Here is a 57671-nt window from a genome sequence, read left to right on the forward strand (position 1 = left end):
CAGCAGGTTCTTACCCAGGGCCATCTCACCGTTCTCGGTGCACGGACCGTCGGCGAGCACATGCCCGGCCTCCACCCGCTGCCCCTCGTCCACGATCGGACGCTGATTCGCGCAGGTGCCCTGGTTGGAACGCTCGAACTTGCGCAGCCGGTAGCTGCGCCGGGTGCCGTCATCGTGCATGACGGTGATGAAATCGGCGGAAACCTCCTCCACCACACCGGTTTTCTCGGCGAGGATGACATCTCCGGAATCGACCGCCGCCCGCGCCTCCATCCCGGTGCCCACGAGCGGGGCCTCGGACCGCAGCAGCGGCACCGCCTGCTTCTGCATGTTCGCGCCCATGAGGGCGCGGTTGGCGTCGTCGTGCTCGAGGAACGGGATCATGGCGGTCGCCACCGACACCATCTGGCGCGGCGAGACATCCATGTAGTCGACCTCGGCGGTATCGACGAGTTCGACCTCGGAGTTCTTGCGCCGCACCGCGACTCGACCGGCGAGGAAGCGCCCGGACGCGTCGAGCCGTTCATTGGCCTGCGCGACGACGTGCAGATCCTCCTGGTCGGCGGTCAGATAGTCGACCTCGTCGGTGACGATGCCGTCGACGACCTTGCGGTACGGCGTCTCGACGAATCCGAACGGATTGATCCGCGCGTACACCGAGAGATAACCCATCAGACCGATATTGGGGCCCTCGGGCGTCTCGATCGGGCACATGCGGCCGTAGTGGCTGTAGTGCACGTCGCGGACCTCGAGGCTGGCGCGGTCGCGGGACAGGCCACCCGGTCCCAGCGCGGAGAGCCGACGCTTGTGGGTCAGGCTGGCGAGCGGGTTGCGGTGATCCAGGAACTGCGACATCTGCGAGGTGCCGAAGAATTCCCGGAGCCCGGCCACGACGGGTCGGATATTGATCAGCGACTGCGGTGTGATGGCCTCGACGTCCTGGGTGGTCATGCGCTCGCGCACCACACGTTCCATGCGGGAGAGGCCGACACGGAACTGGTTCTGGATCAGCTCGCCGACCGTGCGCAGGCGACGGTTGCCGAAGTGGTCGATATCGTCGACCTCGACCGGCACCTCCACACCGCCCGGTCCGGTCATGACCTGCTCGCCCCGGTGCAGGCGCAGTAGATATTCGATGATCGCGGCGATATCGGCCTCGGTGAGCACTCCCGGACGCTCGGCCGCGTCGGCGCCGGTGCCGATGCCGAGCTTCTTGTCCACCTTGTAGCGGCCGACGCGAGCCAGGTCGTAGCGCTTCTCCCGGAAGAAGAGGTTCTCCAGCAGGTTCTGCGCGGACTCCTTGGTCGGCGGCTCGCCCGGACGCAGCTTGCGGTGGATGTCGAGCAGTGCCTCATCCGTACCCGGTGTGCCGTCCTTGGCCAGCGAGGTCATCATGATCTCGGAGAAGCCGAACCGCTCCTCGATCCGCTCGCCGGTCCATCCGAGCGCCTTGAGCAGCACGGTCACCGGCTGCCGCCGCTTGCGGTCGATGCGCACGCCGACGGTGTCGCGCTTGTCCACGTCGAACTCCAGCCACGCACCGCGCGACGGGATGACCCGGACGCTGTGCAGCGTCTTCTCGCTGGCCTTGTCGATGGTCTCGTCGAAGTAGACGCCGGGTGAGCGGACCAGCTGTGAGATGACGACGCGCTCGGTGCCGTTGATGACGAACGTGCCCTGGTCGGTCATCAACGGGAAATCGCCCATGAACACCGTCTGGGACTTGATCTCCCCGGTGCTGTTGTTCATGAACTCCGCGGTCACGAACAGCGGCGCCGCGTAGGTCATATCCTTGTCTTTGCATTCCTCGACGGAGGTCTTGGTCTCCTCGAAGCGCGGCTCGGAGAGCGTCAGCGACATTGTCGCGGCGAAGTCCTCGATCGGGCTGATCTCCTCGAGCACCTCCGCTAAACCACTCGTGACCAGCCACTCGAACGAATCGGTCTGGATACCCAACAGGTCCGGAACCGCCAGCGGCTCACGGATTTCGGCGAACGATACTCGACTCGACATTACATCCCCACAGTCGTTCGGATTTCGAGATCTGGACGGTTCTTCCCCGGAAACGAAGTCCAAAATTACACCCGAAAACGACTTATGTCGAGGGCACGAACAAATAGACATCCGAATTATCGGCGTCTTCCCATTTCAATATTTACAGGGGCGGCGGCGATTCGTCAAGCAATCGGCGAGGATTCGCCGGGGCCCGGTCGGTGGACCGGACCCCGGACGGATCAGCCGATGCCGAGGTTCGCGGCCAGTGCCGTCGCCGTCGCCGGATACCGGTCGAGCAGGGCGGCGACCGCGGTGTCGGCGACCGCGGGTGGCTCCTGCCAGACCGGATCGTGGCCGAACAGCACCGCCAACGCGTCGCACGCGGCCGGATGCGCGGCGAGCAGGTCGGTGGCGGGACCGCGCGGTGCCGAGGTCAGCGGCGCGGTCGGTGCGGCCGCCGTCTCGGACCACGGCGGCACCCAGCCGTCCACCGCGGACAGCGTGCCCGGGAAGGTGCGGCCCGCCTCCCGGACCAGCGCCGGCATCACCTCGCCCACCTGTTTGCGCAGCGTGGTGATGAGTGTGGGCAGCCACGGCAGCAGCACCCGATCGGGCAGTCGACCGAAGGCTTTCGACAGCAGTTCCACCACGAAGGGTTGCAGCGCCGGGGCCGGATCGATGGCGTGCACGAAACCGGTGAGGTAGCGCGGGAACGACGGCAGCACCAGGGGATTGACCAGCATGTCGTCGCAGCGTTCGCGCAGTTCGGCCAGCGGGAGCAGCCCGAGTTGGAACCGCGCCGCCCACAGCAGCGCCACCTTGTCGGGGGCCTCCGGATGGGATTGCAGTACGGCCAGTTCCAGCTGGGTGTGGTCACAACCCAGCGACAGGGCGAGACTTTCCATCCCGAACAGGAAGCCGAGCATGGCCGCCACCTGGCCCGCACCGGTGTCGTCAGCGGCGAAGGCCGTCGGCAACAGCGTGCAGTAGTGTGCGTAACCCGCAGTCACGAAACGCTCGCACCACTCCGGCATCCCCGCTCCGGAGGAGCGGAAGTGATTGAGCAGCAGGCGGATTCGGCGCAGCACGGCGGGCGCGTCGTCCACCGTGCGTTCGGCGGCGAGCAGTTCCACCGCGCGCGAGCCGATCTCGTCGGCCAACCGCGCCGAGCCCAGATACACCAGGGCGTCCTCGACAGCGGCCAAGGCGGCCGCCGCCGTGGCGTCCGGGTCGTCGACCGCCCGGCGCAGGCGCTGTTCGAAGACCTGCTCGACGGTGACGCCCTCGTAGCCGAGTTCCACCAGGGAGCGCTGATACTTGCCGAGCCCCAGATCCCAGCTCTCCTGCACAGCCTGCTCGCCCAGACCGCGCGAGCCCATGATGGGCCGGACGGCGTCGGCGGGAATCAGCTTGCGCAGCAGCCACAGCAGATCCGAGCACGGCCGCAGGTGCGGGTCGGCGCGCAGGTCCAGCAGTGCCCGTTGCAGGGTGCGCTTGGACAGGTCCAGCCCCAGGGGCGCCAGCCGATCGAGCACGTCGCGGGCCAGCGGCGGCAGCGCCGAATAGCCGACCTGCCCGATCCGATCCCCGCCGAGCAGGATCTCGCACAGCCGCCGCACATCGCGGCGGCCCGGTACGGTGTCCTTCTCGATACAGGTGATGGCGGCGTCCTGGAAGTCGTACGGCGTCGGACGCGTCCGATTGCGCAGGCCCGCCAGGAGAATGGCGTGTTCGAAGATGGCGATGGCGTCGGCGGTGCTGGCCAGGTAACCATTGCGGCGAGCCAGCCGGACGATATCGACCGACCACTCCAGCAGTTCGGATTCGTCCAGCGGGTCCAGGGCCGGTGCGCTGGTCAGGAAGCCGGACAAGTGATCCGCCACGGCCGCGGCCGGTGTCGCGACGGGCAGCGCCTTCTTCGCGGCGCGACGCCGCGACCCCGGTTGCCCCGTCAGCCGAAACGCCTGCGTCTTGGCGCGCCGCAAACCCTTCGCCCAGGTGGCGGCGGCGATGGAGACCGCGCCGCCGGCCAGCCCGAACTGCTCCTCGATGGCGGAGTGGCTGGAGGGGATGAGCCCGTAATGCCAGGTGGTGGCCGTGCGCGGGGAGATCTCGTACGGCGCGGTGGAATCCGATCCGAACTGCTCCACCCGGCTGGCGGCATGGGCCGCGCCGCAGATGTACAGGGCGCGTTCAGGATCGGCACCGGTGGCGGCGAGGTGTTCGCGCATGCGCGTCCACATGTACCGCTCGCGGTTCTCGTCCACCTCGGTACTGCCGCGCCGCAAGCGCCGGAACAGGCTGCCGATCATCACCATGACCTGCCGGTAGGTGTCGTAGTCGGCGTCGGCGAGAGGCTGTTCGACGTACTGGTCCCACCACTCCGACCAGTGCCGCACCTTGCCGTGGTGCAGCAGGTACTGCTCCAGCTCGGCGAAACGCGGCCGCATATCGCCGATGTCGATGCCGACGGCTTCGCCGTGCAGGCCGTTGTCGGACTCCGGGGTGTCGGCGTCCGCCGTGGCCTCGTCCTCGGTCGGCGACCACTGGAAAACGTGATCGGTGGAGCGGTCCACCAGCACCAGTTCGACGCCCGGAGTGTCGAGCGCGTACGCGATGGCCTGATATTCGGCCGACGATTCGGTGATGGGGGCGACGATCGATAGCGGAGCCCAGGAGGCTGGGAAGCCATCGACCGCACTGGCGAACGCCTGCAATGCCACCGGCAGCCGACAGTTGCGCAGCTCGTCCAGCAGCGGCCGCAGATCCTCGCACAGCTCCATGTAGATGACGGTGGGCTGCTTCTCACGCAAGCGGCGCACCATGGCCAGCCCGGAGGCGGGCGAATGGTGGCAGACCGGGAAGATCTCCAGCCGCTCCGACAGCGCCCGATCGACATCGTCGACCATGCCCGCCAGAATGTCGCCCGCCGCACCGGGATCACCGGCGAACGCGGCGGCCGCGTCCGCCAGCTGCTCCCGCAGCGCACCGAACACCGAAGTCGCCGAACGGGTTTCGGAGATGGTCACGACAGCCTCGCGATCGCCGCCCGGCCGCCCTCGAGGAACTCGCCCCAGGCTGCGCCCTCACCCGTGCCGCCCTGATCCTTGCTGCGCGGCTCGACCACGCCGTGCAGGTACTTGTTCAGAATGGCGAGATCCTCCGGCGCGCGCCGCGCCAGCGAACCGACCAGGGAACCGGCGAGGGTTTCGGCGCGCAGTTCCCGCTCGCCGAAGAACTGGCTGTGCAGAATCGCGTCCTCGAGTACGCCGATCTGCTCGGCGGTCGACAGCGCCGATTCCAGCTTGTCGTCATCGCTGGTGGCCGCCGCGGCGGCGGCACGCAGATCGGCGAAGCTCTCCAGCAGGATATCCAGCAGCGTCGGCGGCAGTTCCAGCTCGATCCGGTGGCGGCGCAGCAGTTCCTGGGTGCGGAACCGCACGATCTCGGCCTCGCTGCGCTTGTTCGACACCACCGGGATGCGCACGAAATTGAAGCGCCGCTTGAGCGCCGAGGACAGATCGTTCACACCGCGGTCACGGCTGTTGGCGGTGGCGATGATGGAGAACCCGGGCTGGGCGAACACCACATTGTCGTCGTCGAGTTCGGGAATGGAGACGTACTTCTCCGACAGGATGGAGATGAGCGCGTCCTGCACATCGCTGGTGGAACGGGTCAGCTCCTCGAACCGGCCGATCACGCCCTGCTCCATGGCGGTCATGATCGGCGAGGGGATCATGGATTCCCGCGACTGGCCCTTGGCGATGACCATGGAGATATTCCACGAGTATTTGATGTGGTCCTCGGTGGTGCCCGCGGTGCCCTGCACCACCAGGGTGGAGTTGCGGCTGATGGCCGCGGACAGCAGTTCGGCCAGCCAGCTCTTGCCGGTACCCGGATCGCCGATGAGCAGCAGGCCACGATCGGAGGCCAGGGTGACGATGCTGCGTTCGACGAAACTGCGGTCGCCGAACCACTTCTGCTCGACCGTGCGATCCAGGCCGTCGGCGCGTTCGGAGCCGAGAATGAACAGCCGCACCATTTTCGGGCTCAGCCGCCAGGCGAAGGGCTTGGGACCGTCGTCGATGGACTCCAGCCAATCGAGCTCCTCGGCGTACTTGACTTCGGCGGGAGCGCGCAGGACGTCGGACATGATGGTCTCCTAGTCGAGAAAGTTCTTGAGTTCGTTGACGAGTTTTTGAATGCGTCCCGAAATCACCGGGGTACCGAGGGCTTTGAATCGTTCGCGGAACCACGGGTTGACGCTCTGCTGGCCGGAACTGTTGACCGAACCCACCGGGATGAGCTTCACCCCGGAGCGGTGCACCGCCGCCATGGCATCGAACAGCGGTTGCGACCGGTCGAACTCGTAGAAATCCGAAATCCACACCAGCACCGTGTTCTTCGGATCGGTGATCTTGGGCTGCGCCATGGCCATGGCGACCGGGCCGTCGTTGCCGCCGCCGAGGTTGGTGCGCAGCAGCACCTCGAACGGGTCGTGCACCCACGGCGTGAGATCCAGCGCCCGGGTGTCGTAGGCGATCAGGTGCACGTCCACCTTGGGCAGACCCGCGAAGATGGACGCCAGAATGGTGCAGTTGACCATGGAATCGGTCATCGAGCCCGACTGGTCGACCACCACGATCATGCGGGCGGGCACGGTGCGTTTGGCCGTCTGCCGGTAGAACAGCCGGTCCACGTAGAGGCGCTCGTCGCGCGGGTTCCAGTTGGGCAGGTTCTTCCAGATGGTGCGGTCGATATCCAGATTGCGCAGGATGCGCTTGGGCGGCACCGACCGGTCGACGGTGCCCGCGCTGCTCTGCCGCACCTGGGTGCGCAGCACCTCCGCGACCTCGTCCACGTAGCGCCGGATCAGGGCCTTGGCATTGGCCAGCGCGACACCGGACAGATTGTGCTTGTCCCGCAACAGCTGTTCGACCAGCGACATGCTCGGGGTGAGCTGGGCGGCCAGCTTCGGGTCGGCCAGCACCTCGCGCAGCCGCATCCGGGAGACCAGATCGCCCTCCAGTTCGGCGAGCACGCCGCGCACCTCCCCGGCGCGCTGTTCGCCGAGGCCGCGGCGCAGCCAGTTGGCGTCGCTCTGCCAGCCGGACAGCTGATCGGCGCTCACCGCACCGCAGCCGGTGGCGAAGATGTTCAGCAGGAGCTTGGATACCAGCGCGGCGGTGCGCACATCGGTGCCGCCGATCGCCGCCGGCTCCTCGGTATCGGCCTCGGTTTCGGTGACGGTTTCGGCGGCGGCGCGCTCGGTCGTGAGATCGAGTGCCGCGAATTCCGCGGCGAGTTCCGGAAAGCGTTGGACAACAGTGTCTATGGAGACGCCGGGGTCGAGGACCGCCAGTGGCAGCCCGATATCCTCGACGATGCTCGCGCTCGCGGATTCCAGGGTGGGCTGGGGATCGCTCCCGAAGACGCCCGACAGCAGCCGCCAGTACAGGATCTGGCGGCGGGTCTCATGATCGGTCATTTCCGCAGCAACCGTCCCGCCCGCTCGCGCAGCACCAGCACCGCGTCACCCGATTTCGCCTGCGCCTTGGCCACCTTGGGGTCGGTGGGGCCGCAGGCCCAGTCCCCGTTGTGCAGGGCGACGACGGTGGACTTGATCTTGCGCCGCACCGCCAGCGGACGCAGGGTCCAGCATCCGGCATCCCAGCGCAGCAGGCCGATGCAGGCGAAGGAGCCCGATACCGCGGCCGGGGTGAGCGGTCCGCTCGACGGCAGCCGATCCAGTTCGAGCGACAGCCGCAGGCCGTCCAATTCCAGTGCGCCGTCCTTGATTCGGTAGCCCTCGAGCAGAACCGGTTCGGCGATGTGCACCGGATCACGGTCCAGCGGAGCGGCGATGGCGCCCACCGCGTCGGCCAGCCGCACGGACGCGGTGGCGAAGGGATCGGCCGGATCGCCGACGGTGGCCCGGTCGTCGTGCCACACCAGGTCGCCGCTCGCGCCGAGCGGCATATCGGTGAGCTCGAGCGCGCGGTGTTCGGCCAGCGCGGTGAGCAGGTGCGGATGAGCGCCCAGCAGTTGCCAGACCGCCGGTCCCACAATGGTGTCCACCTTGGCGGCCGCCACACTCGCCCGTACCGTGCGCGACGGTGCGCCCGGGGTCTCCAGGATGGCGTGGAGCTGCACCTGCACGGCGGTGCCGTGCTCGTGCACATCCACGCCGAGCGGCAGCAGTCGGCCTGAAACCGGCTCCGGCACCGTGGTTTCCCCGGTGCGCCAGGTCAGTAGCAGGGCGCGGGTCCACAGGTCGGCCCAGCGCCGCGCGGGCAGGACGTCCATGGCCGCGACGGGGGCCGAGGCGCTCAGTTCGGCGGTGAGCCCGTCGAGCAGGACGGCCAGGCGGCGCTGGCTCGGTTCGGCGAGCAGGCCCTCCACCATGCGATCGGCCGCCGACACCAGGTCGTGGTCCACGCCGCGCCAGCCCGCGATGGCGACCTCGCCCAGCCAGGAGCGGCAGCCGACGGCCAGGGGATGCGGATCGGCGGCGGGTACCGCGGGCTGCACCCAGTCGGCCCGGGTGCGTCCCAGGGCGGTATCGAGCCGGTCCAGCAGGGCGTCGTGCACGGCACCGAGCAGCGCGGCGCGCGCCGCCGCCAGGGCGGACAGCTGATTCTGGCCGATCGATCCGGTGCTCGTCGTGGCGACGGCTTCCGCCACCGGGACCGCCAGTGGCGATCCGGCCACCGCGCCCGCCAATGCCTGGAGCGCCGTGGCCTGCCGTTCGTCCACGCGGGCGAAACCGTTCACCAGTGCGGTGTCGAATCCGGCCACCACGTCCTGCGCGGCCGCTACGTCCTCAGGCGAGGTATCCAGCAGTTCTTCCCAGCGCATCGACATCAGCGGCTCACCCCCGCAGCGGGAAACCACTGGAGTTCGGGAATCGGTGAATTGCTGCCCGGCAGTTCCAGATACGACAGATGCCGCAGGAACCGGCTGAAGACCGTGGCCGCCGGGGCCGGATCGCGAGTCCCGTGGAGCGCGTCGGCCAGCCGTGCTCCCTCGGGCACCTCCACCCGCAGGTAGCGGGCGACGCGCTGCTGTCCGTACTGGAGCACCGCCTCGGCGATGAGCGCGTCCAGGTGTTTGCAGGTCCAGTTCCCGGACAGACCGCCGCAGGGCCGATTGTTGTTGGTGCTGCAACTGAATCCGTGCGTCCCGGCCGTCACCGAGGCCACGTATACCCGGGCGATATCGGAACCGCTGGACACCACACCCTGTAGCCGCCCCTCCGCCAGTTCGACGAACGGCACCTTCGCCAGCTTGCGCGGCGCGACGGCGGGCAGCACTCGCACAATCGACATTCTTGCCGAATTTTCTTGTGCGGCTTCATCATTAGAATTCGAGACCATCACTTTGCCTCCCACTTGGTCGCGATGGGCATGAAGCTATGCCATGCCACCGACAGGTTCCCGGCGGGGCGTTCGCGGGTCCGGCACTGGCTACAGTCGGGTCCATGGCGGATGACGAGATGCTGGTGGTCGGGACGGCGTACGACCGGGTCGCGGAACTGTACGCGGCCACGTTCGAACACGCGCTGCGGGATATGCCCTTCGACCGCGCCCTGCTGGGCGTGTTCGCGGAACTGGCATCGGATCCGGTCCTCGATCTGGGCTGCGGCCCCGGGCGGCTCACCGGCCATCTGTGCGATCTCGGCCTGGACGTCTCCGGTGTCGACCTCTCGCCGGAGATGATCCGGCTGGCCCGCACCGCCCACCCCGACCTCCGCTTCGAGGCGGGCTCCATGGAGGCCCTCGACCTACCCGACGCGTCCCTGGGCGGCATTCTCGCCTGGTACTCGACCATTCACACCCACCCGCGGCGGCTGCCACTCGCATTCGCCGAGATCGCGCGGGTGCTCCGCCCGGATGGTGTTGTGCTCCTGGGGTTTCAGGCCACCGAACGCGGATACGAGGCATACGACCACAGGGTCACCACCGCCTATCGCTGGGCCCCGGACGCCCTCGCCGAGCTACTGGTCCCGCACGGCCTGCACACCGTCTTCCGGATGGTCCGCGAACCCCAGGAGAACGAACGCGGCGCACAGGGCTGCCTGCTGGCGGTGCGGCGCTGACCGTGGCCTACCGGTGATTGTCGGTGCGCGCTTCTAGAGTCGACGCATGAACGACAGCAGCTCTCCGGTCCGGGGTCGGTACGACGTCGTCATCGTCGGGGGCGGCCACAACGGCCTCGTCGCGGCGGGCTATCTGGCGCGGGCGGGGCGGTCGGTGCTGGTGCTGGAGCGGCAGGCGCACACCGGTGGCGCGGCGGTGTCGGAGCGGGTGTTCGCCGGGGTGGACGCGCGGCTGTCACGGTTCTCGTATCTGGTGAGCCTGTTGCCCGCGAAGATCGTTCGAGATCTCGGCCTGCGGTTCGAGACGCGCAAGCGGCGGATCTCGTCGTATACGCCGGTGGGGGACGGCGGGCTGCTCGTGGACGGGGGATCGGCGGCGGCCACGCGGGCGAGTTTCGCCCGGGTCACCGGATCGGAACGGGAGTTCGACGCCTGGCAGCGGTTCTACGCGGAGACCGGGGAGTTGGCGCGGCGGGTGTTCCCGACGTTCACCGAACAATTGCCGACGCGGACGGAGCTACGCGGCATCGTGGCCGACGACGCGATGTGGGAGGCGCTCTTCGAGCGGCCGCTCGGCGAACTCGTGGAGCGAACCTTCACCGACGATACGGTGCGCGGGGTGGTGCTCACCGATGCGCTGATCGGGACGTTCAGCCACGCGCACGACCGGTCGCTGGCGCAGAACCGGTGCTTCCTGTACCACGTGATCGGTGGCGGGACCGGGGATTGGGATGTACCGGTCGGCGGCATGGGCGCGTTGACCGACGCGCTCGACACGGTCGCACGGACGGCGGGTGCGGAAATCCTCACCGGCCGCGCCGTGACCGGGATCGATACCGACGGCCGCACCGCCGAGGTGCGATTCGACGGCGGTGCGGTGGGAGCCGACCGCGTGCTGGTCAATGCCGCACCGTACGAGCTGGGGCGACTGCTGGGCGAGCCGCGCGCCAAACCCGAAGGCGCGCAGCTGAAGATCAATATGCTGCTGCTGCGGCTACCGACGCTGCGGGATGCGGCAGTCGATCCACGCGACGCCTTCGCGGGCACATTCCATGTGGGGGAGGCGGCCACGCAACTGGAACGCGCCCATCGGGAGGCGGCGGCCGGGCGGCTGCCCGCCGAGCCGCCGTCGGAGATCTACTGCCATACGCTCACCGATCCGTCGATCCTGTCACCCGATCTGGCCGCGCAGGGGATGCACACTCTGACCCTGTTCGGATTGCACACGCCCGCACGGCTTTTCGACAAGGATCCGGAGGGCGCCAAGTCCGAGCTGGTGGACGCCACCCTCGCGCGACTGGATTCGGTGCTGGCGGAACCCATTCGCGACTGTCTGGCCCTGGACGCGGACGGCCGCCCCTGTCTGGAAGCCAAGTCACCGCTCGACCTGGAGCACGAGATCGGCATGCCCGGCGGGCACATCTTCCACGGTGATCTGGAATTCCCCTATCGCGCCGACGATTCCGACGACAGCCCGGCGACGCGCTGGGGTGTGGCCACCGAGTACCGCAATATCCACCTGTGCGGTGCGGGCGCGGTGCGCGGTGGCGGGGTCAGCGGTATCGGCGGCCACAACGCGGCCATGGCGGTACTCGACGATCGCTGACCGCGACGCCGGTGATTCGGCCCGCGACACACCGCTTCGGCCGCAATACCGCTTCGGCCGCAATACCGCTTCGGCTACGACGGACGGCGATAGCCGTCGGCGGACTGGCCGATCACATCGGAGCAGCAGCGGATGAAATACCGCACCACGGGATCGGTTTCGGAGGCGTCCGGCCACACCACCGCGACCCGAGTCGGCCCGATGCCGTGCACCGGCCGGAACACCACCCCGGGCCGGGCGTGGGTGTGCGAGGTGGACGCGGGGGTGAAGCTGACCCCATAGCCACTCGCGATGGCGGTCAGCCACTCGTCGGTATTGCGGGCGATGGCCCCGACGATGGCGGTATCGCGGGGCCGGGCGTCCAACCCCATCCAGTAGTCACGCCACCACCCGGTATCCGCGGGTGAGGCCACGTAGGGCTCGTCCCACAGCTCCCGGAAGGCGATGTCCTCGCGCTCGGCCAGCGGATGGTCCTCCGGCAGCGCGATCCAGCGGGGTTCGGTGAACAGTTCCCGGACGTGGTACTCGTCCTGCCCCGGGAACGGCAGCCGCAGGATGGCGACGTCGACGTCGCCGTCGTCGAGTCCGGCGGTCGGATCGGTCCACCCGCCCTGCCGCAGATCGACCTCCCAGTCCGGATGCAGCCGGTGGAAGACCCGGATGATCTCGGGAATATGCCCGTCGGCGGCGCTGGGCACCGCGCCGAGGCGCAGCACGCAGGCGGTGCGGCTGGCGTCGCTCTTGGTCTCGCGCAGAATGCGGTCCCACCCGGCCAGTAATCCCGGCACCTGTTTTGCCAGCACCTTGCCCGGCGCGGTGAGCGTCATCCCCGCCCGGGACCGGATGAACAGTTCCACTCCCAGCTGGTTTTCCAGCTGTTTTATCTGTGTGGCCAGCGCGGGCTGCGCGACATGCAGTCGCTGCGCGGCCCGCGCCAAATTCTCGGTTTCCGCGACCGCCATGAAGTAACGCAGCAGTCGCGTATCGATGTCCACGCCACAAGGTTACGAACGCATGTACCCGTAGGCATATCCCGGCGTCCGCCGCAGCGGCCGGAGTTCGTGATGCTATTCGCGATTCCGGCGCTCTCGCGGTGCCCGATTCACCCGAAACTGGGGCGGGTGACGGTGGGAGCGCCGACCCGGTAGGTGGACAGGATGACGCCGTTGTCGAGCGCGGTGGTGTCGACCGCCTCCAGGGTGGCCTCGGCATCGACATCGGCCCACAGTCGGTCGCCCTTGCCGAGCAGCACGGGGTAGACGACCAGGCGGTATTCGTCCACCAGACCGTTCGCCTCGAGGAAGTGGACCAGCTTGGAGCTACCGAAGACCAGCAGATTCTGCTCGGCGCGCAGCTTGGCGATGGAGTCGGCCAGATCGCCCTCGATGCGATGCCCGTTCCATTCCAGGTCGGACCGGGAGCTCGCCACATGCTTGGGCATCGCGTTCATCTTGTCCTTGTACTCACCCTCCTCCGGGTGGTTCGGCCAGGCCGCGGCGAACGCCTCGTGCGTGACGCGCCCGAGCAGCAGCGCGTCGGCCTCCCGCATTTCGGCGCTCTTGTAGTCGGCGATGTCGTCGTTCCAGAACGGCACGGTCCAGGCCGGATTCTCGATAACGCCGTCCAGCGAAACGAATTCGGCGACAACGATCTTGCCCATGATTTTTCTCACTCTCGGTGTGGGTTCTTCCGCCTCAGCATGGCCGAGCGGGCTCGAACATGCAGACGGAAAGGCCCGCGAAAACTCATCGGTGCCCGCCGCCGGACATTCGCCCGCGGGCTAGGAACCCGGGTCGGTGAGCCACCGCAGCCAGTGCGGGGTCAGCAGTTCGGCGAATTCGTCGTATCCGGCCGCACCCGGATGCGCGCCGTCCCCGGCGGCGACCTCCGCCATCCACACCCGGTTGTCCCGCAGGGGTCGATGCGCCCGCACGTACGGGACGCCGACCGCGTCGCAGTGCGCCGCGAAGCGCTCGTCCAGGGCGGCGATGCGATCGGTGTGCGCGGCATCGGCGATGGGCGGCGGCGCGACCACCAGGACGGGCCACTCCCGGGCGCGCGCGACCTCGAGCACGGCCGCCAGATTCGCCACCGATTCGTCGAGCGGGACACGTGGCCGCCCGTGTTCGTGCATGGTGTCGTTCACACCGGTCGACAGCACCAGGCGGCCATCGCAGCCCGTCGGTAGCCGCAGTTCGCATTCGGTGAGCCAGCGGGCGCGCAACTGGGTGGAGGTCTCCCGGCGCACGCCGAGGTTGTAGTAGGTGAGCGGTTGCCCGGCCGCAATGGCCCGCACCGCCAGGCGGCCCGCCCAGCCCAGGCAGCGTTGATCACCGACCCCCGCGACAAACGATTCACCGACGAAACACACGCGAAGATCCTCGAGCACGCCGACGATACTTCCAGGTGCGCCTGGAGGTTGCTCGGGCGTATCGGAAGCATCGGGGCGGACACGCCGGACACACTGGGAGATGGGCTCGTCCCGCCGGACCGGCGCGACGGGTTACCGTAACCGGCGAGTAGGTGTGCGGGTTCGTCCGTTCACCTGCCCGCCAGACACCGAGCCGACCATGGGACCGAGGCAGTTCCCACGATCCGAAAGCGCCGATAGGACATGCGAGTCGACGGACGGGAGATCCCCGTCGCCGGCAGCCTGCTGCAGCCACGGCTCCGGCGTACCAGCGACATCCTGCGGGTGGTGCTGTCGACGCTGCTGGTCGCCGTCGTCATCGTGGGCTCGCTCATCACCCGGCCGCAGTGGGAGGCGCTGGAGCGCTCGCTGTCCGAGATCATCGGCTTCCTGACGCCGGAGCAGTCCAACGCGGTCTACATCGTGTACGGCTTCGCGATCCTGGCGCTGCCGTTCGCCATCTTCCTGCGCCTGATCTGGCGGCGGCAGTGGAAACTGCTGGGCGGGTATCTGTCCGCGGGCCTGATCGCCCTGCTGGCCTTCTCCTTCACCGGTACCGGATTCGCCGCCCCCACCTGGCATCTGTCGGAACCGCAGCAGGTCAATACCTTCCTGTCGCAGTTCCTCGACGATCCGCGCTGGATCGCCATGCTGGCCGCAACACTGACGGTCGCCAGCCCATGGCTGCCGGTCCGCGCCCGCCGGTGGTGGTGGACGCTGCTGCTGGCCTTCGTGCCGATTCACCTGGTGGTGAGTCTGGTGGTGCCCGCGCGCGCCCTGCTCGGCCTGGCCATCGGCTGGTTCGTGGGCGCGGTGATCGTGCTCGTGGTCGGCACGCCCGCGCTGGAGGTGCCGCTGGACGCCGCGGTGCGGGTGCTCGCCCGGCGCGGATACCAGGTGAACGCCTTCAAGGTGCTGCGGCCGGGCGGACGGGGACCGCTGGTGCTCTCGGCCAGCACCACGCCGCGAGCGGGAACCAGCCCGGCGGCCACGCCCGGGATGGCGGCGGTCATCGCCTCCGGGTCGGTATCGGTGCGCGGTTCGACACACAAGACGGCGCGCGCCGCCGGCGGCGGTGCCACCACGGCCGTCGCCACCGCGAACCAGACGGCCGCGGAGACGACATCCACACCGGACGGACTCGCCGCCGCGCGGGACCAGACGGACTCCGGTGCCGCCGCGCTCGATGCCATGCGGCACACGCCCGCCGAGGACGAGCTGATCGTGGAGCTCTACGGGGCCAATCAGCGCAGCCGCAGCGCATTGCAGGCGCTGCGGCGGTGGCTGACCATCCGCAGCGGCGAGTACCCGGCGCTGTTCGCCTCCATGCGGCGGGCGGTGGAGCACCGGGCGCTCATGGGCATCGCCATCGGAGATCTCGGCCTGGGCAGCAACAAACCGCTCACCGTGGCGGCGCTGGATCGCGGCTGGATGCTGTACGCGCACACCGTGGCCGCCGGGGAGCCGCTGGCCGACACGCACGGCGAACAGCTGGCCGATGTGTGGCGGGCGCTGGACACCATGCACAAGGCGCAGATCTCGCACGGTGAACTGCGCGCCGAGGATGTGCGGGTGGCGGGCGGCGACGTGTTGTTCGGCGGCTTCACCCAATCCGAGTTCGGGGCGTACGAGGCGCGGTTCCAGTCGGATGTGGCGCAGCTGCTGGTCACCACGGCCGATGTGTTCGGCGCGGAGACGGCCGTGCGGACGGCCCTCGAGGTGCTGGGCACGCAGCGGGTGCTGACCGCGTCGCGGCGGCTCACCAAGGTCGCCATTCCGGTGCAGGTGCGCAAGTCGGTGCCGGACTTCAAGGAGGTGCTGAAGGCCACCCGCGATCAGGTGGCGCACCAGACCGGGCAGGACCGCATCGAGGCCGCGCAGATCACCCGGTTCTCCCGCAATCAGATCATCCAGCTGGTGCTGCTCATCGGCCTGGTGTACGTGGCCTACCCGTATATCAGCGCGGTGCCGACCTTCACCTCCGAACTCAGCAACGCCAACTGGTGGTGGGCGCTGCTCGGCCTGCTCGTCTCGGTGCTCAAGTACATCGGCGCGGCCATGGCGCTGTGGGCGTGTGCCGGAGCCGCGGTGAACCTCCGCAATCTCATGCTCATGCAGGTGGCGAACACCTTCGCCGCCACCACGACCCCGGCGGGTGTGGGTGGTCTGGCGCTGAGCGTGCGGTTCCTGCAGAAGAGCGGGTTGGGCGCGGTGCGGGCCACGGCCGCGGTGGCCATGCAGCAGTCGGTGCAGGTGGTCACGCACATCGTGCTGCTCATCTTCTTCAGTGTGGCGGCGGGCGTTTCGGCGGATCTGTCGCACATCTTCCCCAATGCCACGGTGCTGTATCTGGTGGGCGGTGTGCTGCTCGGCCTGCTGGGCGTGTCCATCTTCCTGCCCACCGTGCGGCGGTGGCTGCGCACCGAAGTGCGACCGCAGCTGGCCGAGGTGGTGAATTCGCTGCGCGAGCTGGCGCGCAGCCCGCTGCGGCTGGTGATGATCGTGGGCGGGTGCGCGGCGACCACACTGGGCGCGGCGCTGGCGCTGTGGACGAGTATCGAAGCCTTCGGCGGCAGTACGACTTTCGTGACGGTCACGGTGGTGACCATGATCGGCGGCACGCTCGCCTCGGCCGCGCCGACACCCGGCGGTGTGGGCGCGGTGGAGGCGGCGCTCATCGGCGGTCTGGCGGCGTTCGGCGTGCCCGCGAGCATCGCGGTGCCGTCGGTGCTGCTCTACCGGGTGCTCACCTGCTGGCTGCCGGTGTTCGTCGGCTGGCCGATCATGCGGTGGCTCACCGCGAACGACATGATCTGAGCGCGGCTCAGCGGCGGGTGGCGTGCAGGTTCTCGAGCACCTGCTCGCTGGGAAGACAACCGGCCGTGGTCAATTCGAGATCGGACAGCGAGGCGGCGTGGGCCTCGGCCGTCGCGGCGGTGACGCAGTCGGCCACGGGATGCACGTAGAAGCCGAGATCCGTGCCGTGCCTGGCGGTCTGCTCGACCGTGAGGTTGGTGGCGACGCCGGTGACGAGCAGGGTGTCGACGCCGCGGGCGGCGAGCCAGTCCGGCAGGGCACTGCCCGCCAGGCCGGAGAGCTTCTGATTGTCGAAGACCGCACCCTGGCGCGCCTGCTCGGACATCTCCGGGATGATCTGTGTCCCCGGTGAATTCGGGCGGAACTCGGTCTGCGCGGCGGCGACCGAACGCATGAATCCGGTATTGCGCACCAACGCGCCCTCGCCGACCGGAATGGTGAAGCGGGTGAACACGACCGGAAGTCCCGCCGCGGCGACCGCACCGTGGAACTCGACCGCCCGGTCCACCACCCCGCTCTCCGCGACCGGTTCCGCCAGCATCGGACCGAAGAACCCTTCGGGCCGAATCACATTCACCTGCCAATGCAGAGCGAGCACCGCGGTGCGCTCAGGTTCGAGCATCATGACCCCATGGTGCGCCATGCAGGGGCCGCGGCGCGCCGGAATGGCGGTACAGCGCGCCGCGGCGGCACTCAGCTACCCGAGTGATCGGTACCTGAGAAGTCCTTGCGCAGTGCGACTTTGACGACCTTGCCGCTGGCGTTGCGGGGCAGCTCCGGCACGATCACCAGATCCTTGGGATGCTTGTAGCGGGCCAGGTTCTCGTTGAGGAAGGGCTCGAGCTCCGCCAGGGTCAGGTCGGTGTCCGGCAGCAGCGCGACCACCGCCACCGGCACCTCGCCCCACTTCTCGTGCGGGCGGCCGATCACCGCCGCCTCGCGGACCTTGGGGTGGGCGAACAGCACGTTCTCCACCTCCGCGCAGTAGATGTTCTCACCGCCGGAGATGATCATGTCCTTCTTGCGGTCCACCACCCAGACGAAGCCCTCCTCGTCCTGCTTCACCAGGTCGCCGGAGTGGAACCAGCCGCCCGCGAACGCCTCCGCGGTGGCTTCGGGCTTGTTCCAGTAGCCCTGCATGAGAGTCGGTCCGCGATAGACGATCTCACCGACCTCGCCGGGAGCCACATCGTTCATCTCGTCGTCGACCACGCGGGCCTGGATGGTGGGGATGGGCTTGCCGACCGATCCGAGTTTGCGCAGCGCGTCCCTGCCCTCCAGCACGCAGGTGATGGGTGACATCTCGGTCTGGCCGAACACCGCCACGTTGAACGCCTCCGGGAAGCGGTCCGCCATGGCCCGCAGCACCGTGTCGGAGGCCGGGGCCGCGCCCCAGCACAGCGAGCGCAGCGCGAGCTTGCGCTGCTCGATCGTCGGATCCTCGCAGATCATCTGCCACTGGGCGGGGACGCAGAAGGCGGTGGTGGCCTGCTCGGCCTCCACGGCGTCGAGCCACTGACCGGCGTCGAAGGCGCCCAGCGGGTGCAGGATCGTCTTGCCGCCCAACAGGAAATACGGGGTCAGCGATCCCAGGCCGGCGATGTGGAACAGCGGGGAGGTGCAGAAGCCGATGGAGTCCTCGGTGATCTCCATGGCCCGGATGCAGGTGAGCCCCTGAGCGGTCATGTTCGCGTGGGTGAGCACCGCACCCTTGGGGCTGCCGGTGGTGCCCGAGGTGTACATGATGAGGCAGGGCGTGTCTTCCGGAATGTCCAGCGGCGCATGCGGTTCGCCCGGCTCGGCGATGAAGTCGTCGTAGCCGATCACGCCGTCGCCGGTCCGCCCGTTGATGACCACGCAGGTCTCCAGCGCGGGCGCCTGGCCGACCATGGCGGTGGCGAGCGGTTGCAGCGGCGCGTCGGTGACGATGGCCTTCGCGCCGGAATCGCCCACGATGTAGGCCACTTCGGGCGGGGTGAGGCGGAAGTTCACCGGCACCGCGATGGCCCCGAGGGCGTTGATACCCATCACGGCCTCGATGTACTCGGTGTAGTTGAGCGCCAGGATGAGCACGCGATCGCCGAACCCGACCCCTCGACGGGCGAGCGCGTCGGCGAACTTCTCCGAACGCTCGTGCAACTGCCGCCACGTGGTGTCCACGCCCTGGAAACGGAATGCCACCCGGTCGGGCCGCATGGCCGCATGGGTCGCGATCTGGTTGACCCAGTGGTTGCGCCGCGACCGAAGGGGCTCGTCGAGCGGCTGGTTACCGGCGGTCATGCTGCTTCCTCTCACACGGGGAGTGAACAGTCGAGAGAATAGCAACTAACTTTTTGGCGTGACAAGGGTTACAGAGAAGGTTCTGCCGAAATTTTCTCATTCGATCATTTACCAGCTCAGGGTCATAGTTTTCGCTCGAACAGGCCATATCGGGCTGATCGCTTATCCACAGCCTGGCCGCAGATTGCTGTTGCAGAGTGCAAACGATCGCTCACATGAGGGTTGTCCACCCATATGCAACTATGCGACTATCGGGCCAGTCCGGGCGTGCGTGCGACCCGCGAGAGGCTAGGAGGACAGCGTGACGCTGCGTACCAGGTTCACCGAGGAGTTCGGGGTCGAGCACCCGATCGTGCAGGGCGGCATGATGTGGGTCGGCCGCGCCGAACTCGCCGCCGCGGTGTCGGAAGCCGGTGGTCTCGGCATCATCACCGCGCTCACCCAGCCCACCCCGGACGATCTGCTGGCCGAGATCGAGAAGGCGCGGTCGCTGACCGACAAGCCCTTCGGCGTCAACGTCACCATCCTGCCGTCCATCAACCCGCCGCCGTACCAGGACTACGTGAAGGCCATCATCGAGTCCGGCGTGAAGATCGTCGAGACCGCGGGCAGCAACCCGGAACCCTTCCTGCCCTACTACAAGGAAGCCGGAATCAAGGTGCTGCACAAGTGCACCAGCGTGCGGCACGCCCTCAAGGCGCAGAAGATCGGCGTCGACGGCGTGAGCATCGACGGCTTCGAATGCGCCGGTCACCCGGGTGAGGACGATGTGCCCGGCCTGATCCTGATCCCGGCCGCCACCCAGGTGCTGGACATTCCGGTCATCGCCTCCGGCGGTATCGCCGACGCCCGTGGCCTGGTGGCCGCGCTGGCGCTGGGCGCGGACGGCGTGAATATGGGCACCCGCTTCATGTGCACCCAGGAGTCGGCCATTCACCAGACGGTGAAGGAGCAGATCGTGGCGCACAGCGAGCGCGACACCCAGCTCATCTTCCGCACCATGCACAACACCGCGCGCGTGGCGAACAACGAGATCAGCCGCAAGGTCGTCGAGATCGAGAAGTCCGGCGGCAAGTTCGAGGATGTGCGCGATCTCGTCGCCGGTGCGCGCGGACGGCGCGTCTTCGAAGAGGGCGACCTGGACGCGGGCATCTGGTCGGCCGGTCAGGTGCAGGGTCTGATCAATGACATCCCGACCTGCGCGGAACTGGTGTCGCGCATGGTCACCGAGGCGGAGTCGATCATCAAGTCGCGCCTGGCCGACATGCTCGCCTGAGCTGTCACACGCGGGCGGTGCAGGCGTCGTAGTCGTGGGAGGCGATGATCTCGATGCCGTCGGGGAGGGCGTGTAGGCGTTGGATGGTGCGGAAGGCGGCGTCGCGGTCGGCATCGAAGAGTTGGCCGGGCATGGGGGCCTTCTCGCGAATCAGGCGCACCTGCACCCGATTCCACACGGCGTCGCCCGCGAGCAGGACGCGGGTGCCGTCGGCCACGGCCAGCAGGACGCCGACACTGCCCGGGGTGTGGCCCGCGAGGTCGACCAGGACGACCGCGCCGTCGCCGAACAGGTCGTGGCTGCGCGGGAAGGTCAGCACCGGGGGGCCGTCCAGTTCCAGGCCGCCGACGGCGCGGTCGCGCAGGGGTGCGCGCACCACGCCGATCGGGGCGTGCTCGCCGTGCATGGCCCAGTCGTATTCGACGGCGGGCAGCCGTAATTCGACCGAGTCGGGCAGTTCCAGCAGACCCGACACGTGATCCCAGTGCAGGTGGGTGGCCAGCACGAAATCGATATCGGCACCGGAGAGATCGCGGGCGGCCAGGGCGTCGCGCAGGCCGAGCACCGGCTTCTCCGGGGCGACCAGCAGCGGCACCGGGAACGGCAGACCGGGAATGACGCGCTCGTGCACATTCGCGCACAGGGCGGGATCGACCAGGAATCTGGCGCGCGGATGCTCGATCAGGAACGCGCCCATGGCCATGGGCAGCTCGCGCAGGCTGCGCACCCCCTCCGCCACGATGATCTCCGGGGCCGCCATCCGACCCTGGATGAGCGCGCGCAGCGTGACCGTGGCGCGCGGGGTGGCCGGATCGGCCACCTCGAGTCCTGCCAGGAAGTCGGCGTCCGGTCGGCGGGGCCGCAGCAGACGCGCCGGGGTGGCGGCGAGCGCGGTGCAGCAGCGCGCCAGGGTGCCGAGAGTGGACGGGCGACCGGCGGTGACGTCGAGGCTCACCGCGTCAGGCTATGCGATCCCGACTTCGGCGGGGAAGGCTCGCTGCGCGAGGGACATTTAGTGCCGACCGGTCGGGTCGGCACGCCGACGGGACTTTCGGAGCGAGGTGTGTGCTCGGCATAATCGCGGAGGTACCTCGGCGGCCGGGACCGCCGGACGCGGGAGGGAATTCCTGTGCGGGAGAGTACGACAGCATCGGCCGGAACCACCGTGCGGCACCGGCACGCACGCGGCACAGCCGTGCGCGACACAGCTGTACACGACTCGGCCGTGCGCGACAGGGCCGAACGCGACACAACCGCATACGACTCGGCCGTGTGCGAGTCAGCCGAGCACGACTCGGCGGTACACGACGCAGCCGTGCGCGACACAGCCGAACACGACACAGCCATGCACGAGTCAGCCGTGCACGGCTCGGCGGTACACGAGTCAGCCGTGCGCGACACAGCCATGCGCGAGTCAGCCCTACACAACTCCGGGCGCGCCGGACCCGCACGACCACGGCGCGGCGCGCCATGAATGGGGGTGGTGCGCCGGATCACCCAGCGCCGGTACCGGATCGACCAGCGTCCGCGACCCTTCCGGCGGTCTGCGTGGTTGGCCTCGCCCGCGGCTCGGTGAGCTGGGCGGACTGCGGAGACGCGCAGTTGAGAGGCGGCAGCCCGACAGCCGTGGTCGGTGTACCGGCGGTTGGACTTGGCCGCCCGGCACTGGAACTCGGTCGCCAGCCAGTGGAACCCAGCAGCCCGACAACGGAACCCAGCAACGCGACAACGGAACCCAGCGGCCCGACAGCGGAACCCGGCCATTCGGCACTGGAACCCGGCCATGCGGGAGGGGACATCGGCCACGCGGCGCTGGAATGCGGTTCTCCTGCCCGGTTCGATTACACGTGGTTCGGGTTGACCGCAGCGGATGCCGCGAGGTTGGCTGCGTGGCAGTTGGCCGGGCTCGAGTTGGCCGTCGCGGCATTGGACGACTCCGGTCTGGGTTACGCGGCGCGGGGATCGAACGCGGCGGTGGTGTTCGGGGCGGCGGAATGCGGACCGCGCGGCACGGACAATCTCGCCAATCGACTGTCGCGGGCACTCGGGTTGCGCGGCCCCAGCCTGATATTGGACAGCGAACCCTCTTCGGCCGCCGCCGCCGTGGATACCGCGGCACGGCTGCTGGCCGACCCGGCTGTGCCCTTCGTCATCGCTGGCGGCATGGGTCTACCGCTGGCACTGGATATTTCGCGTACACACGACGAAACCCAACGGAATGGCGGCGAATTCACCGTCGTCGTCGTGCAGCGGGTGGCCGACGCCACGCTCGGCGGCATTCGGATGCACGCCGAGATCGCCGGCATCGCCGGATTCTCCGACGGCGCGGGTGAGGCGCGTATTCCGCTCGATCCGAACAGCGCGCATGCGCACAACGATCGGTTGGCGCGGTCGGACCGCGGCGACGAACCGCCGGTGTTGATCGCACTGAGTGGCCGTGATGCCCTGGAGGTGCACGAGACGGCGCTGTACTGGGCGGAACAGCTCGGTACACACCGCTCGCTGCGGGAATTCGCCGCCGCCACCGGGCGATTGCTGCCGGGACCGGTGCGGGCGGCGATCCTCGGGCGGGACACCGATGATGCCGCCGCGCAATTGCGCTCGCTCGCCCACCGGATCGCGGCGACCCGGCAGCCGGTCTCGGCGGCGGAACGCGCCCGACAGGCGGAACGAATCGGGCAGGCCGAGCGGGTCCGACAGGCAGCGCGGACCGAGCAGGCGGCGCACGGTCAGCAGGAGCGCGGCGGACAGGTCGGATATCCCTTGCGGACCGGGCAGCCCGGACCCGGTGAACGGACTGGTTTCCCCGGATCGGCGGGGCAGCCCCGGCAATCGGCTCCTCCACAACCGGCCGGGCACCATCGGCCTGCTCGGCAGCCCGCACACGTGCCGCACCCCCGTCCCGACGAGTGCATCCAGGCGTTCAGGCACGCACCGCAGGGCGAGTGCCGGACCGGGCCGGGTTGTCGGACGGAGGCGACCCCGGCGACGGTAATCGAGGTATTCGGGCCGACCACGGTAGGGGCCGGTGGGGGGTTACTGCTTCTGTGTTCCGGTGCGCGCGAACCGTATCCGGGTATGGGGCGCGGCATGGCGGCCCGGTATCCCGTGTTCGCGCGGGCGCTCATGACGGCCACCGACGCCGTGGTGGCGGCGGGCGGGCCGCGGGTGTGGACGCCGCGGTTCGGTTTCGGAAACGGCACGGGCGGCGGAGAATTCGCGCAGGCGGCGACCTTCGTCTATCAGGTGGCCATGGCGGAACTGCTGGCCCGGTGGGGAGTTCGGCCCGATGCGGTGGTCGGCTACGGCACGGGCGAGATGGCGGCGGCCGCCGTCGGCGGAGCGCTGTCGCTCGCGGACGCGGCGCGTGTGGTGGTGGCGCACAGTCGGATGGCCGCGCGGGCCGACTATGCCGCCACGGCCGTCCTGGAGGCCACCGCCGTCGAGGCCATGCGGCTGGTGGAACCCATGCGGGCCGCCGTCGCGGTGGCGGCCATCGACAGTCCCCGGTCGGTCACCGTATCCGGGGAGGCGCGCTATATCGACGCACTGGTGCGCCGCGCCCACCGCCGCACCATATCCGCGCAGCGCCTGACCGACCACAACGGCGTCTGGCATCCGGCGGTGCCGAGCCCGCGCAGCCGGGAACTGGCCCCGCAGCTGGTCGACGAACTCGCCGGAATAACGCCCCGGGTGCCCACCGTCGCGCTCTATTCGACCACCCGCGCCGGTGCCGCGCTGTCCGCCGAGATGGACGCCGACTACTGGGGCGAGCACGCCCGCGGCCCCGTCAACCTCACCGCCGCCCTGGAACAGGCCGCGGCCGCGGGCATGTCGACGATCCTCGAGATCGCACCGCACCCCACGCTGACCCCCACCGTCCGCGAACACGCCGCTTTCCGCGACTCCACCCACCCGGTCGCCGCCCGCGCCGACGAACCCGCCGCCTTCCTGCGCGCCCTCGCCCACCTGCACCTGGAAGGCCGCCCCCTCGACTGGACCGCCCTCGGCCCCTTCACCGCCCCACCCCCACCCCGCCACTGGCGACACCCCCACCCCACGCCACATCCGCCCACCACCCACGACACCGGTCCGCACGCCGTCTCCACCACATCGGACGACCGGCGAGGCTCATGCACTGCCGCACCACGGACCCCGGCCACCACTCCGGATGGCGAGCCATTCGCCGATACGCGAACCCAGCCGACCACAACGCCGGGCAACCGGCTGCGTCCGAACCCCTCCGCGCCAGGTGACGAGCGACGGGTCGTCGGTAGCGGGGCGGGTGCGGCAGGGGAAGGCTCTTCGTATCACCCGGTCCGGTGGGGGGACTGCGACAGGCCCGGTGTGGTGGATGGTCCGGTGTGCGATGCCGAGGTGCGGTCGGAGAGTACGTATGTGGTGACCGGGGGGCTCGGGGCGGCGGGGGTGCGGGCGGTGTGCTGGCTGTTGGCGGCGGGGGCGAGCGATGTGGTGCTGTTGACGCGGGAGCCGCGCGCGCTGCCGCCGCCGTTGGACGGGTGGGAGGATCGAATCGTGCTGGTGCGCTGCGATATCGCGGACCGCGACGACCTCGCGCAGGTACTGCACGATCTGCGGGAGTGTGGGCCGCCGATTCGCGGGGTGGTGCACACCGGGGCGGGGCGGACCGGGGCGGCCGCGAATGTGCTGGAGCTGACGGCCGCCGATGCTCCCGACTTCACGGTGCTGGTGGCCGTGGCGGACGGGGCGCGGGGGGAATTGGATCGGCTGGCCGCCGCCCACGGGTATCGGCGGGTGGTTCGGGTCGATTGGGAGGATGCCGACCACCGCGTGTCGGACGACCACGCGTAGGGCACGCGGGGATGATGACCGCATGGCGCAGCCCGTGGTCGAGGTGAAGTGGAAGAAGGAGCCGGAGGAGCACGACTATCCGGCGGCAGCCGATTTCCTGGAACTGCTGGCCGAACCGGACGTGATCGAGACGGTGGTGCGGGAGCTGCGGGCCGCACCGGTCGTACACAAGAAGGCCAAGGACATTCTGCGGGCGGCCCGGCTCGACCTCGCGCCCGCCATGAATCCGTACGTGCGGCGGGACCTGGAGAAGATCGTGACCGGAAAGGCGCTCTCGCCGATCCTGCTGGTGCGCGGCGACTTCCGCACCGGCGTGCCGCTCCAGATCGCCGACGGCTACCACCGGGTGTGCGCCGTGCACTACGCGGACGAGAACATCGCCATCCCGCTGAAGATCGCCGCCCTGCCTTGAAACACCGGCATGCTCGTCCGTGCGGCGGCTGACCGTCGGCCAGCGGGCCGACGTGACCCACCGGTCCACGGGCACGGGCGTCGGCTCAGTCGCGCTCCGACGTTCCGGGCAGGCGGAGCAGTCGATCGGTCTCGCGGCGCTCGCGCTTGGTGGGACGACCGGAGCCACGGTCACGGCGCGGCATGAGGGCGGCGAGCTGCGGGTCGGGCGGGGGTGGACTGCGGTCGATCATGCACTGGGCGGCGATCGGTGCGCCGACGCGTTTGGTGATGACGCGCTCGACGATCACGATGCGCTCCAGACCGCCCACCCGGACACGGATCTCGTCACCGGGCTTGATCTGGTGGGCGGGCTTCACCGCCGTGCCGTTGACGCGCACATGTCCGCCGCGGCAGGCCGTCGCCGCCGCCGAGCGGGTCTTGAAAAGGCGAACGGCCCAGATCCACGAATCGACGCGGGCCTGAGCCGGTGCACTGGTTCGGTCGGACGCCACGTCCTAGACGATACGGCGTGCGGTGACGACCTGATCCTCGCTCAGCTGGGTGTAGGAGACCGGGGTGCCGGACTGAACCGCGTTCAGCAGCTTGCCGTCACCGGCGTAGATGCCGACGTGGCCGCCGCCGTTGGTGATGACGATATCGCCGGGAGCCAGGTTCTCGAAGGCGATCGGAGCGCCGACGTGGGACTGCTCGAAGCTGGTGCGGGGCAGGTCGATTCCGGCCTGCTTGTACGCCCACTGCACCAGACCGGAGCAGTCGAAGCTGTACGGGCCGGACGCGCCCCAGGAGTACTGGGCGCCGACCTTGGTCCTGGCGGCCTCCAGGGCGATATTGCCGGGGCCCTGCTGCTGACCGAAGCCGGGGAGGTCGAATTGCGGCGGGGCGATGCCGGGCAGCTGCGCGCCGCCACCGACACCCAGGCCACCACCGAAGTGGTTGGTCTCCGGGTTGAGCACCCCGGAGGTGAATGCCTGAACCTGTGTATTGACCGCCGAGGCATCCTGTTCCGACAGCGGAGTGTCGAAGGTACCGATTCCGGGGATCTCGATCGGAGCCGCGTTGGCGTTGATCGCCGGGAACGCACCCGTGGCGAACGCGCCCATGACTAGAGCGCCTTTCACGGAATTCGGCAACCGAGATTCCCGTTGCAAGCTGTGCTTACCCACCGAGCTACATCTCCGATCTTCCTTGCTCTGACCGCCGACCGAGTTAGCTGACGGGTTCGGGCCGGGAAGATCGGCCCTACCTCGGCGGCCTTGTGGCCGATGAGGATTCACCCCACGAACTCTGGGTCCCCGGTTCGGTGTCGGCACCTTCTCCCGACTTCCGATTAGGCGGTAACGTCGCGGGCCGCCTCTCCGATGAAGCGACAGACTCCGCTAAGTCACGAGAAGATTACGGCTCGGGGCCGATGTTGTCCACCCCACACGCGGGTGTGTTGCGGCGTGGCGCAAAAGCGCCCGCTGAGCGGACGATTCAACGCACACACGCCGAGTCACAACCGGGTCACGGGAGGCGTTACCCCCGTTACCGAAACGGAAACCGGACGGCGAGCGCCTCACTCGCCCGGAGTCACCGTGCGCTCCAGGTGCTCGATCCGCCGCCGGGCGTCGGCCAACTCCACCTCGAGCTTTCCCAGCGCCATGACCAGCGGACCCACCGCGAGGTCGGCGACCAGTTGCGGATCGTCGTATCCGCGCTCGATGGCCACCAGGATGTTGTTGCGGATACGGGCCGCCACGGGCGCCTCTTCGGGCACGTTCCACGATTCGACCACCTCCGCGACGGTGGGAACAGGTGCAGCTTCCTCCGACATGGTCCCTCCCTGCGCTGGGCTACTTCGCGAATCAGACATAAGCGTAGAGACGTGCGGTACCCGGGCGGCCGATATGCCAATCGATAGCCGTCTCTAGGGGACTCCGTAGATACCCCGATACTCCGCCGATTTCACGCTACGGTTGGGCGGCATGGATCCCGTGCGCAACCCGTACGCCCCCGGAGCGGGCCAGCGTCCGCCCGAACTCGCGGGCCGTGGCCGTCAGCTCGACGCCTTCGATGTCGTGCTGGAGCGGGTGGCACGCGGCCGCCCCGAACGCAGCGTCATGCTCACCGGGCTGCGCGGCGTCGGCAAGACGGTGCTGTTGAATCAGCTGCGCTCGGCGGCACGGGCGCGCGGCTGGGGTACCGGCAAGCTGGAGGCGCGGCCCGATCAGGGGTTGCGGCGACCGCTGTCGTCGGCACTGCACATGGCGGTGCGCTCGATCGCGGCCACGCATCGCAATCCCGAGCAGATGGACGACTTCCTCGGCATTCTCAAGGCTTTCGCCCTGCGTGCCACCGCCGACAAGGGCATGCGGGAGCGCTGGAATCCGGGTATCGACGTCCCCGCCGTCACCGGCCGCGCCGATTCCGGCGATATCGAGATCGACCTGGTGGAACTACTGCTGGAGGCGGCGCAGCTGGTGCGCGACCGCGGGGTCGGCATCGCCGTGTTCATCGACGAGATGCAGGATCTCGGCCCGGCCGACGTCTCCGCCATCTGCGGTGCGTGCCACGAATTGAGCCAGGACGCCGCGCCTTTGATCGTGGTCGGCGCGGGCTTGCCGCACCTGCCCGCCGTGCTCTCGGCCTCCAAGTCGTACTCCGAGCGCTTGTTCTCCTATCACCGCATCGACCGCCTCGACCGCGACTCCGCCGATCAGGCGCTGATCGCGCCGGCCGAGCGGGAGAACGTGAAGTACACCGAACAGGCCCTCGACACGCTCTACCGGAAGGCCGACGGCTACCCGTATTTCGTGCAGGCGTACGGGAAGGCGACCTGGGACGTGGCCGCCCAGAGCCCCATCACCGCCGAGGATGTCGAGGTGGCCGCACCGCACGCCGAGGAGGAGTTGGCGGTGGGATTCTTCGGTTCCCGGTACGAGCGCGCCACCCCGGCCGAGCGGGAGTACATGCGCGCCATGGCCGATCTCGCCGGTGACGAGGGCCCGGTGCCGACCGCCGCGGTGGCCAAACATCTGGAACGCAAACCCGCGTCGCTGTCACCGGCCCGCGACGGTTTGATCAAGAAAGGTCTCATCTATTCGGCGGAGCGCGGTTCCATCGGATTCACGGTTCCGCATTTCGGCCGATATCTGCGCGGCGTGCCGTAGGACCGGAGGCTATGCCGGAAGTTTGCCCGTATTCCCGTGATTCGGCAGCAGCGCGAGGAAATTGTGGATCAGCGCGCGGTCGTCATCGCGGCGATGGGCGACGTAGACGGTGGTCTCCGCATCGGTTTCGGCGAGCGGGAGGATTCGGACGGAGGCGGGCGCGGTGAAGGTCGCGCTGCGCGGCGCGATGGTGACCCCCAGCCCTTCGGCCACCAGATACATGATGGTCGTCCAGGTATTGCCCTCCTGGACCACCTGCGGCTGCCGTCCCGAGCGCAGCAGCGGCGCGAGATTCTTCTCGTGCGCCAGCCGTCCCGCGGCCCTGGGGAAGAAGACCAGTGGATGGTCGGCGAGTTCGGCGCCGGTGATGGCCGCACGCCCGGCGTCGGGATGGTCGGCGGGCAGCACCGCGACATAGGGCTCGGTGATCAGCGGCGCGGTCCGGACATTCGGCAGTTCGTCGGGATCGCGCACGATGACCGTATCGAGCGCGCCGTGGCCGAGCTGCTCCATCATGCGCGAGGTGTAACCCTCCACCAGATCCACCCGGACCAGCGGGTACAGCTCGCGAAAGCGACGCACTCCGCGCAACGGCTCCAGCGGCAGCACCGAGGGAACGAAACCGAGGTACAGCCGCCCCTGGCTGCCGCGCCCCACCCGGCTCACCTCGTCCAGGTCCCGGGCGGCGTGCCCGAGAATGGCGGCGGCCCGCTCGCGCAGCACCGCACCGGCGTCGGTGAGCGCGACGCTGCGCGAGGTGCGGTCGAACAGCTTGGTGCCGAGCAGGGTTTCGAGCCGCCGAATCTGCTGGGTCAGCGCGGGCTGGGCGATGTGCAGCCGGGCGGCGGCCCGTCCGAAGTGCAGTTCGTCGGCGACCGCCAGGAAATACCGCAGGTGCCGCAGCTCCACACCGTCAATCATAAGACGAGCGTATCAATCGCAGCTATCAAGTATTGGACCTTATTGTTCCAGGCCGGGCATGCTGATCAGGTGCAGCAACCGACTATCGAAACCATGAGCACGCCCGCCCACGCTCGGGCGTTCAAGGAACTCAACGAGGAGTGGATTCACGCCTACTTCACCCTCGAACCCGCCGATTCGGCCCTGCTCGACAATCCGGAACGAGAGATCGTCGCCAAGGGCGGCCGGGTGCTGATCGCCCGCGTCGGTGACGAGATCGTGGGCTGCGGTGCGGTGGTGCCGGAGGGCCACGGGGTCTACGAGATCTCGAAAATGGCGGTGTCGCCGCGGTATCGGGGGCAGGGAATCGGACGGGTCGTCCTCGCGGCGGCCATGGACGCGGCCCGCGAACTCGGTGCGACCACCCTGGTTCTGGCGAGCAATCGGAAGCTCGTCAATGCGGTGCACCTGTACGAGTCGATGGGGTTCGTGCACGTGCCACCGGAGGAGCTGCCGCCGAGCCCTTACGACCGCGCCGATGTGTTCATGAAGTACGACCTGAATGTGTTAGCCGAGTAATTGCCCGTCCATTCAAGATCATTGAACCGCAGCATATTTCAGACTGACAACGGATCTACCGGCGGGTAACAAACACTCCTACACTCGAATGTGATTCCGATCACGTCCGAGGGAGGACATCATGGCGACTGCCGCCAAAGTCGACGCCACCGAGGAGCAAGCCCGACAACTCGTCGAGGAATCCCGCGAAACCACCTGGGCCAAACCCTCTTTCGCCAAAGAGATGTTTCTGGGGCGCTTCCGGCTGGACCTGATCCATCCCTACCCGCGGCCCAGCGCCGAGGACACGGCGAAGTACGAGGCGTACCTGACCCGGCTGCGGGCCTTCTGCGAAACCATCGACGGCGACCGGATCGAGGCCGAGGGCCGCATCCCCACCGAATACGTGGAAGGACTGGCGGCGCTCGGCTGCTTCGGCCTCAAGATCCCCGAAGAGTACGGCGGACAGGGGCTTTCGCAGGTCGGCTACAACAAGGCGCTCATGCTGGTCGGCTCCGCCCACCCCAGCCTGGGTGTGCTGCTCTCGGCGCACCAGTCCATCGGCGTACCGGAACCGCTCAAGCTCGCGGGCACGGACGATCAGAAGCGGGAGTTCCTGCCGCGCTGCGCCAAAGGGGCCGTATCGGCGTTCCTGCTCACCGAACCCGATGTCGGCTCCGATCCGGCGCGCATGGCCTCCACCGCCACGCCAACCGCGGACGGGGAAGCCTACGAGCTCAACGGCGTGAAGCTGTGGACCACCAATGGCGTGGTCGCGGAACTGCTGGTGGTCATGGCGCGCGTGCCCCGCAGCGACGGGCATCGGGGCGGGATCTCGGCCTTCATCGTGGAGGCCGACAGCCCGGGCATCACCGTGGAGCGCCGCAATTCGTTCATGGGGCTGCGCGGTATCGAGAACGGTGTCACGCGGCTGCACGAGGTGCGGGTGCCCAAGCGGAATCTGGTCGGGCGCGAGGGGGACGGGCTGAAGATCGCGCTCACCACCCTCAATGCGGGCCGACTCGCCATTCCGGCCATGTGTACCGCCGCCGCCAAATGGGCTACCAAGATCGGACGGGAGTGGTCGGCGACCCGCGTGCAGTGGGGGCGGCCGGTCGGCGAGCACGCCGCGGTCGGCCAGAAGCTGTCCTTCATCACCGCCACCACCTTCGCGCTGGAAGCGGTGCTGGACCTCTCGGCCACCATGTGCGACGAGGACCGCAACGACATCCGCATCGAGGCGGCCCTGGCCAAACTCTGGGCCTCGGAGATGAGCTGCGCCATCGCCGACGAACTGGTGCAGATTCGCGGCGGACGCGGCTACGAGTCGTCGGCCTCGCTGCGGGCGCGCGGTGAACGGGCGGTGGCCGCCGAGCAGCTGGTGCGGGATCTGCGCATCAACCGCATCTTCGAGGGCTCCAGCGAGATCATGCGCCTGCTCATCGCCCGCGAGATGGCCGACGCGCACATGGCCGCGGCCGGAGCGCTGGTCGACCGCAATGCCGAGTTGAAGGACAAGGCCAAGGCGGCGGTGGGGGCGAGCGGCTTCTACGCCAAGTGGTTCCCGCAGCTGGCCGTCGGTTCGGGCACGGTACCCGCCAGCTTCGGCGAATTCGGGCCGCTGGCACGGCATATGCGCTTCGTGGAACGGATGTCGCGCAAGCAGGCGCGGGCGCTCATGTACGGCATGGCGCGGTGGCAGGCCAAGCTCGAGTACAAGCAGGGCTTCCTGGGACGCATCGTGGATATCGGCGCGGAGCTGTTCGCCATGGCGGCGTCGTGCGTGCGGGCGCAGGCCGAGGTGCTGAAGGGCGGGCCCGAGGGCGCGGCGGCACAGGAACTGGCCGATGTGTTCTGCCGTCAGTCGCGACTGCGGGTGCAGCGCCTGTTCGACGCGCTGTGGGACAACACCGACGACGCCGACACCGAGATCGCGCGCGGGCTGCTGGACGGCCGGTACCGCTGGCTCGAAGCGGGGGCGCTGGACCCGAGCGAGGGCACCGGGCCGTGGATCTCGGATTGGCAGATGGGACCGTCCACGGAACCGAATCTGCTGCGGCCGTTCCTGCCGTCGACGCGCGCCTCCGCGTCGACCTGATACTCCGGACGCCGGACCGGAAAGGGTCTGGGTGCCTCGGTGCTCAGACCAATCTGCCCCTATCTAGCCATCGCGCTAGATAGGGGCAGATTTTTGTGCGCAGCATGGTCGTCAGCATTATCTACACATTTCTAGCGACATCGCTAGATTTATCTAGAATACCCAACGTGTTCACCTTGGCAGTGTTTTCCAGCGGGTTCTAGGCCGTTGGCCAGATATTCGAAGATTCGCCGATCGGCTCGGATCGATCGGCGGCGTCAGTTAGGCAACTTGTGCATAACGCCAGGTGTGGGCGGCTAACGCCGCGGCAATGACTATCGACAACCGGGCTAAAGGCGATCTCTTCGAGGAGGCGTCATGTCCCTGCTCAGCCGCCGCGCCGCCGATTTCGACGGCCACCACACCACCGTCACGACCGCCGACGGCACCCCCATCGCGGTGCGCGACTTCGGTCCGGCCGCCGCGCCCGTCACGGTGGTGTTCGTCCACGGGCACTGCCTGCGCACCGAATCCTGGACCTTCCTGCGCGAACATCTGCAGCGACACTGGGGCGCGGATATCCGCATGGTGTTCTACGACCATCGCGGGCACGGGGATTCCGGGGTGGCCGATCCGCGCACCTACACCGTCGACCAACTCGCCCAGGATCTGGACGCGGTGCTGCGCACGGTGGTGCCCACCGGGCCCGTCGTGCTGGTGGGACATTCGATGGGGGCAATGGTGACGCTCGCCTACGCGCGGCTGTACCCGGAGACCATCGGCAGCCGGGTGGCGGGCGTCGGCCTGATCGCCGGGGCCGCCAACGGGGTCACCCGGGTGGGGCTCGGGCGCTTCCTCTCCGGTCCGGCCGTCAGCTCGCTGAACCTGGCCGTGCGCCGCGCACCGCGGTTCATGCAGGCGTCGAAGCATCTGAGTCGCCGCTTCTTCGAGCCGATCATGCGGGAGGCGGCGCTGGGCACCCGCCAGGTCAGCCCGCGGGTGCTCGCGGTGGCGACCACCATCCTCAACGAGACGCCGCTGCTGACCATGTCGGCCTTCCTGGACTCGCTGATCCGCTTCGACGAGACCGCCACCCTGCACCGGCTGGGCGCGATTCCCACCCTGGTGCTCGCGGGATCGGCGGATATCGTCATCCCCTTCGCCCACTCGGTCGTACTCGCCTCCCAACTCGACGACAGCGAGCTGGTCCGCATCGACGGGGCCGGGCACAGCGTGATCCTGGAACGGGCCGAGGAGGTGGCCGCGGCCATCGTCGCCCTCGTCGACCGGGCGCTGGCCGCACTGCGCGGTCGCGGGCCGGAACTGGGTCCGGAATTCGCGGTCGCGGGATAGCGCGGGATGCGCTCACCACCCCCTGCCGAACGGGCAAATTTCAGGCTATCGTGGGTGGGGTCGACGGTCAGCCACCCGGCTGACCTGCGCTTACATCGCTCGGACGAGCCATATCCCGATCCATGCCGTACTGTGTTGTAGATCACGATGTGTGGTCTGTCACACGGCTCGAGGAGGTTTCGATGACACGCAGCGAGATTGCGGAACTCCGCTACGCGGTCGGCCAGCTCCGGCAGTGCGTGACCGCACTGCGCTCGCACTATGGGGACGCGGGCCCGGTCCGCCGCCTGGAGAACGACCTCGAGCGGCTCGCCATCGACGCCGACGACTTCGAGCAGGCACCGCCGCCCGAGGTCGCCGCCCGCCGCGACCAGGACGTCATCTACGTCCCGGACTCCAAGTCCGACGAGGCCGCCTGGATGGGCGCGCAGGACGAGGGGCTGGGCTTCCACTCCCGTCCCCGCACCAAGTAGGGGGATCGACCTCCGCACCCGCCAGGCGCGGGTGCGATCCCCGGGGCCGTGCGCGGTCCCGCACCGCAGCGGGGTGCGGGACCGCTTACGCGGGGCGGTACGAACCGGCCGACCACGCCACCGCGAACACGGCGCACGGCCGCCGCATTCGTGCGCCACGCCGGACAGCGTGAACGGCCGATCAACGCACGAAGCAGAAGATGTTGCCGTAGGCGCAGTTCGGGGCGGTATTGGCGGACATGGTGATGAACAGCTGGCTGATCACCGTCGCCAGATCGGCGCTGCCGGTGGCCGAGCCGGAGGCCGAACCACTGGCCGAGCCGGTGATATCCGCAGACGCGGGAGCGGTCGCGGTGGTGAGGGCGGCGACCGACACCGCCCCGATCATGATGAGACGAGCGGTTCGACGCACGGCAAAGCCTCCGTGTTCCCAAGCTGAACGGCACACGATCTTGTTGCGCCGCATGGCCTTCCGGCCGGTGTCAACAGCACGGTAGTCGCGCGACACCGCGCCGGTCAGCCCCCACATCATGGGGCACCGCGACACCGGGGTCAACGGGGGTGCGGGGCCGGTCAGGCGCGGTGGCGGCCGGAGCGGCGGGAGCGGGAACCGTGGAAGCGCGCGCCACGCGGGGTGGGTGCGATGGGACGGGAGTGCGGGGTTTCGAACAGCACGGCCAGGGATTGCGAAGTGCCGGAAGCGGTTACGGCAAGACCACGGCCGCCCTGGCGGCGGGACAGCTCGTGGAGCAGGGTGGTGACCATGCGCAGTCCAGCCGCGCCGCCCGGATCACCGAGGGCGATGGCGCCGCCGTGGACATTGAGGCGGGTGTCCTCGGGATCCCAGTCGCCCCACAGGTGTTCGAGAGCCAGGATTTCGACGGCATCGGATTCGTCCGCCTCGACCAGGTCCAGATCGCCGAGTTCGAAACCGTTGCGGGACAGCACCTTCGCGGCGGCCGCGGCGGAAGCGGGAAGCGGATCGGCCGGATCCACGGCGGCGTTCACCCAGCCGACCAGATAGCCCAGGGGTTCCAGGTCGAGATCGGCCAGCCGCTCCTCGGCCACCACCAGACAGGCGGCAGCGGCGAAGGTGCGGGCACTGCTGTTGGCGGTGGTGGTGATCCCGCCGGGCAGCAGCGGCAGCAGAGTGGAGAAGGCACGTGGCGACACGTCGTCGCGCAACCCCTCGTCCCGGTCCATCAACTGGACCACGTCCGAATTCATGTCGTCGGGATCGGCGCACACCACCACCGGCGCGGTCTCGGTCCCGAACACGCCCTGGCGGCGTGCCTTCGCCGCCCGCCGATGGCTCGCCGCCGCCACCTCGTCGGCCTGCACCCGGGTGAACCCGTAATGCGCCGCGAGACGCTCGACCCGCTCCAGGGCCGCCCGGGCCGCGCCCTCGGCCCGAGCCGCCGACGGACCGTCAGCGCCGGACCGCACGGAGATCCGTGGCGGCACACCGGATTCGCCGTTGCCGCGACGCACGAAGCCCGCCGGGTACGCCGGGGGTTGTCCCGGATCCGACCCGCCGGGAACGGTCCCCGTTCGGGGATACTCCGCCCCGACTGCGAGGACCACGTCGGCAGTGCCGGTCTGCACCATCATGGCGGCGGTGATGAGGGCGTGCAGCCCACCGCCCGGTCCCGCGCCGATCGGGAAATGTCCGATGGCGGGCGGGATTCCAGCCAGGTCGGCGGCCAGGCGGGCGGGTTCGGGAGTGGGGATGGCGGTGACCAGGTGCTCGATGCGCTCGGGTTCGATGCCGGAGCGGCCCAGGACCGCGGACAGCGCCGTCGCGATCAGGCGGTGCGGAGCCACGGCGCCCAGCGCTCCGCCGGGCAGGCCGACCGGTGTGCGCATGGGCATGACGATGGCGGCTCTCCTCATGGTCCGGCTCCTTCCCCCGGATGTCGATCTCGCAGGACAGGGCATCACAGACTTGTTGCTGCCGTGTGACGCCCAGTGGACCGAATTTCCAGAATCAAGTTTTGTTTCAGTGCACGATTCGGTGAATCTCACTGGGCTCGTGCCTGGTTCGTGAGGGTTGCGGTCTGTTCACCGCCGCAGCTCACCCCCGACTCGCCGGGGAAATGTGGCGCAAATCACGGGTTTGCGGGCGGGTCCGAATTCCCGGGACAGTGCTCGAGTGATAGCGCACCTGTCGTAAGGTGCTGGGCATCACATTCGATGCCGGAGGTAACGATGACGTTCCACGGGGTAGAGCAGCGAGGCATCCAGCAGTGAGCGCCGCACCGACGAGCGCCCCGGAGTCGGGCGCCACCGGAGTATTCAGCAAGAGCCGTGCAGCTATTGCGAGCCGCACCCTCCGCACCGACCGTTGGTGGCTACCGCCACTGATCACGGTGCTCGGCCTGGGCACATTCGTCGTCTACGCGACCATCAGGTCGTTTGTGCGCGAGGCGTACTGGGTCGACGAGTACCGCTATCTGACACCGTTCTACTCACCGTGCGTGAGCGATTCCTGTGTCGCGGGCTCCGCGCACTTCGGGACGCCGGTGGGCGAGCTGCCGATGTGGATTCCGCTCGGCTTCCTGGTGCTGCCGCTGCTGCTGGGCTTCCGGCTCACCTGCTACTACTACCGCAAGGCCTATTACCGGTCGGTGTGGCTGTCGCCGCCCGCCTGCGCCGTCGCCGAACCGCACGCCAAGTACACCGGCGAGACCCGGCTGCCGCTCATCATCCAGAACTCGCACCGCTACTTCTTCTACGCGGCGCTGGTGGTGACCCTCATCAACACCTATGACGCGCTCTACGCGCTGACGAACTCCGATGGCAGCTTCGGGCTGGGTCTGGGCAATCTGGTCCTGCTGGTCAATGTGGTGATGCTGTGGGCGTACACACTGTCGTGCCACTCCTGCCGCCACGCCACCGGCGGACGGCTCAAGAACTTCTCCAGCAATCCGGTGCGGTACCGGCTGTGGACCCAGGTCTCCCGGCTCAACACCCGGCACATGCAGTTCGCCTGGATCACGCTCGGCACGCTGATGCTGACCGATTTCTACGTCATGTTGGTCGCGAGCGGGACCATCAGCGACCTCCGGTTCATCAACTGATCATCCCCATCGTCAGGAGTATTCGGTCCTATGCCTGAAGTCGAACGGCACAAATACGACGTCGTCGTGATCGGTGCCGGTGGCGCCGGACTGCGCGCGGTCATCGAGGCGCGCGAACACGGACTCTCGGTGGCGGTGGTGTGCAAATCGCTGTTCGGCAAGGCGCACACCGTCATGGCCGAGGGCGGATGCGCCGCCGCCATGGGCAATGCCAATGAGAAGGACAGTTGGCAGACCCATTTCAAGGACACCATGCGCGGCGGCAAGTTCCTCAACAACTGGCGGATGGCCGAACTGCACGCGCAGGAGGCCCCGGACCGGGTGTGGGAACTGGAGACCTACGGCGCGCTGTTCGACCGCACCAAGGACGGCCGGATCTCGCAACGCAACTTCGGTGGGCACACCTACCCCCGGCTCGCGCACGTCGGCGACCGCACCGGGCTCGAGCTCATCCGCACCATGCAGCAGAAGATCGTCTCGCTGCAACAGGAGGATTTCGCGGAGACCGGCGACTACGAGGCGCGTATCAAGATCTTCCAGGAGTGCACGGTCACCGAACTGCTCAAGGACGGCGACCGCATCTCCGGCGCGTTCGGCTACTGGCGCGAGTCGGGCCGGTTCATCCTCTTCGAAACCCCGGCGGTGGTGCTGGCCACCGGCGGTATCGGCAAGTCGTACAAGGTGACCTCGAACTCCTGGGAGTACACCGGCGACGGCCACGCGCTCGCGCTGCGCGCCGGGGCCACGCTCATCAATATGGAGTTCCTGCAGTTCCATCCGACCGGCATGGTCTGGCCGCCCAGTGTGAAGGGCATCCTCGTCACCGAGGGCGTGCGCGGTGACGGCGGCGTGCTCAAGAACTCCGAGGGCAAGCGGTTCATGTTCGAGTACATCCCCTCGGTGTTCAAGGGGCAGTACGCGGAGTCGGAGGAGGAGGCCGACCAGTGGCTGAAGGACAACGACTCCGCCCGGCGCACACCGGATCTGCTGCCGCGTGACGAGGTGGCGCGCGCCATCAACGAGGAGGTGAAGGCGGGCCGGGGTACCCCGCACGGCGGTGTGTACCTGGATATCGCCTCGCGCCTGCCCGCCGCCGAGATCGTGAAGCGGCTGCCGTCCATGCACCACCAGTTCAAGGAGCTGGCGGATGTGGACATCACGAAGGAGCCGATGGAGGTCGGGCCGACCTGCCACTACGTCATGGGCGGCATCGAGGTGAATCCGGATACCGGCGCGGCGACCGTCCCCGGATTGTTCGCGGCCGGTGAGTGTTCCGGCGGGATGCACGGCTCCAACCGGCTCGGCGGCAACTCGCTGTCGGATCTGCTGGTCTTCGGTCGCCGCGCGGGCCTGGGCGCGGCCACCTACGTGGAGGGGCTGAGCGAGCGTCCCGCCATCGCGGACGCCGATATCGCCGCGGCCGCGAAAGCCGCACTGCAGCCGTTCGATCCGCCGACCACCGGGCCGGGGGAGAACCCGTACACGCTGCACACCGATATGCAGCAGACCATGAACGATCTGGTCGGCATCATCCGCAAGGAGCATGAGCTGAAGCAGGCCGTCGAGAAGCTCTCCGAACTGCGGGACCGCTTCGACGACGTGACCGTGGAGGGGCACCGGCAGTTCAATCCGGGCTGGCACCTGGCCATCGATCTGCGAAATATGTTGCTGGTCAGCGAATGTGTGGCGCAGGCGGCGCTGCTGCGCACCGAGAGCCGGGGCGGGCACACCCGCGACGATCACCCCGGCATGGATCCGGTGTGGCGCAACAAGCTGCTGGTGTGCCGGGTCGATCCGGACGAGGTGGGCTTCACGGTGCCGTCGGTGACGGTGACGCCGGAGGAACAGCCGCCCATGCGCGCCGACCTGCTCGCGCTGTTCGACCTGCAGGAACTCGAGAAGTACTACAGCCCAACCGAACTCGCGGCTCATCCCGCGTCCGGGAAAGGGGATGCCTAGCCATGGGGTACGAGGCGAAATTCAAGGTCTGGCGCGGCGACACCGAGGGCGGTGAACTGCAGGATTTCACCGTGGAGGTGAACGAGGGCGAGGTGGTGCTCGACATCATCCACCGCCTGCAGGCCACCCAGGCTCCCGATCTGGCGGTGCGGTGGAACTGCAAGGCGGGCAAGTGCGGTTCCTGCTCGGCCGAGGTGAACGGGCGGCCGCGGCTGCTGTGCATGACCCGCATGTCGACGTTCACCCAGGACGAGGTGGTGACGGTGACGCCCATGCGCACCTTCCCCGTGATCCGGGACCTGGTCACCGATGTGTCGTACAACTACACGAAGGCGCGCGAAATCCCGTCCTTCACGCCGCCCGCGGATCTGAAACCGGGTGAGTATCGGATGCGGCAGCAGGATGTGGAGCGGTCGCAGGAATTCCGCAAGTGCATCGAATGCTTCCTCTGCCAGAACACCTGCCACGTGGTGCGCGATCACGAGGAGAACAAGGTCTCCTTCGCCGGCCCGCGGTATCTGATGCGCATCGCCGAACTGGAAATGCATCCGCTGGACGTGGCGGATCGCCGGGAACTCGCCCAGGACGAGGCCGGGCTCGGTTACTGCAATATCACCAAGTGCTGCACCGAGGTGTGCCCGGAGCACATCAAGATCACGGACAACGCTTTGATCCCGCTGAAGGAGCGGGTGGTGGACCACAAGTACGATCCACTGGTCTGGCTGGGCAACAAGCTCTTTCGCCGCAAGTAGACGCCGCCTCCGGCCCGCTTTTGGCTGGAATCCACCCGTGATTCCAGCCAAAACCACGTCGGAACGGCATCGGGGTGGTCACAGCATCTCCACCACGCCGACGGCGACCGCCGCCACCAATACACCGACCGCCAGCGCGGGTACCAATGCGCCGGTCAGTACGAATATGCCTACCGCCGATACCGCGAAGAGCATTCCAACGATCAGACGTTCGACCCAATCGTCCGGGAGCAATTTGCGGTACCGGGGCGGATGAGAATTCCTGAGCCCTCGGTCCACGCATATTGGATTACCCGTACTTAGCGCGGGCAAACATACTGCCGTTGCCGAACGGGTGCACAATCGTGATCTTCCCGGGGATGGGAGGGAACGCCCGGCGGCGGGCAGGTGGGGTACGCCCGCCGCCGGGGTCGTCAGGCGTCGAACGCGCCCTCGGTGATCTCCGTGGTGAAGCTCGACCAGTCGCCGCCCGCGAAGATCAGGGCGGGGCCGTCCGGATTCTTACTGTCGCGGACGCCGACCCGGTCGTCCGGCAGGAACGCCACCTCCACGCATTCCTTGCCCGCGCCGCTGCGACTGCTCTTGAACCAGTGCGCCCCGGCCAGATCCATAGTCATGCCGAAAACTCCTTCGCCACCTGCCGCAGCAGGTTCCTACTGGTTTGGATGTCCGACGCGCAGCGCTCCAGACAATCCAGTGCCCTGCTGTAGCGCTGCACGTCGCCTTGTCGTTCCAGATACAGATCCCCGGTGAAGCCCTCGACATAGACCACCGGCGGCTCCACCGGCTGCCCTCTGCCGTCGGTTCCGAACTCGAGAATCACGAACGGGCCGGTGGAAAGTCCCAGCGGGACACCGGCGCTGAAGGGCAGGATGCGCAGCGCGACATTGTCACGGGTGCTCAGCTCCGCCAGGTGCCGCACCTGCGCCGCCATCACCTTGGCACTTCCCACCAACCGGTGCAATACCGATTCGTGCAACACCATTGCGACGCTGGCCGGATGGTGACGGCGGGTGATCAGGGCCTGGCGCTGCATCCGCAACTGCACGCGCCGCTCCAGCTCCGCCTCGGAGTCGTCCGGGTATCCGAGCCGGTTGAGGGCGCGCGCGTAGTCGGCGGTTTGCAGCAGTCCGGGTACCAGTTCGGACTGGTAGCAGGAAAGCTGCTGCGCGGATGCCTCCAAACCCACGTAGACGTCGAAATTCTCCGGGATGAGGTCGCCGTAGGAATGCCACCAGCTTTTCACCGCGGCCTGCTGGGCCAAACCCTTGAGCCCCTCGGCGATCTCGTCGGGGATGCCGTAGATACGGCACAGCTCCTGGATATCGATGGTGCGAATGCGATCGGCATTACCCTTCTCGAGGCGCTGCAGGGTGCTGGCGCCCCACTCCATGAGTTTGGCGGCCTCCGCGATGGTCAATCCTGCCTGGGTGCGCCAATCCCGCAGATAGCGGCCGAGCTGACGGCGCGGCAGCGTCGAGGCGGTGCTCGGGGAATTCGCGGGACCAACTGACACAGCGCGCTCCGTTCTCGAGTATTCACGCGCGGGCGGTCACCAAAACGCTGAAAGTCTTGCAGCACACCGGCTCCCGCCCGGTACGCAGATCGGTGTTCATCGACAGCATGGCAGGGGGGCTTCGTCCACTATGGACAATCCTGCTCTCCCGAGCGGATTCGCTGCTGGGAATTCGCGCGTTTTTCCGTGGGAATCTGTGAAATCACTACGCCGAATGTCTGCTCATGGTGTGCTGAGAATGTGCCCGGGGCGGACAGCACCTCGGCCCCTACCTTGACTGAAACCTCCGGGCACGCTCCACAACTCGCACGCAGGGACAGGATTCACACGCAGGAACGAGGAGTTATGGCTGAACGCGTCACCCCCCGTCGTATCCGCAGTCGTATCCACACCGCCCGTCTGGCAAACGGGTGGACAACCTGGGATTGTCACCCTCCGACGCCACACCGCACGGTGTGCGCGGCGGGAGTGGCGTAATGCAGCTGACCTCCTTGAACATGCATGTCGCCGGACTCATGCGGTGCCGGACCGACCCCGGCATCATGACCGTCGACCAGGCGCACGCGGCCATGCAGATGCACCTGGACTGCACGGTGGACACCTGTCGGGTGCGGCGGCGGGCCCGCGCCACCCTCGTCGACGAGGGGCGGTGTGTTCTCGATGAGCGCGCCCTGCCGTAGCCGCACCGCCGCGCGCGGACCGGATCTGCTCGACCGCGCCACCCACCGGCTGGTGTGGTTGCTGGTCGATATTCGGCGGGCCCTGCTCGCCGCACCGACCCGGCAGCCACCCGGACCCGCCCGCGGGACGTGGCAGGCCGGACCGGGCACGTCTGGGGAAGGCGCCCGGCACCGCCGGTAGATCCGGTGAGATTCCGACATCGCGACGGGCGTTGATCACCCCCGGTCACACCCGCGCGAAGGTCGGCGTCGGGTCCGGGGCGGCCGTCACACCGCCGAACGGCCGCCTCGGGCCCGACTTTCAGCGCCGCACCGACAGCGCGGTCGCGACACCACCGCTTCGCCGTGATGTCGGCGGTGGCGCGGGCGGTCTGGCATGCGCGGCGGCCTGCGCCGTCGGTTCGAGACGTGCTCCTTGAAGTCAGATGCGGCTGTGGTCGGTGTACGGGGTGCGGGGGCCGAATTTGGGCTTGTGGGCGAAACCCGCCAACTCCAGGAGGCGCACCGCGCGATAGCGGTGGGGGCGCAGCGGTTCCATGTACTCGACCATGGCGTCGTCGTCGATCGGGCGGCCGAGCAGGGTCCAGCCCACGGTCGCGGCCAGGTGGAAGTCACCCACGGACAGGGCGTCCGCGTCGCCGAAGGCGCGCTGGGCGATTTCGGCGGCGGTCCAGACGCCGATGCCCGGCACGGTGCACAGCAGTCGCGCGGCGGCCGCGTGGTCCAGGTCCGCCGCCCGCTCCAGCTTCGCGGCCATTCGAGCCGCCAGCACAATGGTTTTCGAGCGCTGTGGTCCGACGTTGGCGCGGTGGTAGACCCAGGACGGGATATGACGCCAGGTCTCGGCGTCCGGCATCAGGCGCAGACCGTCCGGGGCAGGTCCCGGAGCGGGAGTCCCGTAGCGCCACACCAGCTTCCGCCAGGACTGATGCGCGGTGACCGTATGCACCTTCTGCTCCAGCACCGCCGGGACCAGCGCCTCGAACACCCGGCCGGTGCGCAGCATGCGCAGGCCGGGGTTGCGCCGCAGCGCCTCGGCGATCTTGGGGTGCGCCGGGGCGAAACCGCTCAGGTCCTCGTCCAGGCACAGCATCCCGGGCAGCCGTTCCAGGAACTCCTCCGCACCCGGCCCCCAGGCACCGGCGTCGACCCCGTGCCGGTCGGCCTGGCGCAGCCGATACGTCACCGGCCCGCTGGGCAGCCGCGAGGCATGCCAGTGCGCGCCGTCGCGGGTGATGCGGTAGCAGGGGTCACCGGGACCGCGCCGCAGCGGGAGGACGGTATCGGCCAGATCGATCGGACGATCGGAACGCACGGTCCGCGTTCGCGCGGTCTCCGTCGTCGCTGAGGTCACCGCGCCATTCTGCGCTATCGCGCGGACGGTACGGACCGGTATCCCGCCACCGGGTGAGCCGCGCCACCGCCGCTGCGCCGACACCACGCGTATACCTGGCAGCACACACCCGCTGCGGGCCACGGCACGGCATGCGGAGGAGACCGGCATGTGCCGCTCGTAGAGCACCATGCTGGCCAGACCGATCGCGGCGAACCGCGATAGCAGCGGCCCGGCCGGATCACCCCGACCGGAAACCGGCAACCACCGAGGTCGGATCCACCGGTAATCCGCCAGTCCCGTTTCTCGCGCGGGTCGGCTCGCGGCCGAGTGTCGTGCCCGAGACAGGCACGTTCGATGTTCAGAGCATGGCGGATTCGTCGGTCCGGAGGCGCTCGTAACGGCCGCCTCCTGCCAAGAGCGGGCCGAGTCGGTCGGTCAGCGCACGGCCGCCTTCGTTGAGGTCACCGTCGTGGATCGGGATGACGACTCGCGGCTGTAAGGCGGCGGCGTAATCGATGGCGTCGGCGATTCGCATCCAGGGTCCGCTGATGGGCAGGAAGAGGACGTCGATCTCCGGGCTGTTCACGAGGTGCGGGAAGGCGTCGCCGGGATGGAGGATCCGGTGATCGATCAGATAGGCGACATTCGGGGAATCCGGCAGTGTGTGGTGAATCGTCGCATGGTCGCCGACAATCGGCTGGATCGTCAATTCTGCTGCCGCGAAGGGGGTTTCGTCGGATACGATCGCGATCTGATCGGCGGGGGCGCCGGCTCGACTCAGTCGTTGTGCGGCCGCTTCGGGTGCCCAGGCTCGACTCGCCGGGTTCGCCGCCAGCGCCGCGACAACGCGCTCGACGTCGACGTGATCGTCATGGTCGTGCGTGATCAGGAACGCGGCGACCCGCTCGAACGCGATGGCTGGGGCGAGAGTTCCGGGATCGAGAACGATTGCCGCGTCGTTCGTTTCCAGCCTGATCGTCGAGTGCCCGAGCGAGGTGATCTCCAAAGGGGTCATACGGCTCCTGTCCGGGTTCCTCCTCCGCCGAATCCTAGACGCGCCGCCGCGTCGCCCACTCTATCCCCGCACCTTCGCGTGTCGAGCTGGTCGTCGCTGTCCGCAACCACGACAGCGAGCACACCCCCTACAAGTAGGACATGGCCACCCTGAACGAGCAGGCCAACCGATCTGATCACCGAGCCGAAGCAACACCGTGGCCGCGCCCCAGGAGCCGCGATAACTCACGGTGGAACGGTGCGGCTCAGGTGTCCCGCAGGAATTGGGCGAGGTGTTGGGCCGGGCGTCCGGCCAGTTGGTGGGCCTGGGTGCGGCAGGAGAAGCCGTCGGCCAGGAAGACGGCGTCGGGGCCCGCCGCGCGCAGGGCGGGCAGCAGGTTGTTCTCGGCGATCGCGACCGAGAGGTCGTAGTGGCCGCGCTGCATGCCGAAGTTGCCGGCGAGGCCGCAGCAACCGGCGATCGGGACCACCGTCGCGCCGGTGCGGGCGAGGACCTCGCGGTCGGCGGCGAAGCCCATGATCGCGTGCTGGTGGCAGTGCGGCTGCACCACCACCGTGGTGGCGGCGCGATCGGGTGGCCGCCACCGCGGCTGCTCCAGCAGGAATTCGGCCAGGGTCCGCACCGCCGCCGCCACCCGGGCCGAGCGCTCGTCGCCGGGCAGCAGGCGGGGCAGGTCGTCGCGCAGGGCGGCGGTGCAGGACGGTTCCAGCCCGATCACCAGGCCACCGGCGCGCACATGGTCGGCGAGGGCGTCCACGGTGGCGCGCAGCCGAGTGCGCGCGCCGTCCAGCTGTCCGGTGCTGATCCAGGTCAGGCCGCAGCACACCCGGCGCTCGGGAATCCGCACCCGGTAGCCCAGTGATTCGATGAGGTCCACTGCGGCCGAGGCGATATCGGGGTCGAAGCCGTCGGTGAAGGTGTCCACCCACAGCATCACCTCCGGGCCGACGGCCGTGCTGCCGGTCCAACCGCGACGGAAACTCTTGTGCGCCAGTGCGGGCACCGGTCGACGTGGATCCATTCCGGCCGCGCGCAAGCCGATTCGGCGCAGCGGGCCGATCTTCGCGAGGGCGTTGACCGGCCGGGCCAGACGCGAGGCAGCCGCCAGCCACCCCGGCAGCCGCCCGAGCGAGTAGTGGTCGAGCGGGCGGCGTCGCCCCCGATAGCGGCGGTGCAGGGCCTCGGACTTGTAGGTCGCGATATCCACACCGGCCGGGCAGTCCGCATGACACGCCTTGCAGGACAGGCAGAGATCGAGGGATTCCGCCACCGCGTCCGAGCGCCAGTCGAGCGCGCCGCGCGCCACCTCCTGGAGTACGCGGGCACGGCCGCGGGTGCTGTCCTTCTCGTCGGCGGTGGCCAGATAGGAGGGGCACATGAAGCCGCCGGTTGCGCGGGTATCGGCACGGCATTTGCCGACGCCCACGCAGCGGTGCACCGCGGTGCCGATCTCGCCGTCACCGGGATAGGCGAAGCCGCCGGCGGCGGACACCGGCCGCAACCCGGCCAGTCGAAGATCGGTGTCGATCGGGCGCGGATCGACCAGCACCCCGGGGTTGAGCACATCATCCGGATCGAACAGCGCCTTGAATCCGGCGAAGGCGGCCAAGGCGGCGGGGGAGTACATGCGCGCCAACAGTTCCGAGCGGGCACGACCGTCCCCGTGCTCGCCCGACAGTGAACCGCCGAACTTCACCACCTGATCGGCGGCATCCTCCAGGAAGGACCGGAAGCGTTGCGGTGCATCGGCGATCGGCAGATCCAGGCGCACATGGATACAGCCGTCGCCGAAGTGACCGTAGAGTAGGCCGTCCAGGCCGTGATCGCGGGTGAGGGCCTGGAATTCGCGCAGATACGCGCCCAGACGCTCGGGCGGGACGGCGGCGTCCTCCCAACCGGGCCAGGCCGGAGTGCCGTCGGGGGTGCGACCGGCCAGCCCGGCACCGTCGGCGCGAATCCGCCAGAGTGCCTGGGCCACAGCGATATCGGTGACGATTCGGGAATCGAGCGCATGGGCGGTGCGGCACAGCCGTTCGGCTGTTGCCCGCACCTGATCGGGGCTGTCGCCGCCGAACTCCACGAACAGCCAGCCGCCGCCGCGCGGGAGCTCCGGCACCGTGCCGCGATGCGCTCGCACCGTGTCGACCAGGCGAGCGTCCAGACCCTCCACCGCGATGGGCGCATCCGCCATGACGGCGGCGATATCGTCCGCGGCGGTGGGCATATCGGGATAGCCGAGCACGACCAGCACGGTGGCGGCCGGGATGGGCACGAGACCGACGGTCGCCTCCAGGAGCAGGCCACAGGTGCCCTCGGTGCCGACGAAAGCCTTGGCGATCGACGAACCGCGTTCCGGGAGCAGGTGTTCCAGCGAATAGCCCGATGCCTGCCGATCGAAGCGTCCCAGTTCGGTGCGGATGAGGGCCAGGTTCGCGCGAGTGAATTCGGGCAGCCCCGGTACCGCGGCCGGATCGTCGGCGAGGGTGCGCTCGACGCCGGTACCGTCGAGAATGCGAAGCTCTCGCACCGTATCCGAGGTGCGCCCCCAGGCCACGGCGCGCGGGCCGCAGGCATTGTTGCCGATCATGCCGCCCAGCGTGCAGCGGTTCTGCGTGGACGGGTCCGGTCCGAAGCGCAGGCCGTGCGCGGCCGCCGCGCGCTGCAGGGTGGACAGCACCACCCCCGGCTGCACCCGGGCCAGTGCGCGTTCGGCGTCCACCTCCAGGATCGCGTGCATATGCCTGCTGAAATCCAGCACGATCCCGGGCCCGATCGCATTGCCCGCCACCGAGGTTCCGCCCCCGCGCGCGGTCACCGGCAAACCCTCCACCAGTGCGAAGGCCAGGGTGGATTCCACATCCGCGACGGTGCGCGGGAAAACGACCGCTCGGGGCGGCACCCGGTAGTTCGAGGCGTCGGAGGAATACTCGGCACGCCGCCGCGGCGAGGCGTCCACCTCGCCCGCGATCCGGCCCCGCAGCGCCCGCTCCAGCGAATCGGTCACGCTGTCAGCCTAGGCGTCCGGCCGCAGCGAAGGTGTCCACCGGCGGGGAGCCGCACGAGATATCGGTGGGGAGTCCGGTCGGCACGTGACCGGGGATACGAACGCTACGGCCATCCGGGCTTCGTGGCCGACCATCCGACGGCACATCCCGATCTCCGGACATCCGGCGGCGGACGCCGCGCTGGGCACAGCCGGATCGTCCGTCGTGCCGGGCGATCGGACATGTCTTCACAGGTACAGCCGCGCGATGCGGGTGGCGATGTCGTCCATGGTGTCCTGGTCGATGACCGCGATGGGTTCGCCGGTGAGCCAGTCGCTGGGCAGGGTGGTCGGCGCGACCAGGACGGCGGTGCCCACGGTGCCGAGGTCGTAGAGGTAGGCCCCGGCGGCGGGGCGCAGTTGCGGCCCGACCACCTGGACCACCAGCCGCAGGCCGGGCTGATCGTTGTTGTAGTTGTCGCCGGAGACGACCAGGAACATGGTGCCGCCCGGCATGACCGTGGCCGCCTGGGTGAGGATGATGTGGCCCCGCTGGGCGATCACCCACGCACTCCGCGGGCCGCCTGGAAGGCGGCGGCCTGTTGCTGCGCCCAATCGCCGCCCAGCAGTTTGTGCTGTTCCATCAGCGCCACGTCATTGCGCCGGGCATCGGCGTAGGTGACGCGGTCGATGGTTTCGGCGATCCAGGTGGAGAGGGGTTTCCCGGCGGCCGCGGCGGCGGCCCGAGCCGCAGCGGCCACCCGATCGGGCATGGTGATGCTGAGCTTCTCGGTCACACCGAAAATGCTACTGGCGGTCAGGAGCGCGGGGGAGACCGCAGCGGGCCGGGCACGGCGTTTCGCCCAGAGCGAAGGCGTGTCGCCCGGCGGATGGGCTTGCTCTCAACCTTTGTTGAGGTCTTACTGTCGGTGCCCTCGGGTTCCATAGACCCGAAGCGGTGAGGAGAGCGAGCATGAGTATCGAATCCGTGGCGTGGGATCAGCTGTACCGGCAGGTGCACGCGCCCAACGAGCAGCGTCCGCTGCGACTGGCGACGGCACGGCGGATTCTGGCCTTCGCCGAGCGGCATCACCGCAGGCTGCTGGCCTTCCTCGGCTTCAGCGTGATCTCGGCGCTGCTGGCGGTGGCCGGTCCGGTTCTCGCCGGACGGGTCGTGGACGGCATCGTGCAGGGATCCGCTCCGCGTGTGGTGGTGACGCTGGCGATCGTCATCGGCGTGGTGGCCGTGCTGGATGCCGCACTGGGACTGGTCATCCGGTGGCTGTCGGCGCGCATCGGCGAGGGGCTGATCTTCGACCTGCGCACCGCGGTGTTCGACCATGTGCAGCGCATGCCGGTGGCCTTCTTCACCCGCACCCGCACCGGCGCGCTGGTGAGCCGCCTCAACAACGATGTCATCGGCGCCCAGCGGGCCTTCAGTTCCACGCTGTCCGGAGTGGTCACCAATCTGGTGACGCTCCTGCTCACGCTGGCCGTCATGCTGCGGCTGTCCTGGCAGATCACGCTGCTCGCACTGGTGCTGCTGCCGGTGTTCGTGCTGCCCGCGCGGGCCATGGGGCGCAGGCTGGCCGGAATCCAGCGGGAGGCGGCCGGACTCAATGCCGCCATGAGCACGCAGATGACCGAGCGGTTCTCCGCCCCCGGTGCGACCCTGGTGAAGCTGTTCGGGCGACCGACGCAGGAGTCCTCGGAGTTCGCGCTGCGGGCGGGTCGAGTGCGCGATATCGGCGTGCGCACGGCCATGTTGCAAACCGTGTTCATCACCGCGCTGACTCTGGTGTCGGCGCTGGCCATCGCGCTGGTGTACGGCCTGGGCGGGTTCTACGCCCTGCGCGGACAGCTGGAAGCCGGTGCGGTGGTGTCGCTTTCGCTGCTGTTGACCCGGCTGTACTCGCCGCTCACGGCGCTGGCCAGCGCCCGGGTGGACATCATGTCGGCGCTGGTGAGCTTCGAGCGGGTCTTCGAGGTGCTGGATCTGAAGCCGCTCATCGAGGACGCGCCCGATGCGCGGGCGGTGCCGGACGGACCGGTGTCGGTGGAACTGGACGCGGTGGACTTCGGCTATCCGTCGGCGGACAAGGTGTCGTTGGCCTCGCTGGAGGAGGTGGCGACGCTGGACACCCGCGGCGGGGAACAGGTGCTGCACGAGGTGTCGCTGCGCGCCGAGCCGGGACAGATGGTGGCGCTGGTCGGCTCCTCGGGGGCCGGGAAATCCACCATCGCGCAACTGGTTTCGCGGCTCTACGACGTGGACTCCGGAGCGGTGCGGCTGGGCGGGGTGGATGTGCGGGAGCTGAAGGGCAGCTCCATCCAGGCCACCGTCGGACTGGTCACCCAGGACGGGCACCTGTTCCACGACACCATTCGCAACAATCTGCTGCTGGCCCGGCCCGAGGCCGACGACGAGGAGCTGTGGGACGCGCTGCGCCGGGCGCGCCTGAGCGAGCTGATCGCATCGCTGCCCGACGGCCTGGACACCGTGGTCGGCGAGCGCGGCTACCGGCTATCGGGCGGTGAACGGCAGCGGCTGACCATTGCCCGGCTGCTGCTGCGGCAGCCGCGCGTGGTGATCCTGGACGAGGCCACCGCCTCGCTGGACTCGACCTCGGAGGCGGCGGTGCAGGCGGCACTGGCCGAGGCGCTCGACGGGCGGACGGCCCTGGTCATCGCGCACCGACTGTCGACGATCCGCAATGCCGATCAGATCGTGGTGCTCGAGCACGGGCGGATCGTGGAGCGCGGCACGCACACTCGGTTGCTGGCGGAGCAGGGGCGGTACGCGGAGCTGTACCGGACCCAGTTCGCGGACGACAGCCAACCGGCGGCGGCCTGAATTCGCCTGCGCGACGCCACTTCTCCTCCGGGCGCGGTGCCTTTCGGCACCGCGCCCGTGCTGTTCGGCGGTTGCGGGCGTCCTTCTCGGCATCTATTATGACTGAACAGTCAGTCATAATAGGAGTGACCATGTCTCCCAAACGGGTCGACAAGACCGCGCGGCGACAGGAGATACTCGACGCCGCCGTGCGGGTCTTCGCACGAAAAGGGTTCGCCGCCTCCCGAATCGACGATGTCGCCGCCGCGGCGGGCATCGCCAAGGGCAGCGTCTACCTGTACTTCGACAGTCGCGACGCGCTACTCGAGGCAGCCTTCGAGCAATACAGCGCCGAGGCGCTGGCCTCCGTCCAGCGCGCCGTCGACGGCGACGCCCCGGCGCTGGACCGGCTCGCCGAGTTGGTGCGTGGCGTCTTCGAGGTCTTGGCGGGCGCACCCGACCATGCCCGCATCCTCTTCGACCTGTGGGCCACCGACTACATGAAGGACGTGTACCGCGAGCAGCGGCGCGTCATCGCCGGACTGCTCGCCGAGATTCGGCCGGACCTGGGGGAGGCGCATGCGACGGTGATCGTCGGCGTCATCGAGGGGGTGCTGTTGCAGTGGCTCGTCGATCCCGACGTGCCCATCGGAAAGCTGGCCCAGCCGATGCTGGATATCGTGCTCGACGGATTGCGAGAACGCCCATGACCTCCCGCTCCATCTCCGACTACCTCATCGCACCCGACGCCACCCGCGCCGAGCGCGTCCTCGGCTACGGCGCGGCCACGCTCGGCGCCGCCGGGGCCGCCGCACTCGCGGTGCACGCGGAGCTGTCCGCGCTGGCCGTCGCAGTCATCGCCGTTATCGCCTTCGACCTGTTCGGCGGATCGGTGGTCAATGCCACGGCCTCGGCCAAGCGGCATTTCCACCGGCCCGGTCGCACCGCGCGACACCACCTCGGGTTCGTGGCCATCCATGTGCAGCCGTTCCTGCTCGCCCTGGTCGTGCCCGACTTCGCCTGGTACAGCGCGGCATTCGTGTATCTGCTGGCGCTGGGCGGCGCACTGGCCGTACTGGCCGCACCCGCCGAGTCGCGCCGACCGCTCGGTTTCGCGTGGGTGACGCTCGCGCTGCTGATACCCCTCGACATTCCGGCCGTGCTGCTCTGGCTCACACCGGTGCTGCTGATCAAGCTGCTACTTGCGCATCTGCAACCCGATGAGGTGCGCGGCACGGTCGCGCCGTCGGCACGGTAGTCGCGTGTTGCCGAAACAGCAAAGAAAATTGCCATACCGGCGGAGGCGATTAGCGTCGTAGCCATGGGCGCACAGACACACGGACATACCCACGAACACACGCACGGCGGCCACGACCACGGACGCGGTGGCCACGACCACCTGACCCACGACGGCATCGACTGGTCGACCCGCATCGGGCACCTGCGGCGGGAGGACGCGGTGGCGGCCGAGGCCAGTGCCGGTATCGCGGCGCGCCTGGTCGGCGGCCTGCCCGCCGGGGCCACCATTGTCGATATCGGCTCCGGCGCGGGCGGCCAGGCGGCGGCCTTCGCGACCGCCCTCGCGGCCCGCGGCGGCGGGCGCGTCGTGCTGGTGGACGCCGTCCCGGAGCTGCTGACCGCCGCCGAGGAGGCCGTGCACACCGCACTGGGCGGAGGCGTCGCGGCGGAATCGGTGCACGTGGACAAGGTGCACGCCGACGCGGCCGCCGATGAACTGCTGGACCGCGTACCCGTGGCCGACCTGGTTTGGGCGGCCCGTGCGGTCCACCATCTCCCCGACGAGCAGGCCGGTGTGCACCGACTCGCCCGGCTGGTGCGCGACGGCGGCTACCTGGCGCTGGCCGAGGGCGGATTGGCCACCCGCTATCTGCCCTGGGATCTGGGTCTGGGTGAGCCCGGCCTGCAGGACCGCCTCAATGCCGCTCGCGATATCTGGTTCGCGCGGATGCGCGCGGATATGCCCGGATCGGTGCGCATGCCGTACGGGTGGGGCGTCGCGCTGGCGAAAGCCGGTATGGCGGAGGTGACCTCGTTCAGCGTGCTCACCGACCATCCCGCGCCCGCCGCCCCGGCGGTGCGCGAGGCCGTGGTGGAGTGGCTGAGCATGATGAGCGAGCGCATGGACGAGGAGCTGTCCGAAACGGATCGGGACGCGCTGCGGGCGCTGCTCGACCCGGCGGCCGACACCTATGTCGGTCGCCGCGACGACATCTTCCTGCTCAGCGCCGCCACCGTGCACGTGGGCCGCCGCGGCTGAACCTCCGGCGGCACTCGACGCGAGCGACCGCAGACCGTTGCGAGCGCCGTGCTCAGAACTCTCCGGCCACCCCGAGGACGGTGCGCCCGGAGTGGGTGCCGTCCAGGATCGAGCGCAGCACCCGCGGGGCGTCGGTGACCGGCGCGTAGTTCTCCAACAGCGAAAGATGGCGCGGTTTCAGGTCTTTCGCCAGACGCGCCCAGAGTTCCCGCCGGGGTTCGATGGGCAGGTTCACCGAGTCCACCCCCAGCAGGGACACACCGCGCAGGATGAAGGGCAGCACCGTGGTGGGCAGGTCCGGACCGCCGGTCAGTCCGGACACCGCCACGGAGCCGCCGTAGTTCACGGTGGAGAGAATGTGGGCGAGCGAGCGGCCGCCCACGCTGTCGACCACACCGGCCCACCGCGACTTGCCCAGCGGCCGGATCTTGGCATCGGGATCCTCGGGCAGGCGGCCGATCACCGACGCGGCGCCGAGGGTGCCGAGCAGCTCACCGGCGTCGGTCTTGCCGGTGGAGGCCACCACCTCGAAACCGAGACCGGCCAGGATGTCCACCGCGACACTGCCGACCCCGCCGGTCGCGCCGGTGACCAGCACCGGCCCGGACTCGGGGGTGAGTCCGCGGTCCAGCAGGGCCTGCACGCTCAGGGCGGCGGTGAAGCCGGCGGTGCCGAGTGCGGCGGCCTCGCGGGGTGTGAGGCCCTCCAGCGGCACCACCCACTCCGCCGGAACGCGGGCGTACTCGGCGAATCCACCATTGCGTGAAACACCGATCTCGTAGCCGTGGGCCAGCACCGGATCGCCGGGCGCGAAGGCCGGGTCCTCGGACGACACCACCTCACCGGTCAGGTCGATACCCGGAATGATCGGGTATTCGCGCACCACCCCGCCGCGCGGCGTAATGGCCAGACCGTCCTTGTAATTCGCACTGGAGAAGTGCACCTTGATCGTGACCGTGCCCGCGCCGAGGAAGTCGTCGCCGACCTCCTCGCGGGCCAGAACCACGGTGCCGTCGGATTCGCGTGCCACCATCGCCGAGAACGCCATGCAGCCGAGCATAGGCCGTCCGTCGAGTCGTGACGGAGCGGTCGCGGCGGTAGCGTCTGGTCCGTTATGCGCATTGCGAGAAAGTTCATCACGGTGGTCGCCGTGGGGCTGGCCGGGCTCGGACTCGGCACGGCACCCGCCCACGCGGAACCGGAAACGCCCTACGCACCGACCATGATCATTCTCGACGCCTCGGGATCCATGCGGCGTCCCGACCCGGCGGGCACCATGATGGACGCCGCCAGAAACGCCGTACGAACCTTCGTCGACAGCGCACCCGCCACGGCCCACGTGGGGCTGGCCACCTACGGCACCGGCACCGGAAACGACGAGGCGGAGAAGGCGGCCGGATGCCGGGACGTCCAGATTCTGCGGCAGGCGGATACGCTCGACCGCGCGGCCCTCACCGATGCGGTGAACGGTATCGAAGCCCGCGGCTGGACGCCCATGGGCACCGCGCTGCGCGAGACCGCCGCCGCGCTGCCGGCGGACGAACCGAGATCCATCGTGCTCGTCTCCGACGGCGAGGACACCTGTGCACCACCCGATCCCTGCGATGTGGCACGGGAATTGAAGCAGCAGGGCGTCGATCTGACGGTGCACACCATCGGCTTCGCCGTCGACGACGCCGCCCGCACGCAACTGACCTGCATGGCCGAGGCCACCGGCGGCAGCTACAGCGACGCCGCGGACGGGGCCGCGCTGGAACGGATGCTGCCGAAGGTCACCACTGCCGCACTGCGCGACTATCAGGCGGCGGGCACACCCATCACGGGCACCGCCGACTACGCCGATGCGCCCGTGGCGCGACCGGGACATCATCTCGATACCCTGGGCCAGCACGAGAAACGGTTCTACGCCGTCGACGTGCCGCAGGGTGCGACCGCCTACTTCAGCGGCATCATGTCCTACCCCCGCGTATCGGACGTCTCGATCGTCGACGACTACAACACCCTCGAAACACGGGTCTACGGGCACGACGGCACCGACTGCCGGGAACGGGAGCGAGAACAGGCCGGACGCTCCAGCGATGGCGTGACGCTGACCGTCAGCGAGACGTGGCGCGGAGCCGCCGAGGAGGGCCGGGACGCCACCGACCAGTGTGCGGGCGCGGGCCGGTACTACTTCTCGGTGGAATGGGACAACGTCTCCGAGGGCGTGCCCGCCCGGCTGCCACTGGAGATCCTCGTCGGAATCGAACCCGCCGCGATCGATCCCGGACCCGTCGCGGTGCTCCCCGCCACCACCTTCGTGCCTCCGACCACCGCGACGCAGCCGGTGACCGGCGGCGGCTCCTTCAATTCGGCTACCACGCTGGATGGTTCGGGAGGCTACAGCGACATCCTCCGACCGGGTGAGTACGTCTTCTACCGGGTGCGGCTGGGCTGGGGGCAGGGGCTGGCGTATCGGGTGAACTTCGAGGCCAACGACGCCCGTGGTCTGTCGGCCGTCTCGAATATCACCACCACCCTGTACTCGCCGCTGGCCGAGGAAATCGACTCGGACTCACACGTCTACACCGGGAGCGCCGGGATGCTGCCCACCGGCGATTCGGCCATCGCGACGGTGCCGATCCGATACAACAACCGGGCCGCCGACCAAGCCGACGTGCGCGAACAGTCGGTGGCGGGCTGGTATTACATCGCGGTCAAACTGGGTTCGGCCGCGGCGGACGGACAGACGCCGGTACCGGTCCACCTCGACCTGACCGTCGCCGGGACCGCGGAGAGCGGACCGACCTATGCCGACGACACCGGGAACGGCGTGCTCGGGGAGGGCAAGGCCCCGGTGACGAGCGCGCCGACCGCGACCGGCGCCGAAGCCGAGCCGCGGCGCGGCCTCGTGCTGGCGGCGGTCGGCGGGGTCGGCGCGGCCGTGATTCTCGGCGGCGCGCTGCTGATCGCGCTGCGCAGGCGACGCGGCTGAGGTCCGAGCGGTCAGGAGAACTTCGGGGCGCGCTTGCCCAGGAAGGCGGCGATGCCCTCCTGACCGTCCGCGGAACCGGCGGCGGCGGAGATGAAATCCGCCTCGGTGTTCATCTGCTCCTCCAGGGTGTGGCCGTGCGTGACCAGGAGCAGCTTCTTGACGTGGGCGTTGGCGGTCCTCGGGCCCGCGGCGAACTGTTCGGCCAGGTCGTCGACGGTGGCGGCGAGGTCGGCGTCGGGGACCACGCGGTGCAGCAGGCCCCACTCCAGCGCCTCGGCGGCCCGCAGGGTGCGGTTGGTGAGCATGAGTTCCTGGGTGCGGCGCAGGCCGATCAGACGGGGCAGGTAATAGGAGGAACCGCCGTCGGGGCTCAGGCCCGCGCGGGTGTAGGCCATGGTGAAGGCGGCCGATTCGGCCGCGACCACCAGGTCACCGGCAATGGCCAGGCTGAAACCCGCGCCCGCCGCGGTGCCGTTGACGGCCACCAGGAGCAGGGCGTCCATCCGGGCGAACGAGGACATGGCCTGATGCAGATCCTCGGCGAGGGATTTCACGTACGCGCCCGGACCCTCCTCGGCGGCGGCCATCCCCTTGAGATCGCCGCCGGCGGAGAAGAAGCGGCCCGCGCCGGTGAGGATCACGACCTTCAGCGTCGGATCGTCGACGCACTGTCCGGCCGCGGCGGCCAACTCCCGGCCGAGAGCGGCGTTGATGCCGTTGGCGGCCTCGGGACGATTCAGCGTGATGCGGGCGATATCGCCGGTCCGCTCGAACCGGATCGTCTCGAACTCGGCCGTGATCTCAAGTCGCTCGCTGCGCTCGCTCATGGGTGATCCCTTTCGTCGCTTGCGGACAGCATGGCAAATCCGGCTGCCGGAGGTGCTGCCGAGGCCCCGTTTCGCATTCGGTATCGGGGGCATAACAGTTCGTGTCCGATGGGTTCGGGCCGTCGTATGCTCGAGCGCAGTTTTTCGTGGAGGAGCATCGGTGAGCGGTTCCAATATGCAGCGGCACGCGTCGGCAGTGAAAACCTCCGAGTTGGAGCTGAGTTCGACCGGTAGTAGGCGAAAAGTAAACGGCGAGTGGGCCGTTCCCACCCATATTCGCGCGGAATCGCCGAAAGGCACTGTGACAGTGGACTTCACCCGCGCGTTCTGTCCACACCGCGAGATCGATATGCGAGTCGACGTCGGTTCCGGATCGGTGGTGCTGGTGGTGCCGCGCGGTTGGCGGGTACACCTCGACGAGGTGCGCACCGACGCCGGACGCGTGGTGAACCGGGTCAAGCGCAAGCCGTTCCCGGGGGCCCGCGTGGTGCGGGTGAGCGGACATGTCGAGTCCGGCGTGGTGAAGGCCCGCTATCCGTACCGGTACCTCGGGACCTGGTTCAAGGGGCGTAGCCCGCACTGAGCGGCGGCCGTGCGAGAGCTCGACGGCAACGAGGGGGCCTGAGCGGCGTCGATAGCCGAAACGCATTCGGGCCGCGACTGTTTCATGTGAAACAGCCGCGGCCCGAATTGTTCGCCGGATGGTTGCCGTCAGGCGGTCCTGGCGAACCTGCGGTCGTCCAGCGCCGGTTCGGCTACTGGTTCGATGGCGTAGGCCAGGATGTCGGCCACATCGGCGACGGGCCGGACGTCCAGGGCCGCCAGCACTTCGGCCGGAACCTCGTCCAGATCCGGCTCGTTGCGGGCCGGAATGAAGACGGTCTTCAGGCCCGCGCGCTGGGCCGCCATCAGCTTCTGCTTGACGCCGCCGATGGGCAGCACCCGGCCGTTGAGGGTGACCTCGCCGGTCATACCGACATCGGCGCGCACCTTGCGGTCCAGGGCCAGCGAGACCAGGGCCGTGACCATGGTGACGCCCGCCGACGGGCCGTCCTTCGGCACCGCGCCCGCCGGGAAGTGGATGTGGATATTGCGATCCAGCACCGACGGTTCGATACCGATCTCCTCCAGGTGGGAGCGCACGTAGGTGAGGGCGATCTGTGCCGACTCCTTCATGACGTCACCCAGCTGGCCGGTGA

50 protein-coding genes and 1 riboswitch (1 of these 51 running past the window's edge) are annotated in these 57671 nt (G+C 68.8%); of the genes, 22 read left to right on the forward strand and 28 right to left on the reverse strand.

The genetic code is table 11. From position 1 onward, the window contains the following. The 6 genes from rpoB to ON31_RS00100 form a co-directional block, all read right to left on the reverse strand. On the reverse strand, positions 1–2013 hold a 2013-nt coding region (gene rpoB / locus ON31_RS00075; protein WP_081592115.1), incomplete at its 3' end, for a DNA-directed RNA polymerase subunit beta. A 221-nt stretch (positions 2014–2234) separates the two neighbouring features. Continuing rightward, on the reverse strand, positions 2235–5024 hold the full coding sequence (locus ON31_RS00080) for a DUF5682 family protein (protein ID WP_051036563.1): 2790 nt from the start codon (positions 5022–5024) through the stop codon (positions 2235–2237). After that, entirely contained in the window at positions 5021–6148 is a 1128-nt protein-coding gene (locus ON31_RS00085) for an ATP-binding protein (RefSeq protein WP_029932366.1), read from the reverse strand. The genes ON31_RS00080 and ON31_RS00085 overlap by 4 nt, the downstream gene beginning before the upstream one ends. Positions 6149–6157: 9 nt before the next feature. Beyond that, on the reverse strand, positions 6158–7483 hold the full coding sequence (locus tag ON31_RS00090) for a VWA domain-containing protein (protein ID WP_039807923.1): 1326 nt from the start codon (positions 7481–7483) through the stop codon (positions 6158–6160). Beyond that, positions 7480–8859 carry a hypothetical protein gene (locus ON31_RS00095; protein WP_255221923.1) on the reverse strand — a complete coding sequence of 460 codons (1380 nt, stop codon included), beginning with the start codon at positions 8857–8859 and terminating at the stop codon, positions 7480–7482. Before ON31_RS00095 ends, ON31_RS00090 begins: the two co-directional genes overlap by 4 nt. Further along, positions 8859–9323, reverse strand: coding sequence for a hypothetical protein (locus ON31_RS00100; RefSeq protein ID WP_172544782.1), 465 nt, complete (start codon positions 9321–9323; stop codon positions 8859–8861). The genes ON31_RS00095 and ON31_RS00100 overlap by 1 nt, the downstream gene beginning before the upstream one ends. 152 nt (positions 9324–9475) lie before the next feature. On the opposite strand from ON31_RS00100, the gene ON31_RS00105 reads away from it, so the two are divergent. Both ON31_RS00105 and ON31_RS00110 read left to right on the forward strand, forming a co-directional pair. Then, on the forward strand, positions 9476–10093 hold the full coding sequence (locus ON31_RS00105; RefSeq protein WP_039807928.1) for a class I SAM-dependent methyltransferase: 618 nt from the start codon (positions 9476–9478) through the stop codon (positions 10091–10093). Positions 10094–10139: 46 nt separating this feature from the next. Beyond that, complete coding sequence (locus tag ON31_RS00110) at positions 10140–11699, forward strand: phytoene desaturase family protein (RefSeq protein WP_039807931.1); 1560 nt, start codon at positions 10140–10142, stop codon at positions 11697–11699. 74 nt (positions 11700–11773) lie between these two features. Here the strand turns inward: ON31_RS00110 and ON31_RS00115 are convergent, their stop codons facing one another. The 3 genes from ON31_RS00115 to ON31_RS00125 form a co-directional block, all read right to left on the reverse strand. Continuing rightward, the gene (locus ON31_RS00115; RefSeq protein WP_039807933.1) at positions 11774–12694 is read right to left on the reverse strand and encodes a LysR family transcriptional regulator; all 921 of its coding nucleotides are present in this window, start codon (positions 12692–12694) and stop codon (positions 11774–11776) included. Positions 12695–12801: 107 nt separating this feature from the next. Next, entirely contained in the window at positions 12802–13359 is a 558-nt protein-coding gene (locus ON31_RS00120) for a dihydrofolate reductase family protein (RefSeq protein WP_039807936.1), read from the reverse strand. A gap of 120 nt (positions 13360–13479) precedes the next feature. Beyond that, positions 13480–14070 (reverse strand): GDSL-type esterase/lipase family protein, encoded by a 591-nt coding sequence (locus tag ON31_RS00125; protein ID WP_255221924.1) that lies wholly within the window; start codon positions 14068–14070, stop codon positions 13480–13482. A gap of 243 nt (positions 14071–14313) precedes the next feature. Here ON31_RS00125 and ON31_RS00130 point away from each other — a divergent pair, with 243 nt between their 5' ends. Beyond that, on the forward strand, positions 14314–16926 hold the full coding sequence (locus tag ON31_RS00130; RefSeq protein WP_039807942.1) for a lysylphosphatidylglycerol synthase transmembrane domain-containing protein: 2613 nt from the start codon (positions 14314–14316) through the stop codon (positions 16924–16926). 7 nt (positions 16927–16933) lie between these two features. Here ON31_RS00130 and ON31_RS00135 read toward each other — a convergent pair whose 3' ends face one another. Together ON31_RS00135 and fadD5 are read right to left on the reverse strand one after the other, a co-directional pair. Next, a complete protein-coding gene (locus tag ON31_RS00135; RefSeq protein ID WP_039808327.1) occupies positions 16934–17551 on the reverse strand; it encodes a cysteine hydrolase family protein in 618 nt (205 codons plus the stop codon). Positions 17552–17619: 68 nt separating this feature from the next. Beyond that, positions 17620–19206 carry a fatty-acid--CoA ligase FadD5 gene (fadD5, locus tag ON31_RS00140; protein WP_039807945.1) on the reverse strand — a complete coding sequence of 529 codons (1587 nt, stop codon included), beginning with the start codon at positions 19204–19206 and terminating at the stop codon, positions 17620–17622. 307 nt (positions 19207–19513) lie between these two features. Between fadD5 and ON31_RS00145 the strand changes: the two genes are divergently transcribed. Further along, positions 19514–20482 carry an NAD(P)H-dependent flavin oxidoreductase gene (locus tag ON31_RS00145; protein ID WP_039808328.1) on the forward strand — a complete coding sequence of 323 codons (969 nt, stop codon included), beginning with the start codon at positions 19514–19516 and terminating at the stop codon, positions 20480–20482. A gap of 4 nt (positions 20483–20486) precedes the next feature. On the opposite strand, the gene ON31_RS00150 is transcribed toward ON31_RS00145, so the two are convergent. Then, positions 20487–21437 carry an MBL fold metallo-hydrolase gene (locus ON31_RS00150; RefSeq protein ID WP_172544783.1) on the reverse strand — a complete coding sequence of 317 codons (951 nt, stop codon included), beginning with the start codon at positions 21435–21437 and terminating at the stop codon, positions 20487–20489. 515 nt (positions 21438–21952) lie between these two features. Between ON31_RS00150 and ON31_RS00155 the strand changes: the two genes are divergently transcribed. Beyond that, positions 21953–25315, forward strand: a complete 3363-nt coding sequence (locus tag ON31_RS00155; RefSeq protein WP_255221925.1) for an acyltransferase domain-containing protein — start codon at positions 21953–21955, stop codon at positions 25313–25315. 34 nt (positions 25316–25349) lie between these two features. Further along, positions 25350–25727 (forward strand): hypothetical protein, encoded by a 378-nt coding sequence (locus ON31_RS00160; protein WP_039808334.1) that lies wholly within the window; start codon positions 25350–25352, stop codon positions 25725–25727. An 85-nt stretch (positions 25728–25812) separates the two neighbouring features. On the opposite strand, the gene ON31_RS00165 is transcribed toward ON31_RS00160, so the two are convergent. From ON31_RS00165 to ON31_RS00175, 3 genes are all read right to left on the reverse strand, one after another. Continuing rightward, entirely contained in the window at positions 25813–26220 is a 408-nt protein-coding gene (locus ON31_RS00165; protein WP_039807951.1) for an RNA-binding S4 domain-containing protein, read from the reverse strand. Between the two features lie 3 nt (positions 26221–26223). Beyond that, on the reverse strand, positions 26224–26829 hold the full coding sequence (locus tag ON31_RS00170; RefSeq protein ID WP_039807953.1) for a C40 family peptidase: 606 nt from the start codon (positions 26827–26829) through the stop codon (positions 26224–26226). 79 nt (positions 26830–26908) lie between these two features. After that, a riboswitch (cyclic di-AMP (ydaO/yuaA leader) is annotated at positions 26909–27073 on the reverse strand. Positions 27074–27284: 211 nt separating this feature from the next. Then, a complete protein-coding gene (locus tag ON31_RS00175) occupies positions 27285–27542 on the reverse strand; it encodes a hypothetical protein (protein WP_029932384.1) in 258 nt (85 codons plus the stop codon). A gap of 151 nt (positions 27543–27693) precedes the next feature. Between ON31_RS00175 and ON31_RS00180 the strand changes: the two genes are divergently transcribed. Continuing rightward, complete coding sequence (locus ON31_RS00180) at positions 27694–28878, forward strand: ATP-binding protein (RefSeq protein WP_039807956.1); 1185 nt, start codon at positions 27694–27696, stop codon at positions 28876–28878. Between the two features lie 9 nt (positions 28879–28887). Here the strand turns inward: ON31_RS00180 and ON31_RS00185 are convergent, their stop codons facing one another. Continuing rightward, a complete protein-coding gene (locus ON31_RS00185; protein ID WP_039807959.1) occupies positions 28888–29799 on the reverse strand; it encodes a LysR family transcriptional regulator in 912 nt (303 codons plus the stop codon). A 69-nt stretch (positions 29800–29868) separates the two neighbouring features. Here ON31_RS00185 and ON31_RS00190 point away from each other — a divergent pair, with 69 nt between their 5' ends. From ON31_RS00190 to ON31_RS00205, 4 genes are all read left to right on the forward strand, one after another. Continuing rightward, positions 29869–30357 (forward strand): GNAT family N-acetyltransferase, encoded by a 489-nt coding sequence (locus tag ON31_RS00190; RefSeq protein WP_303621441.1) that lies wholly within the window; start codon positions 29869–29871, stop codon positions 30355–30357. 121 nt (positions 30358–30478) lie between these two features. Further along, the gene (locus tag ON31_RS00195) at positions 30479–32434 is read left to right on the forward strand and encodes an acyl-CoA dehydrogenase family protein (RefSeq protein ID WP_039807965.1); all 1956 of its coding nucleotides are present in this window, start codon (positions 30479–30481) and stop codon (positions 32432–32434) included. Positions 32435–32791: 357 nt separating this feature from the next. Then, the gene (locus ON31_RS00200; protein WP_039807968.1) at positions 32792–33766 is read left to right on the forward strand and encodes an alpha/beta fold hydrolase; all 975 of its coding nucleotides are present in this window, start codon (positions 32792–32794) and stop codon (positions 33764–33766) included. 182 nt (positions 33767–33948) lie between these two features. Beyond that, on the forward strand, positions 33949–34239 hold the full coding sequence (locus ON31_RS00205; RefSeq protein ID WP_029932390.1) for an Rv0250c family protein: 291 nt from the start codon (positions 33949–33951) through the stop codon (positions 34237–34239). 181 nt (positions 34240–34420) lie between these two features. Here the strand turns inward: ON31_RS00205 and ON31_RS00210 are convergent, their stop codons facing one another. Both ON31_RS00210 and ON31_RS00215 read right to left on the reverse strand, forming a co-directional pair. After that, positions 34421–34651 (reverse strand): hypothetical protein, encoded by a 231-nt coding sequence (locus tag ON31_RS00210; RefSeq protein WP_147287015.1) that lies wholly within the window; start codon positions 34649–34651, stop codon positions 34421–34423. 161 nt (positions 34652–34812) lie between these two features. After that, positions 34813–36132: a thiolase family protein gene (locus tag ON31_RS00215; protein WP_051036564.1), complete on the reverse strand. Its 1320-nt coding sequence runs from the start codon at positions 36130–36132 to the stop codon at positions 34813–34815. A gap of 353 nt (positions 36133–36485) precedes the next feature. Between ON31_RS00215 and sdhC the strand changes: the two genes are divergently transcribed. Genes sdhC through ON31_RS00230 form a run of 3 tightly spaced genes read left to right on the forward strand, consistent with a single transcriptional unit; the run spans position 36486 to position 40030 of the window. Next, the gene (gene sdhC, locus ON31_RS00220) at positions 36486–37319 is read left to right on the forward strand and encodes a succinate dehydrogenase subunit SdhC (protein ID WP_039807974.1); all 834 of its coding nucleotides are present in this window, start codon (positions 36486–36488) and stop codon (positions 37317–37319) included. Positions 37320–37349: 30 nt separating this feature from the next. Continuing rightward, positions 37350–39278 (forward strand): fumarate reductase/succinate dehydrogenase flavoprotein subunit, encoded by a 1929-nt coding sequence (locus ON31_RS00225; RefSeq protein WP_039807977.1) that lies wholly within the window; start codon positions 37350–37352, stop codon positions 39276–39278. Between the two features lie 2 nt (positions 39279–39280). Continuing rightward, positions 39281–40030 carry a succinate dehydrogenase/fumarate reductase iron-sulfur subunit gene (locus tag ON31_RS00230; RefSeq protein ID WP_029932395.1) on the forward strand — a complete coding sequence of 250 codons (750 nt, stop codon included), beginning with the start codon at positions 39281–39283 and terminating at the stop codon, positions 40028–40030. A 413-nt stretch (positions 40031–40443) separates the two neighbouring features. Here the strand turns inward: ON31_RS00230 and ON31_RS00240 are convergent, their stop codons facing one another. Beyond that, positions 40444–40647, reverse strand: a complete 204-nt coding sequence (locus ON31_RS00240) for a DUF397 domain-containing protein (RefSeq protein WP_039807980.1) — start codon at positions 40645–40647, stop codon at positions 40444–40446. Beyond that, positions 40644–41546 carry a helix-turn-helix domain-containing protein gene (locus ON31_RS00245; protein ID WP_039807983.1) on the reverse strand — a complete coding sequence of 301 codons (903 nt, stop codon included), beginning with the start codon at positions 41544–41546 and terminating at the stop codon, positions 40644–40646. The genes ON31_RS00240 and ON31_RS00245 overlap by 4 nt, the downstream gene beginning before the upstream one ends. A 476-nt stretch (positions 41547–42022) precedes the next feature. Here ON31_RS00245 and ON31_RS00250 point away from each other — a divergent pair, with 476 nt between their 5' ends. After that, on the forward strand, positions 42023–42226 hold the full coding sequence (locus ON31_RS00250) for a hypothetical protein (RefSeq protein WP_029932399.1): 204 nt from the start codon (positions 42023–42025) through the stop codon (positions 42224–42226). Continuing rightward, entirely contained in the window at positions 42207–42407 is a 201-nt protein-coding gene (locus ON31_RS00255) for a hypothetical protein (RefSeq protein WP_039807986.1), read from the forward strand. Before ON31_RS00250 ends, ON31_RS00255 begins: the two co-directional genes overlap by 20 nt. Positions 42408–42647: 240 nt before the next feature. On the opposite strand, the gene ON31_RS00260 is transcribed toward ON31_RS00255, so the two are convergent. From ON31_RS00260 to ON31_RS00280, 5 genes are all read right to left on the reverse strand, one after another. Continuing rightward, complete coding sequence (locus ON31_RS00260; protein WP_039808339.1) at positions 42648–43580, reverse strand: DNA-3-methyladenine glycosylase family protein; 933 nt, start codon at positions 43578–43580, stop codon at positions 42648–42650. 340 nt (positions 43581–43920) lie between these two features. Continuing rightward, positions 43921–44577, reverse strand: a complete 657-nt coding sequence (locus ON31_RS00265; protein WP_039807989.1) for an MBL fold metallo-hydrolase — start codon at positions 44575–44577, stop codon at positions 43921–43923. Between the two features lie 244 nt (positions 44578–44821). After that, complete coding sequence (locus tag ON31_RS00270) at positions 44822–47581, reverse strand: FAD-binding and (Fe-S)-binding domain-containing protein (RefSeq protein WP_039807991.1); 2760 nt, start codon at positions 47579–47581, stop codon at positions 44822–44824. A 228-nt stretch (positions 47582–47809) separates the two neighbouring features. Next, positions 47810–48124, reverse strand: coding sequence for a hypothetical protein (locus ON31_RS00275; protein WP_039807994.1), 315 nt, complete (start codon positions 48122–48124; stop codon positions 47810–47812). Continuing rightward, positions 48121–48357 carry a hypothetical protein gene (locus tag ON31_RS00280; RefSeq protein ID WP_029932404.1) on the reverse strand — a complete coding sequence of 79 codons (237 nt, stop codon included), beginning with the start codon at positions 48355–48357 and terminating at the stop codon, positions 48121–48123. The genes ON31_RS00275 and ON31_RS00280 overlap by 4 nt, the downstream gene beginning before the upstream one ends. A gap of 176 nt (positions 48358–48533) precedes the next feature. On the opposite strand from ON31_RS00280, the gene ON31_RS00285 reads away from it, so the two are divergent. The 4 genes from ON31_RS00285 (at position 48534) to ON31_RS00300 (ending at position 52671) form a co-directional block, all read left to right on the forward strand. Next, positions 48534–50414, forward strand: a complete 1881-nt coding sequence (locus ON31_RS00285) for an ABC transporter ATP-binding protein (protein ID WP_039807998.1) — start codon at positions 48534–48536, stop codon at positions 50412–50414. A 131-nt stretch (positions 50415–50545) separates the two neighbouring features. After that, positions 50546–51103 carry a TetR/AcrR family transcriptional regulator gene (locus ON31_RS00290; protein WP_039808342.1) on the forward strand — a complete coding sequence of 186 codons (558 nt, stop codon included), beginning with the start codon at positions 50546–50548 and terminating at the stop codon, positions 51101–51103. Further along, the gene (locus ON31_RS00295) at positions 51100–51651 is read left to right on the forward strand and encodes a hypothetical protein (protein WP_039807999.1); all 552 of its coding nucleotides are present in this window, start codon (positions 51100–51102) and stop codon (positions 51649–51651) included. The genes ON31_RS00290 and ON31_RS00295 overlap by 4 nt, the downstream gene beginning before the upstream one ends. Before the next feature lie 63 nt (positions 51652–51714). Then, the gene (locus ON31_RS00300; protein WP_081592118.1) at positions 51715–52671 is read left to right on the forward strand and encodes a class I SAM-dependent methyltransferase; all 957 of its coding nucleotides are present in this window, start codon (positions 51715–51717) and stop codon (positions 52669–52671) included. A gap of 52 nt (positions 52672–52723) precedes the next feature. Here ON31_RS00300 and ON31_RS00305 read toward each other — a convergent pair whose 3' ends face one another. After that, positions 52724–53719, reverse strand: coding sequence for an oxidoreductase (locus ON31_RS00305; protein WP_039808348.1), 996 nt, complete (start codon positions 53717–53719; stop codon positions 52724–52726). 66 nt (positions 53720–53785) lie between these two features. On the opposite strand from ON31_RS00305, the gene ON31_RS00310 reads away from it, so the two are divergent. Next, the gene (locus ON31_RS00310) at positions 53786–55645 is read left to right on the forward strand and encodes a vWA domain-containing protein (protein ID WP_157533555.1); all 1860 of its coding nucleotides are present in this window, start codon (positions 53786–53788) and stop codon (positions 55643–55645) included. Between the two features lie 11 nt (positions 55646–55656). Here ON31_RS00310 and ON31_RS00315 read toward each other — a convergent pair whose 3' ends face one another. Continuing rightward, positions 55657–56472, reverse strand: a complete 816-nt coding sequence (locus ON31_RS00315; RefSeq protein ID WP_051036565.1) for an enoyl-CoA hydratase/isomerase family protein — start codon at positions 56470–56472, stop codon at positions 55657–55659. A 307-nt stretch (positions 56473–56779) separates the two neighbouring features. Between ON31_RS00315 and ON31_RS00320 the strand changes: the two genes are divergently transcribed. Continuing rightward, the gene (locus ON31_RS00320; RefSeq protein ID WP_051036566.1) at positions 56780–57055 is read left to right on the forward strand and encodes a hypothetical protein; all 276 of its coding nucleotides are present in this window, start codon (positions 56780–56782) and stop codon (positions 57053–57055) included. A gap of 128 nt (positions 57056–57183) precedes the next feature. On the opposite strand, the gene lon is transcribed toward ON31_RS00320, so the two are convergent. Beyond that, a protein-coding gene (lon, locus tag ON31_RS00325) for an endopeptidase La (RefSeq protein WP_370450451.1) crosses the window boundary here: on the reverse strand, positions 57184–57671 show its 3' portion. The gene runs 1858 nt beyond the window's last position; 488 of the gene's 2346 nt are visible here — the last part of the coding sequence; its start codon lies beyond the right edge, outside the window — the gene reads right to left on this strand; it ends in the stop codon at positions 57184–57186.

Source organism: Nocardia otitidiscaviarum NBRC 14405 (assembly GCF_000308635.1).
Taxonomy (GTDB): domain Bacteria; phylum Actinomycetota; class Actinomycetes; order Mycobacteriales; family Mycobacteriaceae; genus Nocardia; species Nocardia otitidiscaviarum.

Coding starts and splice junctions, on each gene's coding strand:
- ON31_RS00205 (WP_029932390.1), top strand. CDS start 33,949: ATGACACGCAGCGAGATTGCGGAACTCCGCTACGCGGTCGGCCAGCTC.
- ON31_RS00300 (WP_081592118.1), top strand. CDS start 51,715: ATGGGCGCACAGACACACGGACATACCCACGAACACACGCACGGCGGC.
- ON31_RS00130 (WP_039807942.1), top strand. CDS start 14,314: ATGCGAGTCGACGGACGGGAGATCCCCGTCGCCGGCAGCCTGCTGCAG.
- ON31_RS00175 (WP_029932384.1), bottom strand. CDS start 27,542: ATGTCGGAGGAAGCTGCACCTGTTCCCACCGTCGCGGAGGTGGTCGAA.
- ON31_RS00155 (WP_255221925.1), top strand. CDS start 21,953: ATGAATGGGGGTGGTGCGCCGGATCACCCAGCGCCGGTACCGGATCGA.
- ON31_RS00285 (WP_039807998.1), top strand. CDS start 48,534: ATGAGTATCGAATCCGTGGCGTGGGATCAGCTGTACCGGCAGGTGCAC.
- ON31_RS00105 (WP_039807928.1), top strand. CDS start 9,476: ATGGCGGATGACGAGATGCTGGTGGTCGGGACGGCGTACGACCGGGTC.
- ON31_RS00305 (WP_039808348.1), bottom strand. CDS start 53,719: ATGGCGTTCTCGGCGATGGTGGCACGCGAATCCGACGGCACCGTGGTT.
- ON31_RS00085 (WP_029932366.1), bottom strand. CDS start 6,148: ATGTCCGACGTCCTGCGCGCTCCCGCCGAAGTCAAGTACGCCGAGGAG.
- ON31_RS00100 (WP_172544782.1), bottom strand. CDS start 9,323: ATGTCGATTGTGCGAGTGCTGCCCGCCGTCGCGCCGCGCAAGCTGGCG.
- ON31_RS00185 (WP_039807959.1), bottom strand. CDS start 29,799: ATGATTGACGGTGTGGAGCTGCGGCACCTGCGGTATTTCCTGGCGGTC.
- ON31_RS00250 (WP_029932399.1), top strand. CDS start 42,023: ATGCAGCTGACCTCCTTGAACATGCATGTCGCCGGACTCATGCGGTGC.
- ON31_RS00095 (WP_255221923.1), bottom strand. CDS start 8,859: ATGTCGATGCGCTGGGAAGAACTGCTGGATACCTCGCCTGAGGACGTA.
- ON31_RS00225 (WP_039807977.1), top strand. CDS start 37,350: ATGCCTGAAGTCGAACGGCACAAATACGACGTCGTCGTGATCGGTGCC.
- ON31_RS00170 (WP_039807953.1), bottom strand. CDS start 26,829: ATGGGCGCGTTCGCCACGGGTGCGTTCCCGGCGATCAACGCCAACGCG.
- ON31_RS00290 (WP_039808342.1), top strand. CDS start 50,546: ATGTCTCCCAAACGGGTCGACAAGACCGCGCGGCGACAGGAGATACTC.
- ON31_RS00090 (WP_039807923.1), bottom strand. CDS start 7,483: ATGACCGATCATGAGACCCGCCGCCAGATCCTGTACTGGCGGCTGCTG.
- ON31_RS00265 (WP_039807989.1), bottom strand. CDS start 44,577: ATGACCCCTTTGGAGATCACCTCGCTCGGGCACTCGACGATCAGGCTG.
- ON31_RS00295 (WP_039807999.1), top strand. CDS start 51,100: ATGACCTCCCGCTCCATCTCCGACTACCTCATCGCACCCGACGCCACC.
- ON31_RS00120 (WP_039807936.1), bottom strand. CDS start 13,359: ATGGGCAAGATCGTTGTCGCCGAATTCGTTTCGCTGGACGGCGTTATC.
- ON31_RS00230 (WP_029932395.1), top strand. CDS start 39,281: ATGGGGTACGAGGCGAAATTCAAGGTCTGGCGCGGCGACACCGAGGGC.
- ON31_RS00135 (WP_039808327.1), bottom strand. CDS start 17,551: ATGATGCTCGAACCTGAGCGCACCGCGGTGCTCGCTCTGCATTGGCAG.
- ON31_RS00200 (WP_039807968.1), top strand. CDS start 32,792: ATGTCCCTGCTCAGCCGCCGCGCCGCCGATTTCGACGGCCACCACACC.
- ON31_RS00240 (WP_039807980.1), bottom strand. CDS start 40,647: ATGACTATGGATCTGGCCGGGGCGCACTGGTTCAAGAGCAGTCGCAGC.
- ON31_RS00180 (WP_039807956.1), top strand. CDS start 27,694: ATGGATCCCGTGCGCAACCCGTACGCCCCCGGAGCGGGCCAGCGTCCG.
- ON31_RS00315 (WP_051036565.1), bottom strand. CDS start 56,472: ATGAGCGAGCGCAGCGAGCGACTTGAGATCACGGCCGAGTTCGAGACG.
- ON31_RS00195 (WP_039807965.1), top strand. CDS start 30,479: ATGGCGACTGCCGCCAAAGTCGACGCCACCGAGGAGCAAGCCCGACAA.
- ON31_RS00215 (WP_051036564.1), bottom strand. CDS start 36,132: ATGAGGAGAGCCGCCATCGTCATGCCCATGCGCACACCGGTCGGCCTG.
- ON31_RS00110 (WP_039807931.1), top strand. CDS start 10,140: ATGAACGACAGCAGCTCTCCGGTCCGGGGTCGGTACGACGTCGTCATC.
- ON31_RS00310 (WP_157533555.1), top strand. CDS start 53,786: ATGCGCATTGCGAGAAAGTTCATCACGGTGGTCGCCGTGGGGCTGGCC.
- fadD5 (WP_039807945.1), bottom strand. CDS start 19,206: ATGACCGCCGGTAACCAGCCGCTCGACGAGCCCCTTCGGTCGCGGCGC.
- ON31_RS00255 (WP_039807986.1), top strand. CDS start 42,207: ATGAGCGCGCCCTGCCGTAGCCGCACCGCCGCGCGCGGACCGGATCTG.